Here is a 56,734-nt window from a genome sequence, read left to right on the forward strand (position 1 = left end):
GTGTGCTCTTCCGATCTGCCGCGGATCCCGCGCTCGCGCTGTCCGCCCTGCTGGCCGCCGTCCGTGACCCGCACGCCGACGTCCGCAAGGCCGTCGTCCTGGCGCTGCTCCCGCACGGCGGCGGCCCGGGACCGGTCCTTGCGGCCCTGGCCGCCGCCGCGGACGACACCGACGCCGACGTACGCGCTTACGCCCGGCGGGCGACGGGAGCGGCCGTCTGACGGCGGCCGCGGGCTCTAGGCGGGCAGCAGCCCCCGGCGCACCAGCAGCGGCTCGATCTTCGGGTCGCGGCCGCGGAAGTTGCGGTAGGTGGTGAGGGAGTCCACGCTGCCGCCCTTGGAGAGCAGTTCCCGCCGGAAGGCGTCACCGTTCGCCCGGCGCATGCCGCCGTTCTCCTCGAACCAGTCGACAGTGTCCGCGTCCAGGACCTCGCTCCAGATGTAGGAGTAGTAGCCCGCGCTGTAGCCGTTCGAGAAGACGTGGGAGAAGTACGTCGAGCGGTAGCGCGGCGGGATCGCGGGGACGGCGATCCCGGCCGCCTTGAGCGCCTCGGCCTCGAACGCCTGGGCGTCGCCCGGGTCGCTGCCGGCCCCGATCGTGTGCCAGGCCCAGTCGAGCAGCGCGGCGCCCAGGTACTCGACGGTCCTGAAGCCCTGGCCGAACGCGTCGGCCTCCGCCATCCGCTCGATGAGCTCGGCCGGCAGCGGCTCGCCGGTCTCGTGGTGCTTGGCGTAGTTGGCGAGCACCTCGGGCCGCAGCGCCCACATCTCGTTGACCTGGGACGGGTACTCGACGAAGTCCCTGGGGACCGCGGTCCCGGCGAAGAACGGGTACTGGACGTCGGAGAACAGCCCGTGCAGCGCGTGCCCGAACTCGTGGAAGAGCGTGTTGACCTCGGCGAAGGTCAGAAGCGCCGGCTCACCGGGGGCGGGCTTGGCGATGTTGAGGTTGTTCACCACGACCGGGCGGGTGCCGAACAGTCCCGACTGGCCGACCAGCGCGTTCATCCAGGCCCCGCCGCGCTTGGAACCGCGCGCGAAGAGGTCGGCGAGGTAGAGGCCCAGCGGTGTCCCGTCCTCCTCGGACACCTCGAAGACCCGGACGTCGGGGTGGTAGCCGACGAGGTCGGTGCGCTCGGTGAATCGCAGCCCGTAGACCTGCGAGGCGGCGAAGAACACCCCGTCGTGCAGGACCCGGTCGGCCTCGAAGTAGGGGCGCATGACGGCGGCGTCGAAGGCGTACCGCTCCTTGCGCACCTGCTGTGAGCGGTAGGCCCAGTCCCAGGCCTGGATGGGGCCGGTGTCGCTCACCGCGGCCAGTGCGGCGGCCTCCCGCTCGGCCATGGCGACGGCCGGCGGGACGAGCCGGTGCAGCATGCCGGTGACGGCGTCGGTGGTCAGCGCCGTCTGGTCGGCGACGACGTACGCGGCGTGGCTGTCGTACCCGAGCAGCGCGGCCCGTTCGGCGCGGAGCGTCGCCATGCGGACGGCGAGCTTGCCGTTGCCCTTGGCGCCGCGGCCCAGCGAGCGCTCCAGGAGCCGCTCGCGGACCTCGCGGTTGTCGAGGGAGGCGAGCTCCGTCTGGTTGGAGAAGTTCTTCAGGCTGATGACGTACTTGCCGTCGTGCCCGCGGGCCCGGCCGTTCTCGGCGGCGGCCGAGATGGCGTCCTCCGACAGCCCGGCGAGCTCCTCCGGGCCGTCCAGCACCAGGGCCGCGTCGCGGGTGTCGTCGAAGACGTTCTGCTGGAAGGAGGTGGCGGCGGTGGCGAGTTCGGCGTTCAGCTCACGCAGCCGCTGCTGGTCCTCGGGGGAGAGCTGGGCGCCGGCCCGCAGGAAGGTGGTGTGATACCGCTCCAGGAGCCGCAACGACTCCGCGTCCAGACCGAGTTCGGCGCGGTCGTCGTGGAGCGACGCGACGCGGGCGAACAGTCCGGCGTCCAGGTGGATCGCATCGCTGTGCGCGGCGAGCCGCGGATTGAGCTGCGCTTCCAGTTCCTGCACGGCCGGGTTGGTGTCGGCCGAGGACTGGTTGAAGAACACGTTTCTGACGCGCCGCAGCAGGGCCCCGGATCGCTCCAGCGCCACGATGGTGTTCTCGAAGGTGGGCGGCTCCTGGCTGCCCGCCACCGCCGCGACCTCTTCCAGCTGCTCCGCGAGACCTCGCTCGAACGCCGGGAGATAGTGCTCGTCGCGGATCTCGGCGAACGGCGGCAGCTCGTACGGAAGCGGGCTCGGGCTGAAGAATGGATTCGTCGTCACCCGCCCGACCCTACGCCGCCCGCCTGCTTCCCCCGGAGGACGAAGGGGATCGTCCGGACATCCCTGTCAGGCACATCCCCGACGGCCGCGGGGCAGGCCCGGGAAGCCGAGCCCGCCCCGCGGCCGTGGGCAAGGAGGGGTACGGGTCGTACGGATCAGCCACCGCTCTTGCGGCGGAACTCGCGCTGTCCGCCGGCTCGCCCGTGGGCACCGTGGATCTTCGAGCTGTCCGGTCCGCCGCCGGCGGCAGCGGCGCTCTGGTTGCCTCCGCGCTTCCGCTCCAGGGCTTCACGGAACTTGCGCTTGACCTCGTCCTCGGCCGGCTCGGCCGCGGCGGACGCGTCCGCAGCGCCGGGCACCTCGGTCGCCTCGGTCGCCTCTTGGTCTGATGCCTCGGCAGTCATGGGGGCCTCCTGGTTTCGTTCGGTTACGGGCCAAGCCTCGCATGCCCGGCCACGTACGACACACTGCAATACCGGCGGCGGGACGCCGGACCGCTCTCAGGAAGGACGTGTTCCATGACCTGGATGCTGTACGGCGCCACCGGATATACCGGACGCCTGATCGCCCGGCGGGCCGCGGCCCGTGGTGAACGGGTGGTACTGGCCGGCCGCAGCATCGCCAAGGTAGCGCCGCTGGCGGCGGAACTCGGTCTCGAGCACCGCATTTTCGGCCTTTCCGATCCGGTCGCGCTGCGGCGGGCGCTGGAGGGCGTCGAATCGGTCGCCCACTGCGCGGGGCCGTTCTCGGCGACGGCGCTGCCGATGGCGCTCGCCTGCATCGAGACCGGCACGCACTATCTGGACATCACCGGCGAGATCGATGTCTTCGAGCAGCTGCACGCCCTTGACGGGCAGGCCCGCGCCGCCCAGGTCGTCCTGCTGCCGGGCGCCGGCTTCGACGTCGTGCCGACCGACTGCCTGGCCGCCACCGTCGCCGCGGCCCTGCCCACCGCGAACCGTCTCGACCTGGCGATCCTGGTCGGCGGGACCGCCAGCCCCGGCACCGCCAGGACCGCGATCGAGGGGCTGCCCGACGGCGGGCGGGCCCGTATCGACGGCACGATCAGCGCGGTGCCGATGGGCTGGCGCCGGACCAGGGCGGCGTTCCCCTCGGGACCGCGGATGGTCACCTCCATCCCCTGGGGTGACGTCAGTACCGCCTTCCACTCGACGGCCATCCCCAACATCACCACCTACATGCCGCTGCCGCCCGGTGCCGCGGCCTTCAGCAAGGTGATGCGGCTGCGACCGGCGCGGATCCTGGCCCACGCCGCCGTCGGCGCGCTGGTGCGCGGACCCAGCGCGAAAGCGCTGGCCGGAACGCGTTCCGAGGCGTGGGCGCGGGCGAGCGACCCGGAAGGGCGCAGCGCGCAGGCGACGGTGACGATGCCGAACAGCTACGAGCTGACCGTCGAGTCGGTGCTGCGGATCATGCCGCGGCTCGCCGGTCTGCCGCACGGGTCGCAGACGCCGTCCCGGGCCCTCGGCGCCGGTTTCATCACCGAGTTCAGCGGCGTCACGCTCACGGAGTCGGGAGCCAAGCGCGGCTGGTGACGGTGCGGCTCAGTTGCCGTGCGCGCCGAGTACGAACAGCAGCCAGACGAATCCGGCCAGCAGGTGGGCGACGACGACGTAGACCAGAACGCGCAGGACCACGGCCCGTTCCTTGCGCCGCTCGCTGCCCTCGCTGGTACGCAGCTCCGGGGCGAGCGGTTCGTGGCGCGGGCGGCCGGTGGCGGTGTTGGTGACGGCGGCACGGACCGGGGTGGTGCCGGTGCCGTCGGTGCCGCTGGGGGTGGCTTCGGTGGGGGCGGTGTCGTTCATTTCGGGGTGTCCGCTCTCTTCGGGTCCTGCGTGTCCTGCGGGGTGACGCACAGGCCGGCCGCCTCGCTCTGCATGAGGGTGTGCAGGAAGAGCAGGTCGACCCCTTCGGGGGAGGCGGCGGCGAGGCGGTGCGGCACCAGCGAGTCGAAGTGCGCCGCGTCGCCGGTGTCCAGCAGATGGGTGTTCTCCCCGAGGGTGAGCCGCAGCCGGCCGCCGGTGACGTAGAGCCACTCCTCACCGGGGTGCACGCGGACCAGCCGGTCCTGCGCCTCGGGCGGTACATGGACCCGCAGCGCCTGCATGGCCCGGCCGGTGCCGCCGGCCCGCCAGTACGTCCAGCCTCCGGCGGGCACCGGTGCCATGCTGTCGCCGCGTACGATGGGGAACGGTTCGGCGGTCGTCTCCCCCAGCAGGTCCGAGACGGTCGTGCCGTACAGCCGGGCCAGCCCGAGCAGTACGGGAAGCGACGGCTGCCGGAGCCCGGATTCCATCCGCGACAGGTGCGCGGCGGAGAGTTCGAGCCGCCGGGCGGCTGCCTCCAGGGTGAGGCCGGTACGGCGGCGCTGCTCCTTCAGCCGGGGGGCGAGGACCAGCGTCTCCGCGGACGCGATATCGGTGTCCATGCCGTTGATGGAACAGCATCCCTTGCCTCTCGGGCAAATGTTTTGCCTGAGAGGCAAATCACCCGGCCTCTCCTCACCCGCTCAGGTCTGCCGCTCGGGCAGATAGCTGTCCGCGTCCAGCCCGAAGGTCCAGGCGACGCCCTCCCGGGCGGTCCTGGTCCGCGGCGGGACGCGCAGCCAGTACGTCCGGTGGGTGCCGTCCGGCTCCGGGGTGGAATTGACCACCTCGACCATCACCACCGCCTCGTCGTCGTCCAGCTCGATGCGCCACAGGATCCCGGTCTCGTCCCGGGCCACCGGCTTGGCACCTGACTCCGCGAGGTAGCGGTCGTAGCCGTAGTACTCCAGCATCACGCGGCGCAGCTCCGCGTTCTCCTCGGTCCGTATCCGGGCCGGGGTGAGGTCCGCGAGGCCGGCGAGGAACGCGGCAGGCACCGGCATACCGCGCCAGGCGTGCAGGGCGAAGCCGTCGGGGAAGGCGAGCGCGGGCCCGTCGCCCCGGTCCAGCCGGCCCGCCTCGTCCCGGTGCAGTTCCACCGGCCGCTCCGCTATCACCACGACCCGCTCGTACGGCCACCACCAGCCGGCGGCGCGAGCCACCGCCGAGACGCCTTCGAGCGTCCCGGCCTCCTCGTCGAAGGCGGCCAGCCACGCCGCGTCCTGCTGGCCGAGCACCGCGTCCAGCAGCACCAGGCGGACGGCGGCCGCGTCCGCGGGCTCCTCGCTGAGCGCCTCCACCACACCCGCGCGGATCCGGTCGGCGAGCGAAGCCGTCGAGTCCCACAGCTGGCCGCCGGTCAGTGCCCACCGCTCGGCCCAGCCCGCGGGTCCGAGCGCCGCATGCCGGCGCTGCCGCTCCGCCGCCCACGGGCGGGTGCGCACCGCGTCCCGCACGCAGCGCCCCGTTCCGTCCTCAGCCACCAGCCGCATCGCGGTCGCGGCGGCCTCCAGCGGCGAGCCGGTCCACACGACGCGCTCCGGTGCCGGGAGTCCGGCCTGCCAGTACGCGAGCTGTATCCCCGCCTCCGCCGCGGCGCGGTCCGCCGCCCCGGTCTCCGCCGCGATCGCCCGCCACCGCGCCGCCGTCTCCAGTGCCGTCGTCATTCCGTCCGTCCCCGCCCCTCGTCCTCGGTCACTTGAACTCCCCCCGCCGGTCGCGCGGCACCGCCGCGCACCTCAGTCCGCCACGACGCGCACGGCGCCGGGCACGTACTCGCGCTGCCGCACCACCCGGAACCAGCCCTTGGGCAGCGGTATGGCCGCGTGCTCCTCGTGCACCACCCGCCCGCCGTCCGGGAGATGGAGGAACGCGTCACCGAACGGACCGGGCTCGCGGACCAGGGTGCCGGGCCCGACGACCGCGTGCGCGTGACCGGTCACCTCGCCCAGCGCGAGCACCAGCCGTCCCCGTCCGTCCCGTGGCTGGCGCGCCAACGCCTCGACTCCGCGCGGCGGTTCCCCCGCCTCCAACGGCATGATCAACACGTCCCCCTGCCGGTACACAGCACGCTCCCCTCCGCCGTCCGCACCCTGCGGCCGCCGATGTCCAGAAGCTACGTGGCCGGTCTGACAACGCCCGCCGTCCGCGTTGTCAGTGCGGCTTGGTAGAACTTTGCCCAGATCAGTCGTCAGGCCAGTCCCGCCCGTGTCAGGAGATCAGCGTCATGTCAGCCGTAGAGCATCTGCAGGAGTTGCACGGCCTTCCTGCCTTCGACTTCCCCGGGCCCGACAGCAAGGACGAACTGCCCGCGCCGGAGACCGTCGCCTGGCGGCTCGCCGCGGATCCCTACGACGACGACTCCGACGAGGAGTTCGGGGATGTCTGGGACCGGTTCCTGGACACGGTGGATCCTTCCCGGGTGCGGGCGATCATCATCGGCCAGTGGGGCGAGGCCTACGAGGACGACTCCACCGGGATCGTCGAGGACCTCGTCGACGCCAAGGACCAGCTGACCGCGCTGGAGGCCGTGTTCATCGGCGACCTGGAGCAGGAGCAGGCCGAGATCTCCTGGATCGAGCAGTCCGACGTCACTCCCGTCCTGGCGGCCTATCCGGAGCTGCGGGAGTTCGGCGCCCGTGGCGGCACCGGCCTGCTGTTCCCTGCGGTGCGGCACGAGCACCTGCGCACCCTGACGTTCGAGGCCGGCGGTCTGCCCGCCGAGGTCGTCCGCGGCATCGCGGCGAGCGAGCTGCCCGCGCTGGAATATCTGGAACTGTGGCTCGGCGTCGAGGAGTACAGCGGCACGGCCACCCTCGCCGATCTCGCCCCGATCCTGGCCGGCGGCGGCTTCCCCGCGCTGCACCATCTGGGCCTGCGCAACAGCGAGATCCAGGACGAGATCGCCGCCGCGGTCGCCGCCGCTCCGGTGGTGGCCCGGCTCAGCTCCCTCGACCTGTCGCTGGGCGTTCTCACCGACGAGGGTGCGACCGCGCTGCTGGAAGGCCAGCCGCTCACCCATCTGCAGTGGCTCGACCTGCACCACCACTTCCTCAGCGACCCGATCGCCGCACGCCTGCGCGACACGCTGGTGCCCGCCGGCGTCGAGGTCGACCTGTCGGAACCGGGCCGCAGCTGGAACAACGACGGTGTCGTGCACCGCTTCACGGCGGTGGCGGAATGAGGGACACCTTCGCCGGCCTGCCGGTTCACACGCTGACGCATCCGGTCGGCGCCGCATCCGGCCTCCCGGCCGCGGACAGCGTCGCCTGGGGGCTGGAATGCGGCTACGGCGCCGACGCGGCGTTCCCCGAACTGTGGCGCGGCTTCCTGGACACGGTGGACACCGAGCGGGTCACCGCCCTGGTGATCGGATCCTGGTGGGACGGCGACTACACGAGTCTGGGCCCGGTGGTGGAGCTGATCGTCGCCGACGCGGCCCGGCTGCCCGGTCTGCGCGCGCTGTTCCTCGCCGATGTGGAGGGCGAGTCCTGCGAGATCTCCTGGCTGCTGATGGCCGACATCACGCCCGTGCTGGAGGCCTTCCCGCTCCTGGAGGAGCTGGGCGTGCGCGGCGGCAACACCGGGGACGACGCCCTGGTCCTGGCGCCCGTGCGGCACACCGCGCTGCGCGTGCTGCGATTCGAGTCCGGCGGGCTGCCGGGAAACGTCGTGCGCGCGGTGGCCGCGAGCGAGCTCCCCGCCCTGGAACACCTGGAGTTGTGGCTGGGCGTCGAGGAGTACGGCGGGGACTCCACGGTCGCGGACCTCGCCCCGTTGCTGGCCGGCGGCCGCTTCCCGGCCCTGCGCCATCTCGGGCTGCAGAACAGCGAACTGCAGGACGAGATCGCCGCGGCCGTGGCCGCCGCCCCGGTCGTCGCCCAGCTCACCTCGCTCGATCTCTCGATGGGTGTGCTCAGCGACGAAGGTGCTGCCGCCCTGCTCGGCGGTCAGCCGCTCACCCATCTGACCCGTCTCGACCTGAGTCACCACTACCTGAGCGACGCGGTCATGGAGCGCGTCAGCAGTGAACTGGGCGCCGCCGGGGTGACGGTGGACCTCTCCGAGCAGGAGAGCCCGGAGGATGAGGGCGATGACGAGGAGTGGCGCTATGTCGCCGTCTCCGAGTAGCTCCGCTGTCCGCTCCGAAGTCCGTTTCGCCGTCGTCGGGAATCCCGGCAACCGCCGGGTGGCGATGTTCGCCGACGCCGTGCGGGCTGCTGGGCTCCCCGCGCCCCGGATCGTGGCCTGGCGCGATGTGCTGCGCGGGGCGTACGGGTTCACGCCGGGCGAGGTCGTGCGGGTGGACTCCCCCGGCGAGGACCCCGAGGTCGACCGAGCACTGCGCGGCGGCGGCGATCCGACCCGCGTCGAGGGCAGTGCCCTCTGGTACCGGCGGTTCACCGACGCGGTACGGGAGGTGGCGCGGGCCGCGGTGGAGGCGGGCGCCACCCTGCTCGACGATCCGCAGGACGTCGCCGTGCTGTTCGACAAGCGGCGCTGCCACGCCCGGCTGCTGGCGGCCTGCGTTCCGGTACCGCCGGCGCTCACCGCGCCCGTGCACGGCTGGGACGACCTCAGGGAGCAGTTGCGCGCGGCGCGCATGCCGCGCGCCTTCGTCAAGCCCGCGCACGGCTCGTCCGCGTCGGGCGTGATCGCCCTCGAGTTCGGCGGGCCCGGCCGGCTCAGGGCGACGACGTCGGTGGAGCGGACCACCGACGGACGGCTCTTCAACTCGCTGCGCGTACGGCGCTACGAGGACGAGCGCGAGGTCGCCGCGCTGGTGGACACGCTGGCCGGGGACGGTCTGCAGGTGGAGCGCTGGCTGCCCAAGGCCGCGCAGCACGGCCGGGCCGCCGATCTGCGGGTCGTCGTGGTGGACGGCAGGGCGACCCACGCGGTGGTGCGCACCAGCCGCTCCCCGATGACCAATCTCCATCTCGGCGGCGCCCGCGGGGACCTCGCGGCGGCGCGCGCCGCCACCGAAGCGGCCGGACTCGGCTGGGAAACAGTGACGGGCATCGCCGAACAGGCCGCGGCCTGCTTCCCCGGGACACTCTGCGTCGGGGTCGACGTACTGCCCGGCACCGGCTGGCGGCGCTTCGCCGTCGGCGAGGTCAACGCCTTCGGCGACCTGCTGCCGCGTCTGACGGGCCTGCCCGGCAGCGGCGCCGAGGAGCAGGACACCTACGCCGCCCAGGTGGCCGCCGTTCTACGCAGGGAGCGCCACCGTGCCACAGCCGCCGCTTGAGATGAACGAGATCGTGGGCAGTCACGACCTGCTGCTCGTCACCCTGGACACCCTGCGCTACGACGTGGCCCAGGAGCTGGCGGCCGCGGGCCGGATCCCGCATCTGGCCGCCCATCTGCCCACCGGCGGCTGGGAGCGGAGGCATGCGCCGGGTAGCTTCACCTACGCCTCCCACCAGGCCATCTTCGCCGGTTTCCTGCCGACTCCGGCCACCCCGGGACCGCATCCGCGGCTCTTCGCGGCCCGCTTCGCCGGCAGTGAGACGACAGCGGACGGCACCTATGTGTTCGACACACCGGACCTGGTGTCGGGTCTGGCGGCTGCCGGGTACCGGACGGTGTGCATCGGCGGCGTCGGCTTCTTCAACAAACAGGCGCCACTGGGTTCCGTGCTGCCCGGGATGTTCCAGGAGAGCCACTGGGAGCCGGAGTTCGGCGTGCCCTCCCCCACCTCCTTCGAGGCGCAGATCGCCCGCGCCGAGGAGGTCGTCGCCGGGCTGCCCGACGAGCAGCGGCTCTTCCTCTTCGTGAACGTCTCGGCACTGCACCAGCCCAACTGGTTCCATCTGCCCGGCGCCACCCGCGAGGCGGGCGACTCCCGCGCGACGCACGCCGCCGCCCTGGAGTACGTGGACCGGCACATCGGCCGGCTGTTCACGGCGGCGAGCAGCCGCCGCCGCTGCTTCGCGATCGTCTGCTCCGACCATGGCACCACGTACGGCGACGACGGCTTCACCGGCCACCGGCTCGGCCATGAGGCCGTCTGGACCGTCCCCTACGCCCACTTCTTCCTTGAGGCCGAGGCACAGCGATGAGCACCACGACGATCGACCCCGCGACCTCCATCGACACAGGCACAGGCACCGGCACCCGGCCGTACGAGAGCTACGTCTATGCCTACCCGCACAAGACCGCGTACCGGAAGCTGGAGGACCGCCCTCCACTGCGTGACCTGTGGGCGGGCGAACCGGTGGGCGCGCTCTCCCTCTACGCCCACATACCGTTCTGCGAGGTGCGGTGCGGCTTCTGCAACCTCTTCACCCGGATCGGCGCCCCCGAGGGGCTGACCACCCGCTATCTCGACGCCCTGGAGCGCCAGGCGGGCGCCGTCCGTGAGGCGCTCGACGCGGCCGGCGGCGAACCGCGCTTCGCGGCGGCGGCCTTCGGCGGCGGGACACCGACGTTCCTGGACGCCGGCGAGCTGCAGCGGCTCTGCGACATCGCCGAACTGCGCATGGGCGCCGACCTGCGGGCGATCCCGTTGTCGGTCGAGGCGTCGCCGGCCACGGCGACCGCCGACCGGCTGGCGGTCCTCGCCGACCGCGGCACGACCCGCCTGAGCCTCGGAGTGCAGAGCTTCGACGACACCGAGGCGCGCGCGGCGGTCCGCCCGCAGCGGCGCGCCGACGTCGAGGCGGCGCTGTCCCGGATCCGCGACGCCCGCATCCCCGTCCTCAACATCGACCTGATCTACGGCATCGACGGTCAGACCGAGCGCAGTTGGCAACGGTCCCTGGACGCCGCGCTCGCCTGGCAGCCCGAGGAGCTGTACCTCTATCCGCTCTACGTACGCCCGCTGACCGGCCTCGGCCGCCTCGGCGGCAGCACGGACACCGGCACCGGCGCGGGAACGGCCGACACGGAGACGGCCTGGGGCGAGCAGCGGCTGCGCCTGTACCGGTTCGGACGTGACCACCTCCTGGACCGGGGCTACGAGCAGGTGTCGATGCGGATGTTCCGCCGCCGGGGCGCGCCCGCCACCGGCGGAGAGGACTACGCGTGCCAGACCGACGGCATGATCGGCCTCGGCTGCGGCGCCCGCTCGTACACCTCCGCACTGCACTACTCGTTCGACTACGCGGTCGGCATGAGTGAGATCCGGTCGATCATCGACGACTACACCACCCGTTCCGCCCAGCAGTTCGCCGTCGCCGAGTTCGGCCGGCGGATGAACGGGGACGAGCCCCGCCGCCGCCATCTGCTGCAGTCGCTGCTCCAGGCCGAGGGCATGCCGGTGGACGACTACCGGGCACGTTTCGGCACCGGCCCCGAGCAGGACTTCCCCGTCGAACTCGGCCGGTTCGCCGCCGCGGGCTGGCTCGACGGTGCGGCCGCCCCCGAGCGGCTGCGGCTGTCCGCTGAAGGGCTGGCGCACTCCGACGCGGTCGGCCCCGCGCTGTTCTCGGACCCCGTCCGCGCCCTCATGGCTGAGTACGACGCGAAATGAAGCCCCAACCGGACAACCCAGATGTCTCGCAGACCCCGATGGATCTGTCGATCCTCTACCGCGGCCCGCTCGCGAGCTGCGACTACGACTGTCCCTACTGCCCGTTCGCCAAGCGCCGCGACAGCCGCGAGCAGTTGCGCGCCGACCGCGCCGCCCTGGAGCGCTTCGCCGGCTGGGCCACGGCACAGACGGGTGACCGGCTGTCGCTGCTCTTCACGCCCTGGGGCGAAGGCCTGGTGCGCTCCTGGTACCGGCGCACCCTCGCGGAGCTGAGCCACCTGCCGCACATCCGGCGGGTGGCGATCCAGACCAACCTCAGCTGCCGCACCGACTGGCTGGAGGACGCCGACCCCGGCACCGTCGCCCTGTGGTGCACGTACCACCCCGGCCAGACGCCGTACGACCGGTTCCTCGCCAAGTGCCGGGATCTGGCGGACCGCTCGGTCCGGCACAGCGTGGGCGTCGTCGGCCTCCCCGAGCACCTCGCCGAGGCCCGGCGGCTGCGCGCCGATCTCCCCGCCCATGTCTACCTGTGGATCAACGCGGCCGAGGGTCACACGTACACCGACGCCGAGGCGGACGAGTGGACGGCCATCGACCCGCTCTTCCCCTACAGCCGCCACCCGCACCGCAGCGCGGGGCTGCCCTGCCGCACCGGCGAGTCGGTGATCTCGGTGGACGGCGAAGGCACCGTCCGCCGCTGTCACTTCGTCCCCGCCGAGCTCGGCAGTCTCTACGACGGCTCGTACCGCAGGGCGCTGCGGCCGCGGGCGTGCCCGCTCGCCGTCTGCGAGTGCCACATCGGCTACGTCCATCTGGAGTCGCTGCCGCTGTACGACACGTTCGCGGGCGGCGTTCTGGAGCGGATCCCGGCCGACCCGGCCCCACGTGTCCGGCCCGCCCTGACCCTCGTACCTGCTCAGCCCTTGCGGCCGACCCCGCCGTAGAAGCCGATCCGGCTCAGCTCCGCCGGTTCCGGGAGCGGGGCGTCCGGGCGCCACAAGGGCACCTGCACCAGGCTCGGTTCCAGGAGCGTGAAGCCGTCGAAGAACGGCTCGATCTCCTTGTGCGGCCGCACGTTCATGGTCGCGGTGGCCTTGTTGTAGATCTTGCTGACCTCGGGGAAGCTGCCGCCGTGGAAGTCGGCCGTGGCGTGCGACAGCACCAGGTAGCTGCCGTCCGGCAGCGCGTCGCGCAGGGTGGCGACGATGGCGGCCGGGTCCTCCGCGTCGGTGATGAAGTGCAGTACGGCGACGAGGAGCACGGCGACCGGCTGGTCGAAGTCGATCAACTCACTGATGGTCGGGTGGTCCAGGATGCCGCGCGGCCGGCGCACGTCGCCCAGGAAGAAGCCGGTGTTCCCCGAACCGGTCAGCCGGGCTCCGGCGTGGGTCGCGACGATGGGGTCGTTGTCGACGTAGGCGACCCGCACGTCGGAGGAGAGACCCTGCGCGACCTCATGGGTGTTCGGCGAGGTGGGGATGCCCGTTCCGATGTCGATGATCTGGCGGATGCCGTTGTCCACCAGGAAGCCGACGGCCCGCCGGAGGAAGTCCCGGTTCGCGCGGGCGCTGGGGATGATGTCGGGGACGGCGTCGATGACGCGCTGCGCGGCCTCCCGGTCGACCTCGTAGTTGTCCCAGCCCCCGAGGTAGAAGTCGTACATACGGGCGGGGTGGGGCCGGCCCGTGTCTATCTTCTCGGCGGGGAATCCCTGATCGGTCACGCCGTCCTCCGGTTCGGTTCTGTTCGCTCGGCCGCGACAACGGCGGCGCTACTCGGCACGGTCGGGGCAGTCACAGCAGTCACAGCAGGAAGTCCGCTTCGCCGGCCTTCGCGCCCCGGATGAATGTGGAGATCTCAAGATCGGTGTAGATCAGCGCCGGGCCGTCGGGGTCGGTGGACTGGCGCAGCGCCACCCGGCCGTCGTTCAGTTTCTTGGCCTCGACGCAGCTGCCGCCGTTGCCGCCGCTCCACGGCTTCCGCCAGCCCTCGTGACCGAGGTCCTTCGCGGGCATGCCGTTGTATATGCGACCCATGGGTCAGATCTCCTTGCGAATGCCACCGAGGATGGCCTTGGTGCTCTGTGCCGGCGCGGCCTGCGCGCACATCCGGTCCAGCGCCTCCAGGAAGGCCGACACGTCGTCGCGTTCGTCGAAGTACGCGCCGCCGATCAGGCTCTCGGTGTAGGCGATGTCCGGGAGTTCCTGGATCTCGAACCGGAAGATGTGGAAGGGCCCGTACATCGCGGAGTGCGGGCCGGCCGTGAACGGCATGACCTGCAGCCGGACGTTGGGGAGCTCGGTGAGGTCGGCCAGGTGCGCGATCTGGGCGCGCATGACGTCCACGCCGCCGATGGGACGGCGCAGCACCGTCTCGTCCATCACGACCCACAGCAGGGGTGCCTTCTCCCGCGTGAGCAGCGCCTGGCGCTCCAGGCGCAGTGCCACCAGGCGGTCGATCTCGTCGACGGAGGCGTGCGGCAGGCCGGCCCACAGCACCGCACGCGTGTACTCCTCGGTCTGCAGCAGCCCGGGCACGTAGTGCGGCTCGTAGGCGCGGATGATGCTGGCCTCGCCCTCCAGGCTGACGAAGGCGCTGAACCACTCCGGCAGGACGTCACGGAAGCGGTGCCACCAGCCGGGCCGGTTCGCCTCGCGGGTGAGCGCGAGAAAGCCGCTGACCTCGGTGGGAGACGTGACTCCGTAGGTCTGCAGCAGCTTCTCGACGTAGGGCAGTTTGAGGCCGACCTCGGCCTTCTCCATCCTGCGGATCGTGGCATGAGTGACATCGAGAGCCAGGCCGGCCTGCTCGTAGGAGAGGCCCGCCTTCTCCCGCAGGTCCTGGAGTCGTTTGCCGAGCACCACCCGCAGTACGGTCGGGGCGCCTCCCGGCCGTGCTTCCGCCACGAGTCTCCTCCTCCAACTTCCCTCGGTGGTACGCAGTGTGCCATGCCGTCAGTGGACCGAACAGACCGTACAGACGATTGTGTAATTTACAGATCGGACCTTGCCATGTGTTCGGCGCGACCCTCATAGTTGCGGAGTGGCTGCTTCCCAAGACGCTCTCCGGGTAGCGCGTCATGACGGCCCGACCCATCCCGGCCGCTATGACGTCTTCCGGCTTCCCGCGCAGAACGCCTCCGTGGCGGATGCGCGCGGCCGCGTCCGCGCGCGTCTGCGGGACTGGGGTGTGGATCTCGAAGTCACCGACGACGCGGGACTGGTGGTGACGGAGCTGTTCACCAACGCCGTCCGCCACACCGACAGCGAGAAGATCACCTGTTCACTGCTGGCGCTGGGCCGGGTGCTGCGCGTCGAGGTCACCGACCAGGGGCACGGGCGGACCGAGCCGCGCACCCGCACCGCCGATGTCGACGAGGAGTGCGGTCGCGGACTGCTGCTCGTCAGCGTCCTGGCGCAGTCCTGGGGAGTGGGCCCGGCCGAGGACGGCGAGGGGCGCGTGGTCTGGGCCGAGCTGCCCTGCTTGCCCGCCCTCCGCCACCCCTGACCGTCCCCGCACCGCCGCCTCCGGCCGGCCTACGGACGACGGCCCGCAGGCCGAGGGCCCGCGACTCCCGCCCGCTGCCTACAGCGGCAGCAGGTCGGGCCGCTTGGGCTCGACGTGGTCGCCGGAGGATTCGCCGCGCAACCGGCGGCCGATCCACGGCACCAGGTGCTCGCGGGCCCAGTGGATGTTGTCGCGCCGTACCTCGCCCGGAGCCCGTACCGGCTCCGGCTCCCAGGCCTGCTCGGGGTCGGCGCACACGGGAAGGCCGAGCACCTGCGCCGCGCGCAGCGCGACCAGGGTGTGGCCCTCCGGGGACAGATGCAGCCGGTCGCCGCTCCACGCCCGCCGGTCCTGCACCGAGCGCAGCGACCACAGGTCGAGCACCGGGCAGTCCTGGCGGTCCGCGATCGACCGGACGTGCGCCGTGTACGTCGCGATCTTGCCGCGCAGATGGCGCAGCACCGGGACGTCACGGGTGTCGAAGCCGGTGCAGATCAGCACCGTGCCGACCGAGGAGGTGAGGTCGGCGACCGCCGCCTCCAGCCGCTCGGCCACGTCGTCCGGGTCGCTGCCCGGCCGGAGGATGTCGTTGCCGCCCGCGCAGAACGTCACCAGGTCCGGTGCGAGCTCCCTGGCGCGCGGTACCTGCTCGGCCACGATCTGGTCGAGCAGCCGGCCGCGCACGGCGAGGTTGGCATAGCGGAAGTCGTGTTCGGGGCGCCGATCGGCGAGTTGAACGGCCAGGCGGTCGGCCCAGCCGACGAAAGCGCCGTCAGGACCCGGGTCGCCGACGCCCTCGGTGAAGCTGTCCCCCACCGCGGTGTACGACCCGATCGCGCCACTGTTGTTTGTTTTCGAATCGTCAGCCACGGCAGCCCATACTCCCCTTCCGGAAGTGACCTACGCCATCGTAACCGGGGGTTGACGTGGCGTGATTTAGAACACGAGGTCATATTCCGCGCAGCCGGAATACGGCCGCGTCCAGGTCGCCGACCAGCCCCGTCCGCAGTCCGCGGGTGGCCAGCACGGCGCCGCGGTGCACGGTTCCGGTGGCGGGATCCCGGTAGGCGGACGCCGGGTCGAGGCCGCGCAGCCGCAGCGGCGGCTGGGGTTCGCCGAAGGACTGGGAGTGCAGCCAGGCGAGGACGACGATCTCGTCGCCGCGCACGTACTGCACGGCGCTGAGCCCGCCGCCTCCGGGCGCGCGCAGCCGGTACAGGTCGCCGTACTGCACGACGGGCCGGATCGCCTTGTAGAGCTCGACCCAGTCCTTGGCCTCGGCCAGTTCCTCCTCGCTCCACGCCGTCAGGTCGCCGCCGACGCCGAGCACCCCGGCCATGGCGCTCACGAAGCGGAAGCGCAGGCTGCTGGCACGGTGGTTGAGCATGCTGTTGGGGCTGTCGGTGACCCAGGCGGCCATCACCCGGGCGGGGTGCAGCTGACTGAATCCGTGCTGGATCGGCAGCCGGTCCAGCGGGTCGGTGTTGTCCGAGGTCCACACCTGGTCGGTACGGGACAGGATCCCGAGGTCCACCCGGCCGCCGCCGCCCGAGCAGGATTCGAAGGCGACGCCGGGGTGTGCGGCCCGCAGCCGGTCGAGCAGCCCGTACAGCCCCTGCACGTGGTCGACCCACAGCCGCTGCGGGTACGGCTCACCGGGCCAGCCGGCGTCGGTGAAGCACCGGTTGAAGTCCCACTTCACGTAGTCGACGGGGGCGCTGTGCAGCAGCGCGTCCAACTGCTCCCACAGGTACTCGCGCACGTCCTCGCGGGCGAGGTTGAGGATCAGCTGGTTGCGGAACTCGGTGCGCCGTCGTCCGGTGTGGTGCTGCACCCAGTCCGGATGCGCTCGGTACAGGTCGCTGTCGGGGTTGACCATCTCCGGTTCCACCCAGATGCCGAACCGCATGCCCAGGGCGTGCACATCGTCGGCGAGCGGCTTGAGCCCGTTCGGGAACCGGTCGGGGTTGGCGGTCCAGTCGCCCAGTCCGGCGCGGTCGCTGGTCCTGGCACCGAACCAGCCGTCGTCGACGACGAAGAGCTCGACGCCCATCGCCGCGGCCCGGCGGGCGAGTTCGCGCTGCTGCTCCTCGCCGACGTCGAAGCGGGTCGCCTCCCACGAGTTGTAGAGCACCGGCCGCGGCTGCCCGGCGTCCGGGATCACATGGGCCAGCTGGTAGGCGTGCCAGGCGCGGCTCGCGGCGCCGAAGCCGCCGTCCGTGTGGAGCCCGGCGAAGACCGGGGTGGTGAAGGACTCCCCCGGCTCGAGCAGCACCAGTCCCGCGTCGTCGTGCCCGGCGCCGCCGGTGGCCTGCACCCGGCCGTCGGGCAGCTGCTGCACGGCGATGCGCCAGGAGCCGGACCAGGCCAGCGCGGCGGTCCACACCTCGCCCTGCTCCTCGCCCGCGTCGCCCGCGTCGAGGCCGATCCACGGCAGGTGGTGGTGGCCGGTGTGGCCGCGCCGGCTGCCGATCACCTTCTCACCGGCGGTGAGTGCGGTCCTCGCCAGCCGGGTCTCGGACGCCCAGCGGCCGTGCAGGTGCGACAGCCGCCAGCCGTCGCGTTCCGGCAGGGTCCAGGCGGCGGAATCGGCGCGCAGCAGCTCGACGGCGCCGGTGTGTCCGTTGGCCACATGGGTGGCGGTGGTCCAGCGCTCGACGACGTCGGATCCCGCGCGGACCCGGTAGTGCAGCGTCAGGTCGAGATGGTGGACGGAGTCGTGGAAGTGCAGCCGCAGCTCGTCGTTCTCGGTCTCGGCCTCCTCGAAGCACCATTCGGTACCGCGCGCCGTGGCGTCACGGACCGAGAGCGCGGGCCGGACGAAGCGCGGGCCGCCTTCGACGGGGTACTCCTCGTGGCCGTCGAGCGCCGACTCGAAGGAGCTCCCGTCAGGGAGCGGTTCCGCGGCCAGCGCCTCGGCGTCGGCGAGCTGGATGCGGGCGCCCCAGTGCAGATGAAGCAGCTCGTCGCGCTCGGTCAGATGCACGGCGTAGCTGCTGCCGGGACCCGAGAGCAGCCACAGCCGCCCGGTTCCGCCCGTCTCGATCATCAGAACTCCCCTTTTCCGATCACGTACGAACATCGTTACGCGGGCAGAACCCGAAGGCAATGGCGCGGCGGACACATACCGGCCGGTACGTCGGTGGAGCCGGTGTCGTATCGTCGGCTGAGGTTCAGCCCCGAGCTCTGAGCCGTGACCCGAAGGAGCGCCGGTGACCCAGCAGCTGCCGCAGACCCCCGCCACCGACACCGAAGCAGGGACCGGCACCGCGACCTGTGCCGAGCCGGTACTGACCGGTGTCCGAAACTTCCGTGACGTGGGCGGTCTCCGCGCCGCCGACGGTCGCCGGGTCCGGCCGGGGAAGCTGTTCCGCAGCGGTCACCTCGCGCACACCACCGACGAGGACGCGGCCTTCCTGGCCACCCTCGGTCTGCACACGATCTTCGACTTCCGCAACGCCGACGACATCAGGATGGAAGGCCCCGACGTCGATCTGCCAGGCGTCCAGAACATCAACATGCCGCTCAGCGACCCGGCTCACGGAGCCGACTTCTGGCACACCGTGCGCGACGGCGACCTGGACGCGCTGCGCGACGCCCTCGGCGACGGCAAGGGCGCCGAGCGGATGACCACCGCCTACCGGCAGCTCATCCTGGACCGCACCGCCCAGCACAGCCGCATGCTGGAACTGCTCGCCGAGGAGCCCGCCGTCCCGGCCCTGCTGCACTGCGCCGCGGGCAAGGACCGGGCCGGTACGTCGATGGCGATCATCCTGCTCGCCCTCGGCGTGGACCGCGCCGAGATCGAGGCCGACTACCTGGAGAGCAACGCGGCCCACCGCCGCTACAAGGTCCAGCGCGGTGACGGCGCCACCGGCTCCGCCATCGACCCGGAGATCATGAAGCTCCTCAGCCCGCTCTTCGAGGCCCGGCTGGAATACCTGACCGCCGCCTTCGACACCATCGACGAGCACTGGGGCTCCGTCGACCGCTATCTCTCCGAGGGCCTGGGCTGTACGGAGGAGCGGCGCGCGCGACTGCGCGAGCTGCTCCTCACGGACGCCTGAGACCCGCCCGCCGGGTCACCAGCTCCAGCGCTCGTCGACGACCGCGTCGTGCGGGTCGGTGACCCAGCCCGCGGCCAGCACCAGCCCGGTGGCGCGGTGCACGGCGAGGAAGCCGAAGGGGCGGTCGAAGGTCACGGCCACGAACTTCGCCTTCTTCTGCGGTGCCGCGCCCGCGGTCATGGCGAAGGCGGTCACGGCCGCGGCCTGGAATCCCTCCGCGCTGAACGAGGCCGTGATCGACTGCCGGGCGCCGGCCACCGCCAGCGGCACCTCGCTGACCCCCGGGAAGTGACCGCGGCTCGTGTCGCGGGCCGCGTCGAGGCCGAACAACTCCGCTCGCTGCAGCAGGTCGTGGTCGTCGCTGACGGTGAAGGCCGCGGTCGTCGTGTACAGCTGCGGGTCGGAGCTGAAGCTGGTGATCTTCTGGATCGCGATCCCGGGACCCGGGATGCCCTCGGCCAGCCGCCCGCCGGGTACCACCTCGTGCGCCCCGGCCAGCACCTCGGTACCCGCCCGGAGCACGTCACCGGCCCCGGCAGTCTCCTCGCCGAGCAGCAGCCGGACGTCGATGCCGTTCGCACCCTGGACGTCCAGGACGGTGAGCGCTCCGGCCGGGGTCGCCGCGAGGCCCAGCAAAGCCAGGTCGGAGCCGGACCTGGACAGCCCCGCGACCTTGCGCTCCGCCCAGGGGCCGCGCTTTGGCTGCAGAGTGGTCGGCGTGAACGGCTGCTGCCACCTGGTCTGCACGCACAGCGCGCTCGCGAGCACCATCAGCGTGGAGGCTTCCAGTTCGACGGGCATCTCCTCGATCAGACCGCCGGTGTTGCGTGCGGCCCAGGCGTCGAGTTCCTTGCGGTCCATGGCCGCGTCGCCGGTCAGCCGGCCGGCGACGGTGGGCGGAAGGCGCTCCACCCAGTCCTCGCGCAGCGGCACCTCCCGCTTCGTCCAGACGCCCAGTGCCGTGTCGATGCCGTCGGCCGCGCCCAGCGCCTCCAGCAGCGCGCGGCCGTGCTCGATGGCGCGGTGCGCGGGCACACCGAGCGCCTGCTCGAGCTCAGCGCGGGCCGGGCCGTCCGCCGCACCGCCGAGGAAGGCCAGCAACGGCCAGACGCCGACCGCGCTGAACGCGGTGCCCTTTCCCGGCGTGACCGCCACCCCCGCCCACCGCGCCGTCAACGCGTTGACCGCCCGCACCGTCGCCGTGTCCATCACTCGCCACCCCGTTCTCACCGATTGGCGACCGCCTGCTTGACCAGCGTCCGCCCGAAGTCCCACATCAGCCCGCCGCCACCGTGCGCGTCGTCCATCACGGCGGTGAACGCCTCGACGAAGCGGTCCACGTCCGACTCGTCGATGATCAGCGGAGGGATCAGCTTAATGACTTCGAGGTGATCGCCCGAGACCTGAGTGAGGATCCGGTGCCGCTGCAGCAGCGGCACCACCACCATCTGCGCGAACAGGCCCTTGCGGGCGGCCTGGAGCATCGCCCAGCGGCTGCGCAGGCCCAGGGAGGTCGGCTTGCCGAACTCGATACCGATCATCAGCCCGCGCCCGCGCACCTCGCGCAGCAGCTCGTAGCGGTCGACGAGGGCGGCCAGCCGGGTGCGCAACAGGTCGCCGGTGTGCCGGGCGTTGGCGACGACGCCCTCGTCGTCCATGACGGACAGGGTGGCCAACCCCGCCGCCATCGCCTGGGCGTTGGAACCGAAGCTGGCGGAGTGCACCAGGACCCGGTCCATCGAGGAGTAGACCTTCTTGAAGATCCAGTCCTTGCCGAGCGTGGCGCTGACCGGCACATAGCCGCCCGACAGCGCCTTGGAGACGCACAACAGATCGGGCTCGACCCCGGCCTCGTGCTGGTAGGCGTAGAAGTCGCCGGTCCGTCCGAGGCCGGTCTGCACCTCGTCGGCGATCAGCAGCGCCTTGTGCTTGTGCAGCAGTTCCTGCGCGGCGCGGAGGTAGCCGGGCGGGGTCTCATGGACGCCCTTGCCCTGGATGGGCTCCACGATCAGTGCGGCCACGTCACCGCGCTTCAACTCCCGTTCCAGCGCGTCCAGATCGCCGAGCGGGATCGCGGTGTCGGGCAGCAGCGGGGCGAAGCCGTCGCGGAAGCCGTCCTCGCCGTTGACGGACAGCGACCCCGTCGTCAGCCCGTGGAAGGCGTGCGAGCAGTACAGGATCCGCGGCCTGCCGGTGGCATAGCGGGCGAACTTCAGCGCGGTCTCGACGGCCTCGGTGCCGCTGTTGCCGAAGAACACCCGGTCCAGGTGCGGGCTGTAGGTGAGCAGCTTCTCGGCGAGCAGTCCGGGCAGCGGCTGGCAGTCGAAGCGGGTCAGGTCGGCGAGACCCGCGTCCAGGACGTCGTGCAGCGCCTTGCGGACGACGGGGTGGTGCCGGCCCAGGCCCATCACCCCGAAGCCGGCGAGCATGTCGAGATAGTCCTGGCCCTCGGCGTCCCAGAAGTGCGCGCCCTCGGCCCGCTCGTAGACCTTGTCGAAGCCGATGGTGTGCAGCATGCGCGGCAGTTGGTGGTTGAGGTGCCGGGTGTGCAGGTCGTAGCGCTCGCCGCCGCGTTCGGCGAGGAGGGTCGCGAGGTCGAAGCCCTTGGCCACGGATGGTGGTCCGACGGGCTGCGACTCAGACGGTGTCATCGGGTGCCAGCTCCTTGATTGCGTCGCCCACGTCGCCGGCCCCGTTGCGGCGGGCGAGTGTGGCACTGATCCGGCCGGCGATCTCGGCCGGGGTGAGTCCGATGTCGGCGAGCACTTCGCCGCGTTTGGCATGGGCCAGGAAGTCCTGCGGGATGCCGAAGTCGCGCAGCGGTACGTCGACGTCCGCGTCCCGCAGTGCCTGCGCGACGGCCGAACCGACGCCGCCGGTACGGCTGTTGTCCTCGACGACCGCCACCATGCGGAACCCGGCGGCGAGCGGCGGCAGCGCGGCGTCGACCGGTTTGACCCAGCGGGGGTCGACGACCGTGACACCGAGGCCGCGTTCGTCCAGCAGGTCCGCGACCGCCAGGCAGGTGCCGGCGAGGGCGCCGACCGATACCAGCAGCACGTCCTGGCGAAGGTCGCGGCGCAGGACGTCGAGCCCGCCGATACGCTCCAGGGACGGCACCGCCGCACCGACCGTCTCCTTGGGGAACCGGACGACGGTGGGCGCGTCGTCGACCTCGACGGCCTCGCGCAGCTGGGCGCACAGCTGGTCGGCGTCGCGCGGGGCGGCGATCCGCAGCCCGGGCACGACCTGGAGGATCGACATGTCCCACATGCCGTTGTGCGAAGCGCCGTCCACACCGGTGACGCCCGCCCGGTCCAGCACGAACGTCACACCGCACTTGTGCAGCGCCACATCCATCAGCACCTGGTCGAACGCGCGGTTCAGGAACGTCGCGTACACCGCGACCACCGGGTGCAGCCCGCCGGTGGCCAGGCCCGCCGCCGAGACGGCGGCATGCTGCTCGGCGATACCGACGTCGTAGATCCGGTCCGGGAACGCGGCGGCGAAGGCGCCTAGCCCGACGGGTTGCAGCATGGCGGCGGTGATGGCGACGACGTCCGGGCGCTCCGCGCCGATCCGCAGCATCTCGGCGCCGAAGACCGACGTCCACGAGGGGCCGTTGGACGGCGCGAGCGGCTCGCAGGTGAGCGGGTCCATGGCGCCGACGGTGTGGAAGCGGTCGGCCTCGTCCTGCTCCGCCGCCGCGTAACCGCGGCCCTTCTGGGTCAGGCAGTGCACGAGCACCGGTCCGTGGAAGCGCGCGGCGCGGCGCAGCGCGGACTCGACGGCCGCGATGTTGTGGCCGTCGATCGGTCCGACGTACTTCAGCCCCAGGTCCTCGAACATGCCCTGCGGGGCGAAGGCGTCCTTGAAGCCCTTCTTCGCGCCGTGCAGGGACTCGTACAGCGGCTGGCCCACGACCGGGGTCCGCTGCAGGAGGTCCTTGCCCCAGGCGAGGAAGCGCTCGTAGCCGTCGGTGGTGCGCAGCGTCGCCAGGTGGTTGGCGAGGCCGCCGATCGTCGGCCCGTAGGAGCGCTCGTTGTCGTTGACGACGATGATCAGCGGCCGGTCCTTGGCCGCGGCGATGTTGTTCAGCGCCTCCCAGGCCATACCGCCGGTCAGCGCGCCGTCACCGATGACCGCGACCACGTGGTCCTGTTTGCCGAGCACCTGGTTGGCCTTGGCGAGGCCGTCGGCCCAACCCAGCACCGTCGAGGCATGGCTGTTCTCGATGACGTCGTGCTCGGACTCGGCGCGCGACGGATAGCCGGACAGGCCGCCCTTGCCGCGCAGCTTCGAGAAGTCCTGCCGCCCGGTGAGCAGCTTGTGGACGTAGGACTGGTGACCGGTGTCCCACAGGACACGGTCGGCGGGCGAGTCGAAGACCCGGTGCAGGGCGATGGTCAGCTCGACCACGCCCAGGTTGGGTCCGAGATGGCCGCCGGTTCTCGCCACCGCCTGCACGAGGAAGTGGCGGATATCGGCGGCGAGTTCGTCGAGCCGGGATTCGGGCAGTGCCTTCAGGTCGCGCGGGCCTCGGATGTTCTCCAGTATCGACACGATGGACCTCGTTCCCCCCTACCGGGATTGCTGCGGTCAGCCGACAGTGACTTCCGGTACCCCGGAGAACGCGCCGTCGGATTCCATCTGCTCGGCGATCTTCATCGCCTCTTCGATCAGGGTCTCCACGATCTTCGACTCCGGCACGGTCTTGATGACCTCGCCCTTGACGAAGATCTGGCCCTTGCCGTTTCCGGACGCGACACCGAGATCCGCTTCCCGGGCCTCCCCCGGACCGTTGACGACGCACCCCATGACGGCGACGCGCAACGGCACCTCCATCCCCTCCAGACCGGCCGAGACCTGGTTCGCGAGCGTGTAGACGTCGACCTGCGCCCGCCCGCACGACGGACAGGACACGATCTCCAGCCGCCGCTGCCGCAGATTCAGCGACTCCAGGATCTGGATGCCGACCTTCACCTCCTCGACCGGCGGGGCCGAGAGCGAGACGCGGATGGTGTCGCCGATGCCCTCGGACAGCAGCGCGCCGAACGCGACGGCGGACTTGATGGTGCCCTGGAACGCGGGACCGGCCTCGGTCACACCCAGGTGCAGCGGGTAGTCGCACCTGCCGGCGAGCAGCCGGTAGGCGTTGACCATCACGACCGGGTCGTTGTGCTTCACCGAGATCTTGATGTCACGGAAACCGTGCTCCTCGAACAGCGAGCACTCCCACAGCGCCGACTCCACCAGCGCCTCAGGAGTCGCCTTGCCGTACTTCTCCATCAGCCGGCGGTCCAGCGAACCCGCGTTGACACCGATCCGGATCGGGGTGCCGACCGAAGCCGCCGCCTTCGCGATCTCCTTGACCTTGTCGTCGAACTGCCGGATGTTCCCGGGATTCACCCGCACCGCCGCACAGCCGGCGTCGAGCGCCGCGAAGACGTACTTCGGCTGGAAGTGGATGTCCGCGATCACCGGGATCTGCGACTTCCTCGCGATCGCCGCCAGCGCGTCCGCGTCGTCCTGCGAAGGGCAGGCCACCCGGACGATCTGGCAGCCGGCGGCCGTCAGCTCCGCGATCTGCTGCAGCGTCGCGTTCACGTCCGCGGTCACCGTCGTCGTCATCGACTGGACCGACACCGGGGCGTCCCCGCCCACCGGGACCGACCCGACCTCGATGCGCCGCGAGGGGCGGCGCACCGAGAGCGGGCGGGACGGTACGGCGGGCAGGCCGAGCGCTACCGGCTCGATTCCCGACATCGCGCTCGTCACTTCCCGCGGTTTCCGGCCACCGTCTCACGGGCGGCGCGGAGCGACTCCTTGAGGGAGCCCATCGTGGCGAGTACGGCGGTCGGCTCGTAGCCGCAGTGCGCCATGCAGTTGGAGCAGCGCGGGTCCTTGCCGCGGCCGTACTTGTCCCAGTCGGTCTCCTCGACGAGCTCCCGGTACGTCGGCACATACCCGTCGCTCATCAGGTAGCAGGGGCGCTGCCAGCCGAAGAGCGAGTAGTTGGGGATGCCCCAGGCGGTGCATGGGAAGTCCACCTTGCCTTCCAGGAAGTCCAGGAAGAGCGGGCTGTGGTTGAGCCGCCACTTCCTGCGGTTGCCGTTCGCGAAGGACTTCTTGAACAGCTCCCTGGTCTGCTCGACGCCGAGGAAGTGCTCCTGGTCGGGCGCCTTCTCGTAGGCGTAGGCGGGCGAGATCATCATCTCGTCGACCTTCAGATCGTCATTGAGGTAGTCGAGGACCTCGATGATGCTCTGCGGGGTGTCGGTGTTGAAGAAGGTCGAGTTGGTGGTGACCCGGAAGCCGCGCTTCTTGGCCTCCTTGATCGCCTCGACCGCTTCCTCGAAGACACCCTCCTTGGCGACCGACTCGTCGTGCCGCTCCTTCAGCCCGTCGATGTGGACCGTGAAGGCGAAGTACGGGGACGGCGTGAACTTGTCCATCTTCTTGCGCATCAGCAGCGCGTTGGTGCAGAGGAAGACGTACTTCCGCTTGGCCACCAACTGACGCACGATCTCGTGGATCTGAGGGTGCATCAAGGGCTCACCACCGGCGATGGACACCATCGGGGCACCGGATTCGAGCACCGCGCCGACCGCCTGGGCGACCGGCATGCGCTGCTTGAGGACTCCCGCCGGGTGCTGGATCTTTCCACAGCCCTCGCAGGCCAGGTTGCAGGCGAACAGCGGCTCCAGTTCCACGATCAAGGGGAACTTGTCACGGCGTCGGAGCTTCTGTTCCATGAGGTACGTTCCGACCCGGATGGACTGGCGGAGCGGCATAGCCATCTAGCTCACCTCCAGGAGAGCACAGCGGTAGTACGGTGCCATTCGAAAAAGGCAGGAAGAATAGCCCTTAGCACGCGGAATGCGGTAATTCCGGTGCGCAGCGTGCCGACACGGAGCAATTCATGCTCGGGAGTGTCGACAACAACGCGGACGGCGGCGACAGGCCGCGGTCCGCGCGCCAGGGCGGCGTGGAGTATTGCGGTGGATTCCATATCGACCGCGATCGCTCCTGTCGACCGCAGAACGGAGCGTTCCGCGCCCCGTACGACATGGTCGGACCCGGCCAGGCGTCCGGTGTGAACGGTGTGCCCCGCCGCTTCGAGCGCGGCGGCCAGTTGTCCGGCCCCGTGGGTCTCGTCCGAGACCACCAGGTCGCCGGGGCGCATGCCGGGGCTGAGCCCGGCGCAGAATCCGGTGGCGAGCACCGCCGCGTCCCGCAGCTCCGGGGCGCGCAGTGCTTCGGTGACGGCCCGGCCGGCGGCCTGCGGTCCCATGCCGGTACGCAGCAGGGCGACGGGCCCCGCGGCGCCGGTCCGGTCCCCGCCCCGCAGGGCGAACCGTTCGACGCCGAGAGCGCAGACGACCAGCAGAGCCGTCATCCGGCCGCCTTCCCCTTCGTCACGTTGCCGATGACTCCGAGCGGTTCACTCCGCGCATAGCGCCCGAGCGCCGTGAGCGGGAAGACCATCCGGTACAGGTGGTAGTTGATCGAGAAGTCCCGGGGGAACCCGGTCCCGGTGAAGTACGGCTCGTCCCAGGATCCGTCGGCCTTCTGGGTGTCGACGAGCCAGCGCACCCCGCGCTCCACCGCGTCGCTGTCGCGCTCGCCCGCCGACAGCAGGGCGAGCAGCGCCCAGGCGGTCTGCGAGGCGGTCGAGACACCGCGGCCGATCCACTCCTGGTCGGAGTAGGAGCGCAGGTCCTCGCCCCAGCCGCCGTCCTGGTTCTGGACGCTCTCCAGCCAGCCGACGGCCCGCCGGACGGCGGGGTGGCTCACCGGGAGACCGGCGGCCACCAGCGCGGGCACCGCCGAGCCGGTGCCGTAGATGTAGTTGACGCCCCAGCGGCCGAACCAGGCCCCGCTGTCCTCCTGTTCGGCCAGCAGCCAGTCGATGCCGCGCCGGGTGTGGGTGTCGTCCTCCAGGCCGAGCGAGGCGAGCATCTCCACCACGTGCGCGGTGACATCGGCGGACGGCGGGTCGATGACCTCACCGAAGTCGCAGAACGGCAGCCGGTTGGGGAACGCGCTGGTGTTGTCGGCGTCGAAGGCACCCCACGCGCCGTTCTTCGACTGCATGCCGATGTTCCAGCGGACGGCCTTCTCCACGGCGGCGTCGACCCGTCCCGGATCGGGGTGCTGGACCCGCAGCAGGGCCAGCACGACCTCGGCGGTGTCGTCGATGTCCGGGTAGTTGTCGTTGTGGAACTCGAACGCCCAGCCGCCCGGCTGCAGCCCCGGCCGCTGGACCGCCCAGTCGCCCGGCTTGGTGATCTGCTCGTCGAGCATCCAGTCGACCGCCTTGACCAGCGCCGGGTGGTCGGTCGCCACCCCCGCGTCGGCCAGCGCGATGGTGGCGAGACAGGTGTCCCAGACCGGGGACTGACAGGCCTCGATCATGCGGGTGTCCTCGTCCGGCCACACGGCGAAACGATCCAGCGAGTCGAGCCCGGCCCGCACGACCGGATGGTCGAGTTCATAGCCGAGCAGATGCAGGGCGATCACCGAGTACACGGCGGGCGGCTGGATCCCGCCCCAGCAGCCGTCGTCCTCCTGGCGCTCGATGATCCAGCGCGCGCAGGCCTTGAGCGCGGTACGGCGCAGCGGCCGGACGCCGACCTTGCGGTACAGGTGCAGGGCCCGGTCCAGCCGCTGGAACAGGCCGTCCCAGCTGGCGAGCGGTGCGGGCGGGCGCGGCGGATTGGGCTGCGCGGGGTCCTTGTGCAGTTCGCTGATCCCGAAGGGCGCCGGCCGGACCGGCCGGTGGGCGGCGACGACGGTGAGCGGGACGATGGTCTGCCGGGCCCAGCAGCCGAAGGCGTAGATGTTGAGCGGGAACCACTTGGGAAGGTAGATGATCTCCGGCGGCAGCTCGGGGAGGTCCTCCCACCGCCACCAGCCGAACAGGGCCAGCCAGATCCTGGTGAAGACCCGGGCCCCGACGACACCACCGGCCTCGCGCACCCACGCCGAGGCGTTCGCCATGTGCGGCGCCTCCGGCGTGTCGCCCGCCAGCCGCAGCGCGACATACGCCTCGACCGTCGCGGACAGGTCCCCCGGCCCGCTGTGGAAGGTGGGCCAGGAACCGTCGTCACGCTGCAGCGAGCGGATCCAGCGGGCGGCGGCCTGCGTGGTCCGCTCGTCCTGGATACCCAGGAACTGACGGAGCAGCAGATCCTCGGAGTCCATCGTCACGTTGGTCTCGAGGTCGCCCTTCCACCACCCGTCGGGATGCTGGGCTGCCAGGAGGTTGGCGGCGGCGCGCTGCGCGGCACGCTCCGCCGCCGCCTCGGCACCACCGACGTGTACGGGGTGCGGTGCCGAGGTGGTGCTGGCCGAAGGTGCCTGGGGGGCTGGGGCCCCCGGACTGCCGTCGGTCGTCGCTGTCATGGCTTCCCCTTTGCAGTTGAGACTTCTGCGGTGTTGGGGCTGCCGTCGACCGTTACACGTGCTTGGTCGGCGACGTGCTGCGCTCCACGTTAGATCGTTATTTCTCGCGAACCACCACAAAATCCGCCAGGCCTACGAGCTTACGTTGAATTTCGTCCGGCATGTCCATTTTATCCAGCGCGGCGATTGCAGTGGCGTATTGCCGGCGGGCTTCCTGGGATGTCCACTCCCGGCCTCCCGCCTCTTCGATCAACGCCGCCCGCAGGGCGAACTCTTCCTCACTGAACGCACCTGTTTCAGGATTCTTGGCATCTGCCGCGAGCAGTTCCCCGAGTTGTTCCGAGGCGCTGCCGCCCGCCGCCAGCGCGGCGACCACGGGCAGTGACTTCTTGCGCTGCCGCAGATCGCTCCAGGTCTGCTTGCCGGTCGCGGCCGGGTCGCCCCAGATCCCGAGCAGATCGTCGATCGCCTGGAAGGCCAGCCCGAGGTGATAGCCGTACTCCTCCAGCGCGTCGGCGTCGGAGTCCGACGCGCCGCCGAGCACCGCGCCGATGGAGGAGGCGCAGGCCAGCAGGGCGCCGGTCTTGTTGCCCTCCATCTCCAGGCACTCCTCGACGGTGACCCGCTCGCGGTGCTCGAAGGAGATGTCCTGGGCCTGGCCGTCGATCAGCTTGCGGGTCGCGACGGTGAGCCGCCGGGTGGCGCGGCCCGCGTCCACGGTGCACTGTTCCAGCAGCACCTCGTTGGCGAGCGCGAACAGCGCGTCACCGACCAGGATCGCCTGGGCGGGACCGTGCACCTTCCATACGGTGTCGCGGTGCCGGCGCTGCTCGTCGCCGTCCATCAGGTCGTCGTGCAGCAGTGAGAAGTTGTGCACCAGCTCGACGGCGACCGCGCCGGGGATGCCGACCTCGGGCGGCACTCCCGCCGCCTCGGCGGACAGCAGGGCCAGCGCGGGGCGCACGGCCTTGCCGCCGTCGCCGTCGGCCGGCCGGCCGGCCGCGTCGATCCACCCGAAGTGGTAGGCGGCGACGGTGTCCATCGGTGGCGCGAGCCGTTCCACGGCCGAGCGGAGCACCGGTGTGGACAGGGTGCGGCCGCGCTCCAGCAGCTCAAGGACGCCGGCAGCGGTCACGTTTACTCCTCTGGTTGCACTGGCTGTGCTCATACGGCCCTCACAACATCGTTCTCGAACGGAAGGCCTAGTGCGGTCAAAGCTTCTCGGGAGGCGTGCAGTCCGCTGCGCACGGCGCTCTCCATGGTCGCGGGCCAGCCGGTGTCGGTCCACGCGCCGGCCAGGTACAGACCGGGGGCGCGGGTGGCCGCTCCCGGCCGCAGCCGGCCGACGCCGGGAGCCGGGGCGAAGGTCGCCGTGCGCTCCCGGGTGACGAAGAAGTCCGTCACACCGGCGCCCCTGGCCGCGGGCAGCAGGCGTTCCAGCTCCGGCAGATAGCGCTCCCGCAGTTCCGCGACCGGCAGATCGATCTCGTCCTCGACGGCGGACTGCGAGACGGCCAGGTACTGGCCGGGACCGGTCATCCCCGAGCTCGCGGTCCGGTCGAAGACCCACTGGACGGGACTGCCGAGCGCGGCGAAGAACGGCTGTCGCAGCACCTGGCGGTCGTAGACGACGTGCACGTTCAGGATCGGCGCCGTGCCGATCCCCAGCAGTGCGTCCGGGTCGTCCAGCGCGCCCTCGGGCAGCAGCCCGTGGGTCTCGCGCTGCGGCAGGGCCATGACGACGGTGCCGGCGTCGAGCTGCTCGCCGCGACCCGGCCCGGTCTCGGCGTCGACCAGCCAGCCGCCCCCGGCGGCCGGCTTGATGCCGGCCACCCGGGACCGCAGCATGATCCGTACGCCCGCCGCGTCCAGGGCCTTGCGGGCCCGGTCGTCGTGCAGCTCGCCGAGCGGCGCGGCCGCCCAGCCGATGTCGGCGGCGCCGGCCTCGGACAGCAGCCCGGCCTTGAAGACCATGGCGGCCAGCCCCAGCGCGGCGTTCGCCGCGGTGGCGTTGAGCGTGGCGACGCCCACCAGGTCCCACAGCGCCTCGATGGTGCGCGGGGACTGGCCCCGGTCCCGCAGCCAGCTGGCGAAGTCGGTGTCGTCGAGCACCGGGTCCGCCAGGTCCAGGGCGCGCAGCGCCAGCGCGGCGCGGCCGACCGTGGCCCGCTCCCTGAGCGACAGGTGCGGATACGTCGCGAGGCTCGCCGCCAGGTGCAGCGGTACGGGCAGCGCGGCACGGCGCAGCCGGCCCAGCCGCATGTTCGCCGCGTCCAGGACGGGCACGTCGAGCCGGTCCTGGAGAGTGACCAGGTCGCGGGCCGCGATCCGGTCGACGAACCACTGGTAGGCGGTGCAGCAGCGCAGGAAGACATGCTGTCCGTTGTCGACGGTCAGCTCACCGCGCTGGAACGAGAACGCCAGTCCGCCCAGCCGGGGACGTGATTCGATCAGGGTCACCCGGAGCCCGGCGTCGGCGAGCGCCAGTGCCGCCGTGGTGCCGGCCAGCCCGCCGCCCACGACCACCGCGGCCACCTCCGGAGGACGTCCGGAAACCTCGGACCCGGTCATCGGCACTCCCCCCTTCCGCTGGCGCCCGACGCGACGCGACGCTCCGTCACCGGCACTGACGCGCTGGGGACCTGACTGGTTGCTAGGAACGTCACCCGCGCCCCCGTGCCGAGCGGCGGGCGTCGAGACCGGCCAGACCGCGTACGGCGACGTACGCCTTCTGGTGACCCGGAAGCGATACCCGGCCGCGCAGCACCGCCTCGGGATCCGCGGCGATCCGGTCCAGCAGTCTGCGGTAGATACCCGCCATCGCGGCCACACAGGCGCCGCTGCGGCGGTCGAGCATAGGTAGCAATTGGTAGCCGGTCGCGAACAGGGCGCGGGCCCGGCGTACTTCGTACTCGATCAGGCCGGCGAAGTCCGAGCCGGGCGGCGGGGTGTCGGTGTGGAACCCCTCCGAGCAGCCGAACTTGGCGAGGTCCTGGGCGGGCAGATAGGTCCGGCCGTTGCCGGCGTCCTCCCGGACGTCCCGCAGGATGTTGGTGAGTTGCAGGGCGAGGCCGAGGGTGTCGGCGTACCCGGCGGCGCGCTCCATGTCGCCGGTGCCCCGTCCGCCGGGGCCGACCGTGCCGAAGACGCCCAGCGAGAGCCGTCCGATGGCGCCCGCGACGCAGCGGCAGTACGCCGCAAGGTCGTCCCAGGTCTCGTACGTCTCGCCGTGCACGTCCATCAGCACGCCGTCGATCAGCTCGTCGAGTCCGCCGAGCGGCAGCGGAAACCGGCGTGACGCGTCGGTGAGCGCCACCGCGACCGGATCGGTGTCGTCCTCGCGGATCTCACCCGCGCGGATCCGGGCCAGCAGGGCCCGGGTCTCGTCGAGCCGGATCTGCTTGACCGCGGGGTCGAGGTCGCCGTCGCCGATGTCGTCGACGCGGCGGGAGAAGGCATAGAGGGCCGACATGGCCTGCCGCTTGGGGAGGGGCAGCAGGCGGATGCCGTAGGCGAAGTTGCGGGCCTCGTGCCCGGTCACGCTCTCGCAGTAACGGTAGGCGGCGAGAACCGGCCCGGACGTGTGGGCAGAACCGTTCACGGTCCGCCTCACCCCTTTCTTCGCAATGTCGACCCCACTTCGCGCAGCAGGCTTGGTCTGGTGGCTTTCGGCGGTCCCGGGAGCACGTCGTAGCCCGCGCTCTCGACCGCCTTCAGCGCGGCACGCCCGCCGCCGACGAAGCCGGCGAGCAGAAGCCTGAGCCTGCCACGGACGCTACCCACCAATGGGGTGCCTTCATTCAAAAGGTCCCGGGCGCGTTCCGCTTCGAATGCCACCAGTGCGCGCACCTGTGCGCCAGCGGTGGGGGCGGCGAGGTCCGCTTCGGTGACTCCGAAGCGTTTCATGTCCTGTGCCGGCAGGTAGATACGGTCGCGACCGAGGTCCTCGGCCACGTCCTGCAAGTGCTCGACGATCTGCAGCGCGGTGCAGACGGCGTCGGAGAGCCGGTTCCGCTCGGGTGTCGAGGTGCCCGTGATCCCCAGAACGAGCCGGCCCACCGGGTTGGCGGACAGCTCGCAGTAGGCGAGCAGATCCTCGTACGTGTCGTAGCGCCGGACCCGCTGGTCCTGGCGGTTGGCCTCGATCAGACCCTCGAAGGGGCCGGGGGTCAGCCCGTGCCGGCGGACGGTGGGCTGCAGTGCCAGGAGCAGCGGATGGCGGGGGGTTCCGTCGAACACCTTCCGCAGATCGGCCTCGAACGCGTCGAGCATGACGATCCGGTCCTCGGCCGCGTCCTGCGGAAGGCCGAGCCGGGCGGCGTCGTCCCGGCCGCCGTTGGCCAGATCGCCGTCGCCGATGTCGTCGACGAGCCGGGCGAAGCCGTAGACAGCCATCAGATCGCCACGCCACGCCTTCGGCACGAAGAACGGTGCGACGGGGAAGTTCTCGCGGGCGGCCTTGTCGAGGACGGCGCGCGACTGCGCGTCGGCGGTCACCGCGGGCTTCCCGTCCCACGCGCGACCGGCGCGCTGTGGAGCTGGATGGTCCCGATCTTCATGGCCGCCACACTCCCCGTTCTACACCGCTGGGAAGAATCTTCCCATTTCGGACACGCCGCGCCCACCCCGGAGCACCGCTACAGCTTACGTCGGGCAGGTCACCGGCGTACGCCGGGGGCGCGAGCGACAGGCGGGATTCCGTTCGGATTCCCCCCGTCCGCCGGCAATCGGGCTCCCGGCAGCGCCGGTTGGCGTCCCCGGAGAGGGGCGCACGGGATGTGCCCGGGCCCTGGCGGCGGATCACGCGGGAACCGGACGGGCCCCCGCCGGTTCTGCCCGGCGGGGGCCCGATCGTCGGTGCGGCGGCGTGGACCGCTGTTCCGGTCCGCCGGCTACTTGTTGCTGGCCTCTTCGTAGGCCTTCAGCACGTCGTCCGTCGGGCCGTCCATGAGGAGCTCGCCCTTCTCCAGCCACAGCACCCGGTCACAGGTGTCACGGATCGACTTGTTGTTGTGGCTGACCAGGAAGACCGTGCCCGCTTCCTTGCGCAGTTCGCGGATGCGGGCCTCGGAGCGGCGCTGGAAGGAGCGGTCCCCGGTGGCCAGCGCCTCGTCGATCATCAGCACGTCATGGTTCTTGGCAGCCGCGATCGAGAACCGCAGCCGGGCCGCCATACCCGAGGAATACGTCCGCATCGGCAACGAGATGAAGTCGCCCTTCTCGTTGATTCCCGAGAACTCCACGATTCCCTGGTACCGCTCGCGGATCTCCTCCTGCGACATCCCCATCGCCAGACCGCCGAGAATCACGTTCCGCTCGCCGGTCAGATCGTTCATCAGCGCGGCGTTGACCCCCAGCAGCGACGGCTGGCCGTCGGTGTAGACCCGGCCGCTCTCCGGCGGCAGCAGACCCGCGATCGCCCGCAGCATCGTCGACTTGCCCGACCCGTTCGACCCGATCAGGCCGACCGCCTCGCCCCGGTACGTAGTGAAACTCACCCCGCGTACGGCATGGACCAGCCGGACGTTGGGCGACGACTTGCGCGAGATTATGCGTCCCAGGGCAGCGGTCGCGCTGCCCTTGCTGTTCCCCGCGCCGTGCACCCGGTAGACGATGTGCACATCGTCGACGATCACGGTGGGGACGCGGGTTTCGGTCTGCTCAGCCACGGCCGTACTTCTCCTCAGCCTTCCAGAAATACACGTACCCGCCGATACCCGCCAGGAGAGCCCAGCCCACCGCGACCGCCCACACGTGCGGCGGCATCTGCTCGGCGGTCACGCTGTCGATCAGCGCGAAGCGCATCAGGTCGATGTAGACGGCCACCGGATTGATGTCCAGCAGGATCTTCACGAAGTACGGTGCGTCCTTGGTGAAGTTGGCGATGCTGTACATCACGCCGGAGGTGTACATCCACGTCCGCAGGATGAACGGCATCAGCTGCGCGAGGTCCGTCATCTTGCTGCCCAGCCGGGCCACCGCCAGCGCCAGGCCGGCATTGAAGATCGACTGGATGAACAGCGCCGGAATCGCCAGCAACCACGACCAGGTCGGCACCTCGCCGGTCATCAGCACGATCGAGAACAGCACCAGCATCGACATCAGCAGCTGCTGCAACTGCATCAGCGTGAACGCGATCGGCATCGACGCCCGGGGGAAGTGCAGCGCCCGGATAAGGCCCAGGTTCCCCGCGACCGCCCGCACGCCACTCATGATCGACGACTGGGTGAACGTGAAGATGAAGATGCCCGTCACCAGGAACGCGATGAAGTTGTCCACACCGCGGTCGGTACCCAGCAACAGCCCGAAGATCAGGTAGTACACCGCCGCGTTCAGCAACGGCGTCATCACCTGCCACAGCTGACCCAGCCGGGCATCGGTGTACTGCGCCTGCGTCCGCGCCTTGGCGAACTCGTTGATGAAGTGCCGCCGGCCCCACAACTGCCGGGTGTACTCGCCGAGGCCCGGCCGGGCACCGCTGACCGACAGCCCGTACTTCGCCGCCAGCTCGGAAGCCGACAGCCCGTCGTCGGCCGGGGAGTCCGATGGGACACTCACGGCGACGGCGCCGTCGTGCGCTGTTCCGCTCACAGTAGACACTTTCGTCCTCAAGGTGCGCGTCCGGGGTAGGGGGGTCCCGGACTGCGACCGATGCTCTCAGGTTCGAGCTTGTCAGATGATCGGGGGTCGGCCCAGTCGGGTCAGCCGCCATACCGTGCGCCACTTCATGGGGCGCCGGGGGCCGCAGGGCGTCGCCCAGCCCTCCCGGAAGCCACCGATCCACGCCCGCAGTGCGGGACCGGAAGGACGTCTGGCCAGTGTCAGCAGGATCCAGGTGCCGAGATAGGCGGGCACCAGGGGCCAGGGCAGGTTCCGGCGTGCCAGCCACACCCGGTTGCGGGCCACCATCCGGTGGTAGACCGCGTGCCGGCTGGGCTCGGTGAGCGGGTGGTGCAGGACCATGTCCGACCGGTAGTCGATCATCCAGCCGGCGTCCAGCGCCCGCCAGGCCAGGTCCGTCTCCTCGTGCGCGTAGAAGAACTCGTCCGGCAGCCCGCCGACCTGCGCCAGCACCTTCGTACGGACCGCGCTGGCGCCACCCAGGAAGGTGGTCACCCGCGAGGAGTGCATCGGGTCGGACGCCCGCAGGCGCGGCACGTGGCGGCGCTGGGTGGTGCCGGTCTCCGGGTCCGCGATCCGGAAGCTGACGATGCCCAGCTCCGGGTCGGCCGCGAAGGCCTCGCGGAGCAGCTCCCCGGTGTCGGTGCCGGGCAGCAGCCCGTCGTCGTCCAGGAACAGCACCACGTCGACATCGGAGCCGTTCGGGCCGAAGAGCTCGACGCCGACGTTGCGGCCGCCGGGAATGCCCAGGTTCTCGGGCAGCTCGACGGTGCGCAGCCGCGGCGCGGACCCTTCCAGCTCGGGGAGCGGGGAGCCGTTGCCGACCAGCGCGACCTCGATCGGCGGGCCGTCCTGCTTGGCTACGGAGTCCAGCAGGTCGCGCAACTCCACGGGACGGTTGCCCATGGTGATGATCACCGCGCCGAGCTTCAGCGGCGTACTCACTTCAGCCTGCTCGACGCGAGGATGCTGACCAGGTGCAGGAGGGACTGCAGCAGCGCGATGCCGGCCAGCACGGCGACACCGAGGCGCGAGAAGAACAGGTCGCCCCTGACCTGGTCCAGGATCGCCAGCACCAGGATCAGCAGGGACGCCTCGATGCCGAGGACGAGCCGGTGGAATTTCAGCGCCGCGGCGGCCTTGCGGGCCAGCGCCATACCGGACGAACGCGGCTCGGAGGCCGCCTCCTTGACCGGCGGCAGCCCGTGCTGGTGACGGGCGACGCCGACCAGGTCGGTCTCCGCCTTGATCAGCACGGCACCGAGGGCGGCCAGCGTGCCGAGGAACGCCCACAGCCAGTCGATCCGCCCGGAGCCCCACAGATCGGCGGCACGCAGACCGAAGCCGACCAGCACGGCGGCGTCGCACAGATAGGCGGCGACGCGGTCCAGGTACACCCCGCCCAGCGAGTACTGCTTCTTCCAGCGGGCGAGCTCGCCGTCGACACAGTCGAACAGCAGATACAGCTGGACCATCACCACACCGAGCACGGCACCGGCGATCCCCGGCACCAGCAGGGCCGGGGCGGCGAGGACGGCGGCGACGGTCATCACGTACGTCACCTGGTTGGGGGTGACCCGCGTGTTCACCAGGTGCCGGTCGATGCGCAGCGAGAGCTCACGCATGTAGAGCCGGCCGGCCCAGTGCTCGCCGCTCCGCCGGTCCTTCACCCCTGTGGGGTGAACGACCGGGCGGAGTTCAGCTACTGATGGTTTTGGCATAGTCGGCGTATGCGTCCTTGATCTGGTCTGCGGACAGGTCGAGGTGTTCCAGGATCGTGTAGCGCCCGGGGCGGGTCTGCGGTGCGTACTCGACCGCCTTGACGAACTCCTCGTCGGAGAAGCCGATCTCGCCGGGCGTGACCGGCAGGCCGTGGCGTCGCAGCACCTCGGCGATCAGGCCGGACTCCTCGTGCGCCCCGCGCAGGTACATGGCGAAGGCGGCGCCCAGGCCGACCTGCTCGCCGTGCGCGGCGGCGCGCTTCGGGTACAGCAGGTCGAAGGCGTGGCTGATCTCGTGGCAGGCGCCGGACGACGGGCGGGTGTCCCCGCTGATCGACATGGCGATGCCGGAGAGCACCAGGCCCTCGGCGAGCGTGGTGAGGAACGCGTCGTCACCCACCCCGCCCGGGTGCCGCAGTACGGACTCGCCCGCGGAGCGGGCCATGGCGGCGGCGAGACCGTCTATCGGCTCACCGGTCTCACGGTGCGACAGTTCCCAGTCCGCGATGGCGGAGAGGTTGGAGATCGCGTCGCCGATCCCGGAGCGCACATAGCGCACCGGGGCCTCGCGGATCACGTCCAGGTCGATGACCAGCGCTATCGGGGTGGGCACCCCGTAGGAGCCGCGCCCGTTGTCGTTGTCCAGCGTGGAGACCGGCGAACAGATGCCGTCGTGCGAGAGGTTCGTCGCGACGGCGACCATCGGCAGCCCGACCCGGGCGGCCGCGTACTTCGCGACGTCGATGATCTTGCCGCCGCCCAGGCCGACGACCGCGTCGTACCGCTTGCCGCGCATGGCGTCGGCGAGCTTGACGGCGGCGTCGATGGTGCCGCCGTCGACCGGGTACCAGTCGGCGCCGGGCAGCTCGGGAGCCAGCCGGTCGCGCAGCTTGAGGCCGGAGCCGCCGCTGACCGCGACGGCGAGCTTGCCCGAGCTGGAGATCCGCTGGTCGGCCAGGAGGCCGGCCAGATCGGCGAGAGCGCCGCCGTTGATGTCGACGACGACCGGCGAGGGGATCAGCCGGGTCAGTACTGGCACGCGATCCCCCGTGCCTTCTTCAGGTCGTCGTGGTTGTCGATCTCGACCCAGGCCACGTCGCCGATCGGCGCGGTGTCGATGGTGAAGCCGCGGTTGACGAGCTCCTGGTAGCCGTCCTCGTAGTAGAGGTCGGGGTCCTTCTCGAAGGTCGTCTTCAGCGCGTCGGCCAGGTCGGCGGCGGCCGACGACTCGATCAGCGTCACGCCGATGTACTCGCCGGTCGCGGTGGCCGGGTCCATCAGCTTGGTGATGCGCCGCACACCCTTGGCCGGGTCGGTGATGACCTTCATCTCCTCGTCGGCGAGCTTCTTCACCGTGTCGAGGGCGAGGATGATCCGCCGGTCCTGGCCGCGGGCGGCCAGCAGGGTCTTCTCCACGGAGACCGGGTGCACGGTGTCGCCGTTGGCGAGGATCACACCCTCCGTGAGGATGTCCCGGGCGCACCACAGCGAGTAGGCGTTGTTCCAGGTCTCCGCCTTGTCGTTGTCGACGAGGTGCAGCTTGACGCCGTACTTCTTCTCCAGGGCGGCCTTGCGCTCGACGACGGCTTCGCCGCGGTAGCCGATCACGATCGCCGCGTCGGTGAGACCGACCTCGGCGAAGTTGCCCAGGGTCAGGTCCAGGACGGTGGTGGTGCCCGCCCCCTCGGGGTCGACCGGCACCAGAGCCTTGGGCAGGGTGTCGGTGTAGGGACGCAGACGCCGTCCGGCGCCGGCTGCCAGCACGAGGCCGATCATGCGGGTTCTCCTGATTCGTCGTGTACAGCGGGTGCGGCTGACGACACCCAGAAACGGATGCTCTCGGTGAGCACCACGAGTGTCAGCGCCCCGGCGATGACCGTCAGCGTGACGGTAAAACCTGTGTGGTGCGCGAGGGCGGCCGCCGCGGTGACCGCCAGCGCCCTGCCCTCGTGTCCGCCGGTCGCGCGTACCAGGGCCCTCGGTGGCGCCCCGGTGCCGCCGCGGATGCGGTACACCGTGTCGTAGTGATGGTAGGCGACGGCGGCCACCAGGCCGAAAGCGGCGGGCAATGCCCCGTTCACGTCCGAGACGGCCGCCAGCGCGAGGATCGTGGTGTATTCGCCCGCCCGGAAGAACGGCGGGACCAGCCAGTCGAGCGCACCCTTCAGCGGCCGCGCGACGGCCAGACCCGAGGTCAGGACGTATACGACGGCGGCCAGCACCGGCCACCAGCTGCCCCATGGGGCCAGCGCCGCGGTCGCCACCAGTGCGGCGGCGCCGAGCAGGGCGATGGCGGGGGCGGTGAAGGACGGCAGCCGGCGGGCGAGCGGCCCGGTGGCGCGGGCGACGGCTTCGGCGAGCGGACCGCTGTCGGCCAGCTCGGCGAGGGCCTGGGCGGCCCGGTCGGTGCGGACCGCCTTGCGGGTGAGCGAGCGCAGCACCCGGCCGGCGGTGGTGTAGCAGGCGGCGAGCGCGCAGCCGATGATCAGCACGGTCAGGGTGATGCGGGGCGTGGTGACGGCGGTGAGCACCGCGATCATCGCCCAGCGCTCACCGATCGGCAGCACGATCATCCGGCGCACCCAGACCGTCCAGCCGACGCTGTCGAGCTTGTCGGACAGGGCGGCGGTCGGACTCGTGTTGGCCGTCGCGTCGTGGTTGGCCTCGGTGAACGAGAAGTCGACGACGTGCCGGCAGGTCTGCAACACCATCGCGCCGAGCGCCAGCGCCCACACGTCGTCACCGCCGCGGGCCGCGCCGAGCGCGAGGCCGGCGTAGTACGCGTACTCCTTGGCCCGGTCGAAGGTGGCGTCGAGCCAGGCGCCGAGCGTCGAGTACTGCAGCGAGTAGCGCGCCAGCTGCCCGTCGGTGCAGTCCAGGACGAACGCGGCGATCAGCAGGACACCGGCGGCGACGAAGCCGGGCCGGGTGCCGGTGGCCGCGCAGCCGGCCGCGATGAGCGCGACGAGCAGGGACGCTGTGGTGACCTGGTTGGGGGTCAGCCCGCGGCGGGCACACCAGCGCGCGAGGTAGCGGGAGTACGGGCTGATGCAGTAAGTGGTGAAGAAGCCGTCGCGCGCCTTGACGGCGTTGCGCAGCCGGACCTTCTCCCCGTCGACCGCGGCGACGGCCGCTGCGGCTTCGGCCCGGTCGGCGTCCGAGGCGGGTACGGCGGCGACCAGGACACCGAGCTCAGGGCGGTGCGGAGCCACGCCCTCGGCCTCGATGGCGGTGGCGAGGGTATCCGGCAGCAGACCCTCGGCCGGCCCGGCGGCGAGCGCCCTGACCAGCGCGGGACGCGCCGCGGCCTGGACGGCCAGCGCGCCGGGAACGGCGGAGGCGTCGAAGCGGGGGTCCGTGAGTGCCAGCCGCAGCGCGTGCGTGTGGCCGACGAAGCGCCGGTCGACGATCGCCACCCGGTCGGTGGCGGGCACCGCGGCGATACGTGCCGCGAGACCGCCGGCCGCCGCTTCGGACTCGCTTCCGGACTCCGGCGCTTCGATCACGTCGAATCCGAGCGACCTCAGGTCGCCCTCGAGCGGCGACGCCGGAGCCGGCGGGCCGGTGAGGATGGCGGTCGGCAGAGGAACTCACTCCCTGGACATGTGGGGATGCCGGCGAGGACGGCGGTGGGCGGGCCGGTGTGGACGGCGGTCGGCAGAGGCTATCGGATCCGCGGAAGCGGCCGTTCACCACCCGTTTGCTTCCTCGTGCGCTTCGCCGGGGCCCTCCCCGCCGTGCGAATCACGTGATCATCATGGTCGATCCGGGCCCCAGCAACAAACAGCGGCCGTGCGGTGGCCGTACTCGGCCGTCCGGGTGACACCAACGCGGCTTTCGCGCCCTTCATCGCCGCAGCTCATCGCGGACGACGGGGGTCACCGGTAGCGGTCCCGCCACTGTGCGTCATGCCGTCGCACCGGCATCCGGAACGTGAGGCACACGTGTGCCAGCGACCCCGTCCGGGTGACAGGGAGCATGCGGTGCAACCACTTCGGTGAGCGGCGCGTGAGGCAGACTGAGGACTTGTCGTCGAATGCGAAGGATGGACATGCCAACCAGTCCCGCCACCGGCCGGCCCGGCACCCCCGCGACGGATCCCTCCAGCAACGGGGTCGCGGAACCGATCATGCTGGAGCTGGTCGACGAGGCCGGTGTGACGATCGGCACCGCCGAGAAGCTGTCCGCTCATCTGGCCCCCGGCCGGCTGCACCGCGCCTTCTCCGTCTTCCTCTTCGACGACGAGGGCCGGCTGCTGCTCCAGCGCCGGGCGATGGGCAAGTACCACTCCCCCGGCGTCTGGTCGAACACCTGCTGCGGGCACCCGTACCCGGCCGAGCCGCCGTTCGTGGCCGCCGCCCGCCGCACCGCCGAGGAGCTGGGAACGGCTCCCGCGCTGCTGCGGGAGGCCGGCACCGTCCGCTACAACCACCCGGACCCGGCGTCCGGGCTGGTCGAGCAGGAGTTCAACCACCTGTTCGTCGGCCTCGTACGGGCGCAGCTGCGGCCCGACCCCCAGGAGATCGGCGAGACCGCGTTCGTGACGCCGCCGGAGCTGGAGGAGATCCGCGAGCGCGGGCCGTTCTCCGCCTGGTTCGGAACGGTGTGGGACGCGTCGCTGCCCGCGATCCGCGAGCTGACCGGCGACGCCGGCTGGTAGGGACGCGCTGATCCGCCGGGGCGGCTCCGCGGAGCGGGCCCGGCGGACCGGCTCCGCGGCCTCAGGGGTTCAGCCTCAGGGGTTCGGGCACGTCTCAGGGGTGCGGGAACGGCAGTGGCAGCAGGGCCCAGATCACCTTGCCGCCGGAGTCGGTGTGCGTCACGTCGCACATGCCGCCGGCTTCCGCCGTGATGGCCTTGACCAGCAGCAGGCCACGGCCGCCGGTGTCGCCGTACTCCGCTTCCAGCGCCTTGGGACGGTAGGGGTGGTTGTCCTCGACGCCGACCCGGATCCAGTCCGGGCCCACCGCGACCTCGATGGTGATCTGCGGCGACAGCAGCGCCGCGTGCCGGACCGCGTTCGTCACCAGCTCCGACACGATCAGCAGGATGCCGGCCATCAGATCGTCGCCGACGGGCACCTTCCGGTCGGTGATGAGATCCCGGACACCGTGCCGGACCTGGGGTACCGAGGAGTCCACCGCCGGTGCGGTGAAACGCCACGCCCCGGCGTACGGCGGCGGCGGAGCGAACGGACCGCCTGGCCCGCCCGAAGCGCCAGGACCACCCGGATCATCCGGATCGACCGGCACCTCGGCCGTCGCCGGATCGGGCGGGACGCTCCCGCGGACCTCCATGACGGCATCCACCATCGCCTTCGTGTGACGTGTCCCCGCAGTTCTTGCCGCTGCCCGCTGTCGGGCCGACGACGAGATCCGCCTCACGGATCGAGTCTCCGGAGTGGGGGGCAGTTCACTGGGCGGGTGCCCGTAAGTCCGCACCTTTCGGCGCTTCATGTCCATCGGCGAAGGACTTTGTCACTCAGGCGACCGATTCCGATCGCCTTATTCCTGCTTCGTGGAATGTTCCACCATCGGGTCATTCGGCGGTCCCGCCGACGCCGCGGATTCCGGGCCCGCCCCCGCCACGGCCTCCCGCCGGGCTTCCGCCTGGGCGTCCGCCTCGGTGCGGGCGTCCGTGACCATGCCGACGACGCGCCGGCCGCCGATACCGCCGGCCATCAGTCCGAGGCCGTCCAAGAGCAGCATGAGGGAGAAGAAGAAGCCGAGGACGTAGCGGCTGCTCTCCGGCCAGTTGGCCAGCACCAGGACGCCCAGCAGGATGCCGACCGCGCCCTGCACCACGGTCGAGAGCGTCTGCGGTCCGCGCACCACCAGGCCGCCGAACAGCCGGAACACCCCGCCGGTCAGGAAGAGCAGCGCGGCGAACATCGTCAGTGCCGCGGCGGTGCCGTCCGGCCTGCGGATGACGACGACCCCCGCCGCCAGGTTCAGCGCCGCGACGACCAGCGCGAGCCAGAAGAAGTTCGTGTCGCGTGACTGGACGGCGTGCAGCAGGCCGACGAAGCCCCCGATCAGCAGCAGCCAGCCGAAGAGCAGCACCGAGGTGAGGGTGGCGAAGGCCGTGTAGGCGAGACCGAACAGCCCGCACAGCACCAGGACGGCGCCGAGTGCGGCAAGCCATCCGAAACTGCGGCTGATCCGGGCCTCCGGTCGCGGGTCCCGCTTCCTGAGTGCGGCCACGTCCGCCTCCTCGCCTCGGTCGAATGGATGTCCCGTATAGCCTTTTTACTCCTATTTGTTCGCGGATAGGATCCGATGATCGGCCACCTGCGCACCACACCCACGCCGAACGGAACATCACGCCGCACGGAACATACGGAAGGGGAGCCCGGATGCCCGAGCCCGGCCCGAAGCCCGGCCCACAGCCCGGACTGCTGCTGGACATCGCGGACGGCACCGCAACGGTGACGATCAGCAATCCGGCGAAGCGGAACGCCATGACCACGGAGATGTGGGAGGCGCTCCCCGGTCTGCTGGACGGGCTCGCCTCCGATCCCGCCGTGCGGGTCCTGGTGCTCACCGGCGCTGACGGCACCTTCTGTGCGGGTGCGGACATCTCAGGGCTGCGGGAGGCGGGCAGCGGCTCCGCCAGGACACAGGACGCGGCGGTCCGGGCCGAGGAGGCGCTGGCCGCCTTCCCCAAGCCGACGGTCGCGGCCGTGCGCGGCTTCTGCGTGGGCGGCGGCTGCCAGCTCGCCGCCGCCTGCGATCTGCGGTTCGCTGCCGAGGGAGCGCGCTTCGGCGTCACCCCGGCCCGGCTCGGCATCGTCTACGCCGCCTCGTCCACCCGGCGACTGGTCGGCCTGGTCGGGCCCGCGACCGCCAAGTACCTGCTGTTCTCGGCCGAGTTGATCGACCATGAGCGGGCGCTGCGGACCGGGCTCGTCGACGAGGTGCTCCCTGACGGGCAACTCGACAAGCGGGTCGCGGAGTTCACCGCGGTCCTGGCCTCGCGCTCGCAGCTCACCCAGGCCGCGGCGAAGGAGTTCGCAGCGCCCGGCCTGGACCCGGCGCGGATCGAGCACTGGGAGCGGCAGGCGCGCGCGAGCGGGGACACGGCCGAGGGCGTGGCCGCGTTCCTTGAGGGGCGGCCCGCCCGCTTCGACTGGTCGCCGACGGCCGGCTGAACCGGCCCGGATATCCGTTTCCGGGATCGGTCCCGCGGAGACCACCCCGGATGGTCAGCCCGCCTGCGTGCCCGCCCGTTCCGCCACGTGCGGCGGGAGCGGGATGCCGGCCCGCAGGGCCGGGTCCGGCTCGGGCTCGCCCCAGGTGTGGAGCAGTGGCAGCACCCCGGCCCATACGGGCAGTTCGCCGTCGGGGCCGTCGGCGTCGTCGGTGTGACCGGTGCTGGTCTTCACCGAGGCCTCGTCGATCCCGAGCGCGAGCAGCGTGGTGGCGGCGAGCTCCTTGCGGGACGGGCCGCGCGCGTGGTCCCACCGGCCGGGCGCGGACTGCTCGGCCAGGACGCGCAGCCCGTGCAGCTTCTCGTCGGGATCGGTGACGGCACGCGGCACGCCGAGCACCATGGCGCTGCGGTAGTTGACGCTGTGCTCGAAGACGGACCGGGCCAGCACCAGACCGTCGATGTGGGTGACGGTGACGCAGACGGACGCCCCGGGCGACTGCACCAGGCTGCGGCTGGCGGCCGAGCCGTGCAGATAGAGCGTGTCGGCGGCGGCGTCGAACCCGTAGACCGTGGGGACCGCCAGCGGCGAGCCGTCCACCACCACGGCGAGATGGCAGATGAAGCCGGCGCCCAGTACCGCGTCCAGGTCGTCGCGGGACACGCTGCCCTGCTCCCGCAGCCGCCGATGACGGGTCCGGTCCGTGACCGGGAGCATGCGTGCGGGTATGTCGGTGGACATCAGGGCCTCCGTAGGACGTACAGCGGACACGTCAATACTATCGATCTCGACACTTTGCTGCCGTTCGTTCCACCGATTCATGATTCTGGAACTTCTCGTGCAACGTTTTTCGTCGCGGTGGCCGGAACGTATGCATGCCTATCGGCAGCATGCTGACCGGTCGGTAACCTGGGGGCCATGACTACTACCGCTTCGGACCCCCGCGCGTCGCGCCGCTGTCAGAACACTCTCAACCCGCTGCACTCCAGTACGTACTTCTCGCCCGAGTTCACCGCCGAACTCTCCCGGCTCGGCCTCGAACCCGGCAGCATGACGTACTTCGCGGGCCGTGCGGCGCCGCTGGGGGCCGTCGGAGCCGGTACCGTCACCGCGACCTTCTACAACTTCAACCACGACCTGGTGGCCCGGCACATCCCGCGCGCCTGGACGATCGCCACCCCCGAGGCCGTCATCGACGCCCGGCTGCGCGCCGTCGACACCGCGCTCACCCGGCTGCTCGGCGCGGACACCGTCGACTCGCCCGAGATGGCGGAGGCCGCCGCTCTGGCGCTGCGCGCCACCGAGGCCTGCGACCGGGCCGCCCGCCCGCTCTACGCCGCCAACGCCGACCTGCCGGTGCCGACGGCGCCGCACCTCGCGCTCTGGCACGCCGCCACGCTGCTGCGCGAGCACCGGGGCGACGGGCACCTCGCCGCGCTGGTAGCGGCCGAACTCGACGGCCTGGAGGCCATCGTCAGCCACACCGCGACCGGCAAGGGCTTCACCCCCCGCTTCGTCCAGGCCAGCAGGGGCTGGACGGCCGAGCAGTGGGCCGCCGCCCAGGACCGGCTGCGCGAGCGCGGGCTGCTCGACACGGCGGGCGAGCTCACCGACGCGGGCGTCGAGCTGCGGCGGGACATCGAAGCCGCGACGGACCGCGTCGACCGGGCCCCGTACGAGCACCTCGGCGCCACCGGCGTCGCGCGCCTCACCGAACTGGCCGGATCCTTCACCCAGACCGCCCTGGCCTCCGGCGCCTTCCCGCTGGAGCACTTCGGCAAGGGGTGACACGGTCGCTCGCCGACGGTGGGTCAACGGGCCGTTCGTGACCGGATGCACAAGTCCTGGGCGGCAGGTGCGGCAGGATGGGGTCCATGCCGGAACTGACGCCCGCCCAGGTGCGGTCCTGGCGCGTCCATGCGCAGGGGCTGGCCGGCCCGCGCGACGGGGCCGGGGTCGTCGAGGCGGCGCGCCGGGCCGGCGCGCTGCAGGCGCAGGACGCCAAGGCGTGCCGGTTGCAGGTGCGCGCCAGGACCTCGGGGCTCACCGCCGGGGACGTCGACGCGGCGTGCGGCGCCGGTGACCGGTCGCTGGTCCGTACGTGGCTGATGCGCGGCACCCTGCACGCCGTCCCGGCGGCGGACGTGCGCTGGATGACGTCGCTGCTGGGCCCGCGTGCCACCGCCGCGCAGCGCGGCAGACGACTGCGGCTCGGCCTGGACGAGGAGACCTGCGCCCGCGCGCTTCCCGCGCTGGAGAAGGTGCTGGCCGGGCGCCCGCCGATGCTCCGCGACGACATCGTGCGCGGCCTCGGCGAGCTCGGCCTCGCCCTGGATCCGCGCAGCCAGGCGCCGGCCCATCTGATGCTGTACGCGGCGGCGACGGGCCTGGTGTGCCGGGGACCCGAGGCCGACGGTGACAAGTCGACTTATGTCCTGCGCGAGGAGTGGCTCGACGGCGTCGCCGGGCCGGACCTGTCGGGGACCGAGGCCCTGGCCGCGCTCGCCGAGCGGTATGTGTCCGCCTACGGACCCGCGACCGACAAGGACTTCGCCAAGTGGTCGGGGCTGCCGGCCGGCCAGGCACGGCGCGGCTTCCAGGCGGCCGGGGAGTACCTGGCGGAGATCGCGGGACCGGACGGCCCGCTGTGGGTGGCGGCCGGCACGGACGCGCCACGGCCGCCGAACCCGTCCGTCCGGCTGATCGGGCACTTCGACCCGTATCTGCTCGGCTACCACGACCGGGATCTGCTGCTGGACCCGTCCTTCGCCCGCCTCGTCGCGACCGGCGGCGGGTTCCTCACCCCGTGCGTGCTGCTGGACGGCGAGGTGGTCGGCGTCTGGCGGCACGAGCGGGGTAGCGGCGACCGGCTCACCGTCCGCGTCGACCCGTTCCGGCCGCCGCTCGACGCCGTCGTCGTGCGCGGCATCGAGGCCGAGGTCGCCGATCTGGGGCGGTTCCTCGGGGTCGAAGCCGGCTGGGACCCGGCCTGAGAGCCCCTGCGAAACTGCGACGTCGACCCGTTCGGGCGCGTACTCGGCCGCCAGAACGGCTCGGCCCTCAGCTCGCGCTCGTCGTGGATTCCTTCTCCGGCTGACCGTCGGACTGCGCGCACGGCATCGCCGGGTGCCGTCCCAGCAGCACCACCCCCACCGTGATCGCCGCGAGCCCGGCCGCCTCCCAGGCCAGCGCCCCGGGTGTCACCCGCAGCCGGTCCCCGAGGAAGCCGATGCCGCAGGCGATGCCCGCCAGTGGCTGTGCGGCCGTCAGCGCGGGCAGCGACATCCGCAGCGGGGCGGTCTCGAAGGCGCTCTGGACGAGGACGAGTCCGGTGAGCCCGATCGCCGCGACCACGTACGGCTGCCAGTGCACCGCCAGTATCTGGACGCCGTCCTCCCGGGCCAGCTCACCGCAGATCCGCGTCAGCGCGTCCTGCAGCCCGTAGAGCAGGCCGGCCGCCAGCGCCAGCAGGGTCGCCTCGGGCGAGGCGGGCAGCCGTTTGGCACAGGCCACCAGCAGCAGCGCGAGCCCGACGACGATCCCCAGCACCAGCCAGTGGCGCAGCGCTCCCGCCTCCGGGCCGCCGCCGGCCGGCTGCCCGGCGACGATGAAGGCCGTCACGCCGAGGGCCAGCAGAGCGACTCCCGCCCAGCCGCTCCGGCCCAGCGGCTGCCCCGACAGCCATCTGGACAGCGCCAGGGCGAACAGCAGATTCGTCGCGAGGAGCGGTTCGACGAGGGACACCTCGCCGCGCGCCAGGGCCAGCGCCCCGAGCACCTGGCCGCCGATCATGAGTGCCATGCCCAGCAGCCACTGGGGCATCCTGATCAGATCGAGGAGGAGTCGGAAGGAGAGGAAGTCCGCGAGCGGGGCACGCTGCGCCGCGCGCTGCTGCAGTACGAAACCCAGTCCGAGGCAGCAGGCGGCACCGACTCCGAGCAGGAACACGGCCACGCGGCCACTTTAACTCCCGTGACGCGCGACCGAACGCGTCCCGGCCACCCCGGCCGGGCGGCGCCGCCCACGCCGGCCGAGCCGCCCCAGCCCGGTCGGAACCCCGCACTGCTCACGACGGCGGATCCATGGGCCGGGTCTCGGCGCTCCCCCATACGGTCAGGAAGGCGAGGCGCAGACAGCCCGCGAGGGCCGGGTGCTCGATGAAGAGCGCGGTGGTGGAGCCGGTTCCGGCCACCGGGTCGGGCATGTCGCACAGCACCAGCGAGGCGTCCGCGATGATCAGCTTCATCGGCAGTTCGGCGGCGAACCGCGCCTCCTCCCCCGCCTCGCCGAACCGGCGGACGTTCTCCAGGACTTCCGCGTCGCCGAGCGCGTCGTGCGTGTAGATCGCCCGGACCGTTCCCCCGGCCTTGCGCAGTCTGCGGACGACCTTGATGCCCTCGGTGTTGGCGGCGGGGGCGACGAAGGGCGGCTTGCAGAAGCTGAGCAGCTCGTGGCCGGCCTGCTCCTGGATGTCCGCGAAACGCTCGGCGATCACCTTCGGGTCGCGCAGCACCTCGATGTAGTCGAGCGGATCGGTGTGCGTGCGCCCGTCGGTCCAGATCGGCAGCAGCGCGGAGGCGAGCCCGGCCGAGACCCGGTCCAGCCGTTCCAGCGACTCCCGCTGAAGGGCCATCAGCCGGGCGATCGCCAGTTCCGGCGCGATCGCGGAGAACGTCGCCACCCGGCCGGGCCGTGCGACGGCGAGCCGTCGGCGCACGAGCGCGTCGAGGACGTCGTAGACCCGCTGCCGGGGAACGTCCGCCTCGCGGGCCACCTCCGCCGCGGTGTACGACTCGCGTCTGACGAGCGCGAGGTAGACGCGTGCCTCGTACCGCGCGAGCCCCAGCGCCACAAGGTCGTTGACCGGACCCTCTTCGAACTCCATGAGCGCTCAAGCTATACGCCCGGGATCACCCACCGAAAGGAAGACTTTGCCATTGCCCGGTAGTCCCTTGGGGGCAGGTGTCACTACGTTCAGCGTTGGCCACCACTGAACGGGGTGGCAGTTGTTCCCCCAGCGTCGGCGTCACCCTCGCCGCCGCATTCCTCTCCAATGAACGTGCGCCACGCGAAGCCCTGCGGCGTTCTCTTCATCAGGCAGTGTCATGACCATGACACTGCCGTGGACGGTTGCCCGCCGCCGGGACCGATCCCCCCATGGAGGGCTGTTCATTGCCATCGAGAACCCCCACCCGCGCCGGACGCCTCACCCGTCGCGGCGTCACCGCCGTCCTGTCGGCGGCGGCCCTGGCCTCCGCCGGCATGCTGGCCGTCGCCGGCCCGGCCACCGCGTCGGCCGCCCCCACAACGGCCGCCCCGGCCGCGGCGAGCAGCTCCACCGCCCACACCGAGCGGCTCTGCTCGGAGCCCACCCAGGCCGGCTACATGGCCTGTCACGCACTCGCCCGCACCGACCTGGTCCAGCACCTGACCCTCGCCCCGAACGCGCTCCCGTCCGGCTACGGCCCCACTGACCTGCAGAGCGCATACGCCCTGCCTTCGGCCGGTGCCGGTGCGACCGTCGCGATCATCGACGCCAACGACGACCCCAAGGCCGAGGCGGACCTCGGTTCGTACCGCAGCACGTACGGCCTGCCGGCCTGCACCACCGCCAACGGGTGCTTCAAGAAGGTCGACCAGAACGGCGGCACCAGCTACCCGCCGGCCGACGCCGGCTGGGCGGGCGAGATCTCGCTCGACGTCGACATGGTCAGCGCCGTCTGCCCGCAGTGCCACATCCTGCTCGTCGAGGCGGCCACGGCGTCCATGGAGGACCTGGGCGCCGCGGTGAACCGCGCGGTCACGATGGGCGCCAAGTACGTCTCCAACAGCTACGGCGGCGGCGAGGACTCCACCGACCCCAGCTCGGACGCCTCGTACTTCAACCACCCCGGCGTCGCGATCACCGTCAGCTCCGGTGACAGCGGCTACGGCGTCGAGTACCCGGCGGCCTCGCAGTACGTCACCGCGGTCGGCGGCACCTCGCTGAGCCGCTCCAGCACCCCCCGCGGCTGGACCGAGAAGGTCTGGGGCAGCACCAGCGGCGACGGCGCCGGCTCCGGCTGCTCCGCCTACGACCCCAAGCCCTCCTGGCAGACCGACACCGGCTGCGCCAAGCGCACCGTCGCCGATGTCTCGGCGGTCGCCGACCCGGCCACCGGCCTCGCGGTCTACGACAGTTACCAGGCGAGCGGCTGGAACGTGTACGGCGGCACCAGCGCGTCCGCGCCGATCATCGCCTCCGTCTACGCCCTCGCCGGCACCCCGGCCGCGGGCACCACCCCGGCCTCGTACCCCTACGCCCACGCCTCGTCGCTCAACGACGTGACCACCGGCACCAACGGCTCCTGCGGCAGCAGCTACCTGTGCACCGCCAAGGCCGGCTACGACGGCCCGACCGGTCTCGGCACCCCCAACGGCACGGCCGCCTTCACCAACGGCTCGACCGGCGGCAACACCGTCACCGTGACGAACCCGGGCAGCCAGTCGAGCACCGTCAACACCGCGGTCTCCCTGCAGATCCAGGCCACCGACTCCGGCAGCGGACAGACCCTCACCTACAGCGCCACCGGCCTTCCGCCGGGCGTCACGATCAACCCCTCCACCGGCCTGATCAGCGGTACGCCCACCACCGCCGGGACCTACAACGTGACGGTGACCGCCAAGGACGGCACCAACGCCACCGGCAGCGCGTCCTTCACCTGGGTCGTCAACCCGGTCGGCGGCGGCTGCAGCACCTCGCAGCTCTTCGGCAACCCGGGCTTCGAGACCGGCACCGCCAGTCCCTGGACCGCCACCGCCGGCGTGGTCGACAACAGCGCCAGTGAGGCCGCCCACTCCGGCTCCTGGAAGGCGTGGCTCAACGGCTACGGCTCCACCCACACCGACTCGCTCGCCCAGACGGTGACGGTCCCCAGCGGCTGCCACGCCACCCTGACGTTCTGGGTGCACATCGACACCGCCGAGACGACCACCTCCACCGCCTACGACAACCTGACGGTGAAGGCCGGCACCACCACGCTGGCCACGTACTCCAACCTCAACAAGAACACCGGCTACGCGCAGAAGTCCTTCGACCTCTCCTCGTTCGCCGGGCAGTCGGTGAAGGTCACGTTCACCGGCACCGAGGACTCCAGCCTCCAGACGAGCTTCGTGCTCGACGACACCGCCCTCAACATCAGCTGAACCACGGCTGGTTGAGGTAGTCCCGCAAGGAAGTCGAAGGACGTCAGACGGACCCGGCCAGGCCCCCACAGCCTGTCCGGGTCCGTGTCTATGGCTGCCGCACGCCGACCGTCACGGTCCATGCCTGCAGGGCGTGGCAGGAGACCATGCCGGGCGCCGAAGGCGCGGGGCAGACCTTCCGAGCGGCGGTCAGCTTCACGATGCCGCGGGAGGAGCCGCGGAAGGTGTCGGCGGACATCTCGGTCAGGCCGGCACCGGACGCGGTCACCGGGCCCCAGCCGGCACCCGGCAGCGAGACGCGTACCGAGCTGCCCACGTCGAGGCAGATGTGCGTGCCGTCCGACGACTCGCCCACGACGATGGAGTCGCAGCGGAGCCCGTTGTTCTTGTCGTTCGTCAACGGATGATCCGCACCGCAGCCGGCCGCACTCAGCAGCGCCACCACGGCAACTGCCCCTGCCCATACGCGCATCCGACGGCCTCCCGGTCTCCCGGTTCCTGAACGGTCACGGGTTGGACGTGGCCCACGGCATTCCGGTTCCGCGCGGCGGACCCCGCGCGGAACCCCGCCCGGATCAGGCTTCTGAGACCCGGCCGTCCGCGACCTCGATGCGCCGCGTGGTGCTCACCGCGTCCAGCATCCGCCGGTCGTGCGTGACCAGCAGCAGCGTGCCGTTGTACGAGGCGAGCGCCGACTCCAGCTGCTCGATCGCGGGCAGGTCCAGGTGGTTGGTCGGCTCGTCGAGGACCAGCAGATTGACGCCGCGGGCCTGCAGCAGGGCCAGCGCGGCACGGGTCCGCTCCCCCGGCGACAGCGTCGCCGCGGGGCGCAGCACGTGCGCGGCCTTGAGGCCGAACTTGGCGAGCAGCGTCCGCACGTCGGCGGGCTCCACGTCGGGGACCGACAGCGAGAACGCGTCCATCAGCGGTTCGTCGCCGAAGAACAGTCCGCGGGCCTGGTCCACCTCGCCCACGACGACGCCCGGGCCGAGTGCCGCGTTGCCGGCGTCCAGCGGGAGCCGGCCGAGCAGCGCGGCGAGCAGCGTGGACTTGCCGGAGCCGTTGGCGCCGGTGATCGCGACCCGGTCCGCCCAGTCGATCTGCAGGTCCACCGGGCCGAACGTGAAGTCCCCGCGGCGGACCTCGGCTCCGCGCAGCGTCGCCACCACGGCCCCGGACCGGGGCGCCGCGGCGATCTCCATCTTGAGCTCCCACTCCTTGCGGGGCTCTTCGACGACGTCGAGGCGTTCGATCATGCGCTGCGTCTGGCGGGCCTTCGCGGCCTGCTTCTCGGACGCCTCGCTGCGGAACTTGCGGCCGATCTTGTCGTTGTCCGTCGCCTTGCGGCGGGCGTTCTTGACACCCTGGTCCATCCACGAGCGCTGCATCTGTCCGCGCGCTTCGAGGGAGGACTTCTTGTCGGCGAACTCGTCGTACTCCTCGCGGGCGTGCCTGCGGGCGACCTCGCGCTCCTCCAGGTACGCCTCGTAGCCGCCGCCGTAGATGTTCACCTGCTGCTGGGCGAGGTCGAGTTCGACGACCTTGGTGACGGTGCGGGTGAGGAACTCGCGGTCATGGCTGACGACGACGGTGCCGGCGCGCAGCCCCTTGACGAACTTCTCCAGCCGGTCGAGGCCGTCGAGGTCCAGGTCGTTGGTGGGCTCGTCGAGCAGGAACACGTCGTAGCGGCTGAGCAGCAGCGAGGCGAGGCCGGCGCGGGCGGCCTGGCCGCCGGAGAGCGAGGTCATCTGCTGGTCGAGGCCGATGGCCAGTCCCAGCGAGGCGGCGACCTCCTCGGAGCGCTCCTCCAGGTCCGCGCCGCCGAGGTCGAGCCAGCGCTCCAGGCCGGTGGAGTACGCGTCGTCGGCGCCGGGAGCCTCGTCGACGAGGGCCTGGGTGGCGGCGTCGAGCGCGCTCTGCGCGGCGGCGACGCCGGTACGGCGGGCGAGGAAGTCCCGTACGGTCTCCCCGGGACGCCGCTCGGGCTCCTGCGGCAGATGGCCGACGGCGGCGCTGGGCGGGCTCAGCCGCAGCACACCCCGCTCGGGGGTGTCGAGCCCGGCGAGCAGCCGCAGCAGCGTCGACTTGCCGGCGCCGTTGGCACCGACCAGGCCGATCACATCGCCGGGGGCGACGACGAGTTCGAGGCCGGAGAACAGGACTCGGTCCCCGTGTCCTGCGGCAAGATCCTTGGCAACAAGAGTGGCACTCATCAGGGAGCAGATCCTATATGCCCAGCAAGAAGGCGATCGTCCGCCGTCCCGGTCCGCGCCTGGCCGAGGGCCTGGTCACGCACATCGAGCGCTCGCCCGTCGATCCCGCCCTCGCGCTGCGGCAGTGGGAGCGCTACACCGCCGTCCTGGCCGAGCACGGCTGGGAGACCACTGAGGCCGCCCCGGCGGACGACTGCCCGGACGGGGTGTTCGTCGAGGACACCATGGTCGTGTTCCGGGACGTGGCGCTGATCTCGCGCCCCGGCGCCCCCACACGGCGGCCCGAGACGGCCGGCGCCGAGGAGGCCGCGGTCGCGCTCGGCTGCTCGGTGCGGCGGATCCAGGAGCCCGGGACGCTGGAGGGCGGCGACGTCCTGAAGGTCGGGGACACCATCTACGTCGGCCAGGGCGGGCGCACCAACGCGGAGGGCCTGCGGCAGCTGCGTGCGGCCTTCGAGCCGCTGGGCGCGCAGGTGGTCGGCGTCCCGGTGGAGAAGGTGCTGCACCTGAAATCGGCGGTGACGGCCCTGCCGGACGGAACGATCATCGGATATCCGCCGCTGGTCGACGATCCGGCCATCTTTACGCACTTCCGACCGATGCCGGAGGAGGGTGGGTCACACGTGGTGCTCCTCCGCGGAAATGTGCTGCTCATGGCCGCGAGCGCTCCCCGGAGCGCGGAGCTGCTGAGCGGCCTGGGATACCGGCCGGTGCTGGTCGACATCAGCGAATTCGAGAAGCTGGAGGGCTGCGTCACGTGCTTGTCCGTGCGGCTGCGCGAGCTGTCCGCGCGGAGCTAGCCATTCCGTATCTGTCCGTAGTCGTTCCATACACCCAGCGGGGCGACGGTTGCCTTTTCGGCGACTCATAACCTACGGTAGCGTAACTTACGTCCCCGTAGGTGCCTTGCCAGCCATCAGGAGCCACCGTGACCATCACCGAATCCCACCGTCCCGGATCGGACACATGGAGTGACGCGCGGCTGCTGTACGCCCTGGAAGAGGTCGTCGAGACCGAGCTCAACCGTCACCTCGCCGTAGCCAAGGAATGGATGCCGCACGAGTACGTGCCGTGGAGCGACGGCCGTAACTTCGACGGGATCATGGGCGGCGAGGCCTGGGCCCCCGAGCAGTCCAAGGTCACCGACATCGGCCGGATCGCGCTCGTCGTGAACCTGCTCACCGAGGACAACCTCCCGAGCTACCACCACGAGATCGCCTCGCTCTTCGGCCGCGACGGCGCCTGGGGCACCTGGGTGCACCGCTGGACCGCGGAAGAGGGCCGGCACGGCATCGTCATGCGTGACTACCTGCTGACCAGCCGTGCCGTGGACCCGGTCGAGCTGGAGCGCTTCCGCATGATGCACATGTCGGAGGGCTTCGAGTCCGACAACCGGCACAGCATGCTGCACTCGGTGGCGTACGTGGCCTTCCAGGAGCTGGCCACCCGCGTCTCGCACCGCAACACCGGACACCAGTCGGGGGACCCGGTCTGCGACCGGATGCTGGCCCGGATCGCGACCGACGAGAACCTGCACATGGTCTTCTACCGCAACCTGCTCGCGGCGGCACTGCAGCTCGCTCCCGACCTGACGATGCAGGCCATCCGCGATGTCGTCGTGCAGTTCCGGATGCCCGGTCACGGCATGCCCGGCTTCGAGCGGGCGGCGGCCCGGATGGCCATCGGCGGCATCTACAACCTGCGCATCCACCACGACGACGTGCTGCAGCCGGTGCTACGCCACCTCAAGGTCCTCGAGGTCAGCGGCCTGAGCCCGGAAGGACTGCGGGCTCAGGAAGAGCTGGGCATGTTCATGGGCGGCCTCAACGACCAGGCCGTGAAGTTCGACGAGCGCAAGCTCGCGCTCGATGCGCGACGGGCGGCCCGCGCCTCCTGACGCCCGGCCGAGCGGCCACCCCTCTCGGATCAGCGCGCGAACGCGACACTGCTCGCACCGCCCATCGCCCCTGCGCACCAGCGCGGGGCGATGGGCGGTTTGCGTGCGCGGTCAGAAAATCATGCATGCACGCTTGATTGTTCTTGGCGGCACTGCCAGTCTCTGACCCACAACGTTGCTGACCGGGTGTCAACAAGGGGTGGTCATGGCCGATCCACTGTCCGTGCTCGTCGACCTGCGGGCCGAGAGCGAAGACCTCGACCGGCTGGTGGCGCCGCTCCCGGCGGACCGCTGGGCGGCGCCCACCCCCGCCGAGGGCTGGACGATCGCCCACCAGATCGCCCACCTCGCCTGGACCGACGGCGTCGCCCTGATCTCGGTGACCGACCCCGAGGCGTTCGCCCGGGAGACCGAGCGGGCCGCCGCGACCTTCGAGACGTTCGTCGACGACGAGGCCCGCAAGGGCGCGTCGCTGCCGCCGGCCGAGCTGCTGAACCGCTGGCGCACGGGCCGCCAGGCCCTCCTCGACGCCCTGGCCGCTCAGCCGCCCGGCACCCGTTTCCCCTGGTACGGGCCCCCGATGAGCGCCGCCTCGATGGCCACCGGGCGGCTGATGGAGACCTGGGCGCACGGCCAGGACGTCGCCGACGCCCTGGACGCCCGGCGTGAGCCGACCGGCCGGCTGCGGCACGTGGCCCGGATCGGTGTGCGGGCCCGCGACTACGCGTACTTCGTACGGGGACTGAAGCCGCCCGCCGAGGAGTTCCGGGTCGAACTGACGGCGCCCGACGGCGAGCTGTGGACGTACGGGCCCGAGGACGCCGAGCAGCGGGTGACGGGTCCCATGATCGACTTCTGTCTGCTGGCCACCCAGCGCAGGCACCGCGACGACCTGGCCGTACGCGCCGAGGGGGAGGACGCGGACCGCTGGCTGGAGATCGCACAGGCCTTCGCGGGACCGGCGGGACCGGGTCGCGAACCGCAGTCCCCGACCCGGCCGAGGCCGGTGGACCCTCCTCGATCCGTGAATGCGCCGGAGTCGGCGGACGCCGCGTCCGCGCAAGAGGACGGGGCCGGCGCATGACCCTCCTGGACACCGCGGACGAGGAGTACACGGCCAACCGCGCGACCATGCTCGCCCGGCTCGCGGAGGTCGACGCCGCGCACACCGCCGCGATCGACGGCGGCGGAGCGAAGTACGTGGAGCGGCACCGCAAGCGCGGCAAGCTGCTCGCCCGCGAGCGCATCGAGCTGCTGCTCGACCCGGACACCCCGTTCCTCGAACTCTCACCGCTCGCCGCCTGGGGCAGCGACTACCCGGTGGGCGCTTCGCTGGTCACG

At 71.5% G+C, this 56,734-nt stretch carries 55 protein-coding genes (1 of these 55 cut by a window edge); 19 read left to right on the plus strand and 36 right to left on the minus strand.

Annotated features, from left to right (window positions below; genetic code table 11):
• Positions 1-221 (plus strand): hypothetical protein (locus G3I60_RS29330; RefSeq protein WP_164607933.1); only part of this gene is annotated, 221 nt, incomplete at its 5' end.
• Positions 222-236: 15 nt separating this feature from the next.
• Here G3I60_RS29330 and G3I60_RS29335 read toward each other — a convergent pair.
• Positions 237-2,258, minus strand: a complete 2,022-nt coding sequence (locus G3I60_RS29335) for a M3 family metallopeptidase (RefSeq protein WP_164295559.1) — start codon at positions 2,256-2,258, stop codon at positions 237-239.
• A 155-nt stretch (positions 2,259-2,413) separates the two neighbouring features.
• Entirely contained in the window at positions 2,414-2,662 is a 249-nt protein-coding gene (locus tag G3I60_RS29340) for a DUF5302 domain-containing protein (RefSeq protein ID WP_138358262.1), read from the minus strand.
• A 114-nt stretch (positions 2,663-2,776) separates the two neighbouring features.
• On the opposite strand from G3I60_RS29340, the gene G3I60_RS29345 reads away from it, so the two are divergent.
• On the plus strand, positions 2,777-3,814 hold the full coding sequence (locus G3I60_RS29345) for a trans-acting enoyl reductase family protein (RefSeq protein WP_164295560.1): 1,038 nt from the start codon (positions 2,777-2,779) through the stop codon (positions 3,812-3,814).
• Between the two features lie 9 nt (positions 3,815-3,823).
• On the opposite strand, the gene G3I60_RS29350 is transcribed toward G3I60_RS29345, so the two are convergent.
• From G3I60_RS29350 to G3I60_RS29365, 4 genes are all read right to left on the minus strand, one after another.
• Positions 3,824-4,084, minus strand: coding sequence for a DUF6126 family protein (locus G3I60_RS29350; RefSeq protein ID WP_138358258.1), 261 nt, complete (start codon positions 4,082-4,084; stop codon positions 3,824-3,826).
• The gene (locus tag G3I60_RS29355) at positions 4,081-4,707 is read right to left on the minus strand and encodes a helix-turn-helix domain-containing protein (protein ID WP_138358256.1); all 627 of its coding nucleotides are present in this window, start codon (positions 4,705-4,707) and stop codon (positions 4,081-4,083) included. The genes G3I60_RS29350 and G3I60_RS29355 overlap by 4 nt, the downstream gene beginning before the upstream one ends.
• Before the next feature lie 81 nt (positions 4,708-4,788).
• Positions 4,789-5,811 carry a DUF6745 domain-containing protein gene (locus tag G3I60_RS29360; protein ID WP_164295561.1) on the minus strand — a complete coding sequence of 341 codons (1,023 nt, stop codon included), beginning with the start codon at positions 5,809-5,811 and terminating at the stop codon, positions 4,789-4,791.
• Between the two features lie 72 nt (positions 5,812-5,883).
• Positions 5,884-6,210, minus strand: a complete 327-nt coding sequence (locus G3I60_RS29365) for a hypothetical protein (protein ID WP_164295562.1) — start codon at positions 6,208-6,210, stop codon at positions 5,884-5,886.
• Positions 6,211-6,371: 161 nt separating this feature from the next.
• Between G3I60_RS29365 and G3I60_RS29370 the strand changes: the two genes are divergently transcribed.
• The 6 genes from G3I60_RS29370 to G3I60_RS29395 are packed head-to-tail and all read left to right on the plus strand — an operon-like array spanning position 6,372 to position 12,568.
• Entirely contained in the window at positions 6,372-7,328 is a 957-nt protein-coding gene (locus G3I60_RS29370) for an STM4015 family protein (RefSeq protein ID WP_138358250.1), read from the plus strand.
• Positions 7,325-8,275 (plus strand): STM4015 family protein, encoded by a 951-nt coding sequence (locus tag G3I60_RS29375; protein WP_138358248.1) that lies wholly within the window; start codon positions 7,325-7,327, stop codon positions 8,273-8,275. Before G3I60_RS29370 ends, G3I60_RS29375 begins: the two co-directional genes overlap by 4 nt.
• A complete protein-coding gene (locus G3I60_RS29380; RefSeq protein ID WP_164295564.1) occupies positions 8,256-9,395 on the plus strand; it encodes an STM4014 family protein in 1,140 nt (379 codons plus the stop codon). Before G3I60_RS29375 ends, G3I60_RS29380 begins: the two co-directional genes overlap by 20 nt.
• Position 9,396: 1 nt before the next feature.
• Positions 9,397-10,209 carry an STM4013/SEN3800 family hydrolase gene (locus tag G3I60_RS29385; protein ID WP_138358290.1) on the plus strand — a complete coding sequence of 271 codons (813 nt, stop codon included), beginning with the start codon at positions 9,397-9,399 and terminating at the stop codon, positions 10,207-10,209.
• Positions 10,206-11,621, plus strand: a complete 1,416-nt coding sequence (locus G3I60_RS29390) for an STM4012 family radical SAM protein (protein ID WP_164295565.1) — start codon at positions 10,206-10,208, stop codon at positions 11,619-11,621. The genes G3I60_RS29385 and G3I60_RS29390 overlap by 4 nt, the downstream gene beginning before the upstream one ends.
• A 38-nt stretch (positions 11,622-11,659) precedes the next feature.
• Positions 11,660-12,568, plus strand: a complete 909-nt coding sequence (locus G3I60_RS29395; RefSeq protein WP_164295566.1) for an STM4011 family radical SAM protein — start codon at positions 11,660-11,662, stop codon at positions 12,566-12,568.
• Here the strand turns inward: G3I60_RS29395 and G3I60_RS29400 are convergent.
• From G3I60_RS29400 to G3I60_RS29410, 3 genes are all read right to left on the minus strand, one after another.
• Positions 12,541-13,347, minus strand: a complete 807-nt coding sequence (locus G3I60_RS29400; RefSeq protein ID WP_164295567.1) for an SAM-dependent methyltransferase — start codon at positions 13,345-13,347, stop codon at positions 12,541-12,543. The genes G3I60_RS29395 and G3I60_RS29400 overlap by 28 nt on opposite strands.
• A 79-nt stretch (positions 13,348-13,426) precedes the next feature.
• Positions 13,427-13,660 (minus strand): DUF397 domain-containing protein, encoded by a 234-nt coding sequence (locus tag G3I60_RS29405; RefSeq protein WP_138358238.1) that lies wholly within the window; start codon positions 13,658-13,660, stop codon positions 13,427-13,429.
• 3 nt (positions 13,661-13,663) lie between these two features.
• Entirely contained in the window at positions 13,664-14,530 is an 867-nt protein-coding gene (locus tag G3I60_RS29410; RefSeq protein ID WP_138358236.1) for a helix-turn-helix transcriptional regulator, read from the minus strand.
• Positions 14,531-14,666: 136 nt separating this feature from the next.
• Here G3I60_RS29410 and G3I60_RS29415 point away from each other — a divergent pair, with 136 nt between their 5' ends.
• Positions 14,667-15,131 carry an ATP-binding protein gene (locus G3I60_RS29415; protein ID WP_138358234.1) on the plus strand — a complete coding sequence of 155 codons (465 nt, stop codon included), beginning with the start codon at positions 14,667-14,669 and terminating at the stop codon, positions 15,129-15,131.
• Positions 15,132-15,209: 78 nt separating this feature from the next.
• Here G3I60_RS29415 and G3I60_RS29420 read toward each other — a convergent pair whose 3' ends face one another.
• Positions 15,210-16,001: an SGNH/GDSL hydrolase family protein gene (locus tag G3I60_RS29420; protein WP_138358830.1), complete on the minus strand. Its 792-nt coding sequence runs from the start codon at positions 15,999-16,001 to the stop codon at positions 15,210-15,212.
• A 79-nt stretch (positions 16,002-16,080) separates the two neighbouring features.
• Positions 16,081-18,180: an alpha-galactosidase gene (locus tag G3I60_RS29425; RefSeq protein ID WP_164607935.1), complete on the minus strand. Its 2,100-nt coding sequence runs from the start codon at positions 18,178-18,180 to the stop codon at positions 16,081-16,083.
• A gap of 175 nt (positions 18,181-18,355) precedes the next feature.
• Between G3I60_RS29425 and G3I60_RS29430 the strand changes: the two genes are divergently transcribed.
• Positions 18,356-19,198: a tyrosine-protein phosphatase gene (locus G3I60_RS29430; protein WP_164295627.1), complete on the plus strand. Its 843-nt coding sequence runs from the start codon at positions 18,356-18,358 to the stop codon at positions 19,196-19,198.
• A 15-nt stretch (positions 19,199-19,213) separates the two neighbouring features.
• On the opposite strand, the gene G3I60_RS29435 is transcribed toward G3I60_RS29430, so the two are convergent.
• The 18 genes from G3I60_RS29435 to G3I60_RS29520 form a co-directional block, all read right to left on the minus strand.
• Entirely contained in the window at positions 19,214-20,407 is a 1,194-nt protein-coding gene (locus G3I60_RS29435) for a serpin family protein (RefSeq protein ID WP_138358826.1), read from the minus strand.
• A gap of 17 nt (positions 20,408-20,424) precedes the next feature.
• A complete protein-coding gene (locus tag G3I60_RS29440; RefSeq protein WP_164607938.1) occupies positions 20,425-21,849 on the minus strand; it encodes an aspartate aminotransferase family protein in 1,425 nt (474 codons plus the stop codon).
• Entirely contained in the window at positions 21,836-23,761 is a 1,926-nt protein-coding gene (gene dxs / locus G3I60_RS29445) for a 1-deoxy-D-xylulose-5-phosphate synthase (protein WP_138358822.1), read from the minus strand. The genes G3I60_RS29440 and dxs overlap by 14 nt, the downstream gene beginning before the upstream one ends.
• Positions 23,762-23,797: 36 nt before the next feature.
• On the minus strand, positions 23,798-24,955 hold the full coding sequence (ispG, locus tag G3I60_RS29450; protein WP_138358832.1) for a flavodoxin-dependent (E)-4-hydroxy-3-methylbut-2-enyl-diphosphate synthase: 1,158 nt from the start codon (positions 24,953-24,955) through the stop codon (positions 23,798-23,800).
• 17 nt (positions 24,956-24,972) lie between these two features.
• The gene (hpnH, locus tag G3I60_RS29455) at positions 24,973-25,998 is read right to left on the minus strand and encodes an adenosyl-hopene transferase HpnH (protein WP_138358820.1); all 1,026 of its coding nucleotides are present in this window, start codon (positions 25,996-25,998) and stop codon (positions 24,973-24,975) included.
• Positions 25,999-26,003: 5 nt separating this feature from the next.
• Entirely contained in the window at positions 26,004-26,597 is a 594-nt protein-coding gene (locus G3I60_RS29460; RefSeq protein ID WP_164295570.1) for a 1-hydroxy-2-methyl-2-butenyl 4-diphosphate reductase, read from the minus strand.
• Positions 26,594-28,606, minus strand: coding sequence for a squalene--hopene cyclase (shc, locus tag G3I60_RS29465; RefSeq protein ID WP_164295571.1), 2,013 nt, complete (start codon positions 28,604-28,606; stop codon positions 26,594-26,596). The genes G3I60_RS29460 and shc overlap by 4 nt, the downstream gene beginning before the upstream one ends.
• A gap of 97 nt (positions 28,607-28,703) precedes the next feature.
• A complete protein-coding gene (locus G3I60_RS29470; RefSeq protein ID WP_138358814.1) occupies positions 28,704-29,774 on the minus strand; it encodes a polyprenyl synthetase family protein in 1,071 nt (356 codons plus the stop codon).
• Positions 29,771-31,177, minus strand: a complete 1,407-nt coding sequence (gene hpnE / locus G3I60_RS29475; protein WP_164607940.1) for a hydroxysqualene dehydroxylase HpnE — start codon at positions 31,175-31,177, stop codon at positions 29,771-29,773. Before hpnE ends, G3I60_RS29470 begins: the two co-directional genes overlap by 4 nt.
• Positions 31,178-31,268: 91 nt before the next feature.
• Positions 31,269-32,207 (minus strand): presqualene diphosphate synthase HpnD, encoded by a 939-nt coding sequence (hpnD, locus tag G3I60_RS29480; protein WP_164295573.1) that lies wholly within the window; start codon positions 32,205-32,207, stop codon positions 31,269-31,271.
• An 8-nt stretch (positions 32,208-32,215) separates the two neighbouring features.
• Positions 32,216-33,103, minus strand: coding sequence for a squalene synthase HpnC (hpnC, locus tag G3I60_RS29485; protein WP_138358808.1), 888 nt, complete (start codon positions 33,101-33,103; stop codon positions 32,216-32,218).
• A 395-nt stretch (positions 33,104-33,498) separates the two neighbouring features.
• Positions 33,499-34,275 carry an ABC transporter ATP-binding protein gene (locus G3I60_RS29490; protein WP_343241426.1) on the minus strand — a complete coding sequence of 259 codons (777 nt, stop codon included), beginning with the start codon at positions 34,273-34,275 and terminating at the stop codon, positions 33,499-33,501.
• A complete protein-coding gene (locus G3I60_RS29495) occupies positions 34,268-35,197 on the minus strand; it encodes an ABC transporter permease (RefSeq protein WP_164295574.1) in 930 nt (309 codons plus the stop codon). Before G3I60_RS29495 ends, G3I60_RS29490 begins: the two co-directional genes overlap by 8 nt.
• Positions 35,198-35,278: 81 nt before the next feature.
• Positions 35,279-36,160 carry a glycosyltransferase family 2 protein gene (locus G3I60_RS29500; RefSeq protein WP_164295629.1) on the minus strand — a complete coding sequence of 294 codons (882 nt, stop codon included), beginning with the start codon at positions 36,158-36,160 and terminating at the stop codon, positions 35,279-35,281.
• Positions 36,161-36,168: 8 nt separating this feature from the next.
• The gene (locus tag G3I60_RS29505; protein ID WP_164295575.1) at positions 36,169-36,948 is read right to left on the minus strand and encodes a CDP-alcohol phosphatidyltransferase family protein; all 780 of its coding nucleotides are present in this window, start codon (positions 36,946-36,948) and stop codon (positions 36,169-36,171) included.
• The gene (locus G3I60_RS29510) at positions 36,926-37,987 is read right to left on the minus strand and encodes an iron-containing alcohol dehydrogenase family protein (protein WP_138355761.1); all 1,062 of its coding nucleotides are present in this window, start codon (positions 37,985-37,987) and stop codon (positions 36,926-36,928) included. The genes G3I60_RS29505 and G3I60_RS29510 overlap by 23 nt, the downstream gene beginning before the upstream one ends.
• Positions 37,975-38,724 (minus strand): sugar phosphate nucleotidyltransferase, encoded by a 750-nt coding sequence (locus tag G3I60_RS29515; protein ID WP_164295576.1) that lies wholly within the window; start codon positions 38,722-38,724, stop codon positions 37,975-37,977. The genes G3I60_RS29510 and G3I60_RS29515 overlap by 13 nt, the downstream gene beginning before the upstream one ends.
• Entirely contained in the window at positions 38,721-40,532 is a 1,812-nt protein-coding gene (locus G3I60_RS29520) for a DUF5941 domain-containing protein (RefSeq protein WP_164295630.1), read from the minus strand. The genes G3I60_RS29515 and G3I60_RS29520 overlap by 4 nt, the downstream gene beginning before the upstream one ends.
• Before the next feature lie 467 nt (positions 40,533-40,999).
• Between G3I60_RS29520 and idi the strand changes: the two genes are divergently transcribed.
• The gene (idi, locus tag G3I60_RS29525; RefSeq protein ID WP_164295577.1) at positions 41,000-41,608 is read left to right on the plus strand and encodes an isopentenyl-diphosphate Delta-isomerase; all 609 of its coding nucleotides are present in this window, start codon (positions 41,000-41,002) and stop codon (positions 41,606-41,608) included.
• Positions 41,609-41,702: 94 nt separating this feature from the next.
• Here the strand turns inward: idi and G3I60_RS29530 are convergent, their stop codons facing one another.
• Positions 41,703-42,245, minus strand: coding sequence for an ATP-binding protein (locus G3I60_RS29530; protein ID WP_164295631.1), 543 nt, complete (start codon positions 42,243-42,245; stop codon positions 41,703-41,705).
• 207 nt (positions 42,246-42,452) lie between these two features.
• Complete coding sequence (locus tag G3I60_RS29535) at positions 42,453-43,151, minus strand: DUF308 domain-containing protein (protein ID WP_343241428.1); 699 nt, start codon at positions 43,149-43,151, stop codon at positions 42,453-42,455.
• A 152-nt stretch (positions 43,152-43,303) separates the two neighbouring features.
• Between G3I60_RS29535 and G3I60_RS29540 the strand changes: the two genes are divergently transcribed.
• Entirely contained in the window at positions 43,304-44,098 is a 795-nt protein-coding gene (locus tag G3I60_RS29540) for an enoyl-CoA hydratase/isomerase family protein (protein WP_164295578.1), read from the plus strand.
• Between the two features lie 54 nt (positions 44,099-44,152).
• Here the strand turns inward: G3I60_RS29540 and G3I60_RS29545 are convergent, their stop codons facing one another.
• Entirely contained in the window at positions 44,153-44,839 is a 687-nt protein-coding gene (locus tag G3I60_RS29545) for a pyridoxamine 5'-phosphate oxidase family protein (RefSeq protein ID WP_164295579.1), read from the minus strand.
• Between the two features lie 177 nt (positions 44,840-45,016).
• Between G3I60_RS29545 and G3I60_RS29550 the strand changes: the two genes are divergently transcribed.
• Positions 45,017-45,886 carry a hypothetical protein gene (locus G3I60_RS29550; protein WP_164295580.1) on the plus strand — a complete coding sequence of 290 codons (870 nt, stop codon included), beginning with the start codon at positions 45,017-45,019 and terminating at the stop codon, positions 45,884-45,886.
• Positions 45,887-45,972: 86 nt separating this feature from the next.
• Positions 45,973-47,091, plus strand: a complete 1,119-nt coding sequence (locus G3I60_RS29555; protein ID WP_164295581.1) for a winged helix DNA-binding domain-containing protein — start codon at positions 45,973-45,975, stop codon at positions 47,089-47,091.
• 67 nt (positions 47,092-47,158) lie between these two features.
• On the opposite strand, the gene G3I60_RS29560 is transcribed toward G3I60_RS29555, so the two are convergent.
• A complete protein-coding gene (locus G3I60_RS29560; RefSeq protein WP_164607942.1) occupies positions 47,159-48,052 on the minus strand; it encodes a DMT family transporter in 894 nt (297 codons plus the stop codon).
• A 112-nt stretch (positions 48,053-48,164) separates the two neighbouring features.
• A complete protein-coding gene (locus G3I60_RS29565) occupies positions 48,165-48,983 on the minus strand; it encodes a TrmB family transcriptional regulator (RefSeq protein WP_138355752.1) in 819 nt (272 codons plus the stop codon).
• A 377-nt stretch (positions 48,984-49,360) separates the two neighbouring features.
• On the opposite strand from G3I60_RS29565, the gene G3I60_RS29570 reads away from it, so the two are divergent.
• Complete coding sequence (locus G3I60_RS29570) at positions 49,361-51,283, plus strand: putative Ig domain-containing protein (protein ID WP_239070395.1); 1,923 nt, start codon at positions 49,361-49,363, stop codon at positions 51,281-51,283.
• A gap of 88 nt (positions 51,284-51,371) precedes the next feature.
• On the opposite strand, the gene G3I60_RS29575 is transcribed toward G3I60_RS29570, so the two are convergent.
• Entirely contained in the window at positions 51,372-51,755 is a 384-nt protein-coding gene (locus G3I60_RS29575; RefSeq protein WP_164295584.1) for a hypothetical protein, read from the minus strand.
• Positions 51,756-51,858: 103 nt separating this feature from the next.
• Positions 51,859-53,496: an ABC-F family ATP-binding cassette domain-containing protein gene (locus tag G3I60_RS29580; RefSeq protein ID WP_164295585.1), complete on the minus strand. Its 1,638-nt coding sequence runs from the start codon at positions 53,494-53,496 to the stop codon at positions 51,859-51,861.
• 17 nt (positions 53,497-53,513) lie between these two features.
• On the opposite strand from G3I60_RS29580, the gene ddaH reads away from it, so the two are divergent.
• The 4 genes from ddaH to G3I60_RS29600 form a co-directional block, all read left to right on the plus strand.
• Positions 53,514-54,296: a dimethylargininase gene (gene ddaH, locus G3I60_RS29585; RefSeq protein ID WP_164607945.1), complete on the plus strand. Its 783-nt coding sequence runs from the start codon at positions 53,514-53,516 to the stop codon at positions 54,294-54,296.
• A 128-nt stretch (positions 54,297-54,424) separates the two neighbouring features.
• Complete coding sequence (locus tag G3I60_RS29590) at positions 54,425-55,393, plus strand: acyl-ACP desaturase (protein ID WP_164295587.1); 969 nt, start codon at positions 54,425-54,427, stop codon at positions 55,391-55,393.
• Positions 55,394-55,598: 205 nt separating this feature from the next.
• Complete coding sequence (locus G3I60_RS29595; RefSeq protein WP_138355746.1) at positions 55,599-56,477, plus strand: TIGR03084 family metal-binding protein; 879 nt, start codon at positions 55,599-55,601, stop codon at positions 56,475-56,477.
• Positions 56,474-56,734: the 5' end (the start) of an acyl-CoA carboxylase subunit beta gene (locus tag G3I60_RS29600; protein WP_164295588.1), read on the plus strand. 1,329 nt of this gene lie beyond the right edge of the window; 261 of the gene's 1,590 nt are visible here — the first part of the coding sequence; the start codon lies at positions 56,474-56,476; its stop codon lies off the right edge, out of view. Before G3I60_RS29595 ends, G3I60_RS29600 begins: the two co-directional genes overlap by 4 nt.

The sequence above is a fragment of the Streptomyces sp. SID13666 genome (assembly GCF_010548325.1).
Lineage (GTDB): Bacteria > Actinomycetota > Actinomycetes > Streptomycetales > Streptomycetaceae > Actinacidiphila > Actinacidiphila fildesensis.

Coding starts and splice junctions, on each gene's coding strand:
- G3I60_RS29340 (WP_138358262.1), bottom strand. CDS start 2,662: ATGACTGCCGAGGCATCAGACCAAGAGGCGACCGAGGCGACCGAGGTG.
- G3I60_RS29345 (WP_164295560.1), top strand. CDS start 2,777: ATGACCTGGATGCTGTACGGCGCCACCGGATATACCGGACGCCTGATC.
- G3I60_RS29350 (WP_138358258.1), bottom strand. CDS start 4,084: ATGAACGACACCGCCCCCACCGAAGCCACCCCCAGCGGCACCGACGGC.
- G3I60_RS29355 (WP_138358256.1), bottom strand. CDS start 4,707: ATGGACACCGATATCGCGTCCGCGGAGACGCTGGTCCTCGCCCCCCGG.
- G3I60_RS29360 (WP_164295561.1), bottom strand. CDS start 5,811: ATGACGACGGCACTGGAGACGGCGGCGCGGTGGCGGGCGATCGCGGCG.
- G3I60_RS29370 (WP_138358250.1), top strand. CDS start 6,372: ATGTCAGCCGTAGAGCATCTGCAGGAGTTGCACGGCCTTCCTGCCTTC.
- G3I60_RS29375 (WP_138358248.1), top strand. CDS start 7,325: ATGAGGGACACCTTCGCCGGCCTGCCGGTTCACACGCTGACGCATCCG.
- G3I60_RS29380 (WP_164295564.1), top strand. CDS start 8,256: ATGTCGCCGTCTCCGAGTAGCTCCGCTGTCCGCTCCGAAGTCCGTTTC.
- G3I60_RS29385 (WP_138358290.1), top strand. CDS start 9,397: ATGAACGAGATCGTGGGCAGTCACGACCTGCTGCTCGTCACCCTGGAC.
- G3I60_RS29390 (WP_164295565.1), top strand. CDS start 10,206: ATGAGCACCACGACGATCGACCCCGCGACCTCCATCGACACAGGCACA.
- G3I60_RS29395 (WP_164295566.1), top strand. CDS start 11,660: ATGGATCTGTCGATCCTCTACCGCGGCCCGCTCGCGAGCTGCGACTAC.
- G3I60_RS29405 (WP_138358238.1), bottom strand. CDS start 13,660: ATGGGTCGCATATACAACGGCATGCCCGCGAAGGACCTCGGTCACGAG.
- G3I60_RS29425 (WP_164607935.1), bottom strand. CDS start 18,180: ATGATCGAGACGGGCGGAACCGGGCGGCTGTGGCTGCTCTCGGGTCCC.
- G3I60_RS29435 (WP_138358826.1), bottom strand. CDS start 20,407: ATGGACACGGCGACGGTGCGGGCGGTCAACGCGTTGACGGCGCGGTGG.
- G3I60_RS29440 (WP_164607938.1), bottom strand. CDS start 21,849: ATGACACCGTCTGAGTCGCAGCCCGTCGGACCACCATCCGTGGCCAAG.
- hpnH (WP_138358820.1), bottom strand. CDS start 25,998: ATGGCTATGCCGCTCCGCCAGTCCATCCGGGTCGGAACGTACCTCATG.
- G3I60_RS29460 (WP_164295570.1), bottom strand. CDS start 26,597: ATGACGGCTCTGCTGGTCGTCTGCGCTCTCGGCGTCGAACGGTTCGCC.
- shc (WP_164295571.1), bottom strand. CDS start 28,606: ATGACAGCGACGACCGACGGCAGTCCGGGGGCCCCAGCCCCCCAGGCA.
- G3I60_RS29470 (WP_138358814.1), bottom strand. CDS start 29,774: ATGAGCACAGCCAGTGCAACCAGAGGAGTAAACGTGACCGCTGCCGGC.
- hpnE (WP_164607940.1), bottom strand. CDS start 31,177: ATGACCGGGTCCGAGGTTTCCGGACGTCCTCCGGAGGTGGCCGCGGTG.
- G3I60_RS29505 (WP_164295575.1), bottom strand. CDS start 36,948: ATGCCAAAACCATCAGTAGCTGAACTCCGCCCGGTCGTTCACCCCACA.
- G3I60_RS29515 (WP_164295576.1), bottom strand. CDS start 38,724: ATGATCGGCCTCGTGCTGGCAGCCGGCGCCGGACGGCGTCTGCGTCCC.
- idi (WP_164295577.1), top strand. CDS start 41,000: ATGCCAACCAGTCCCGCCACCGGCCGGCCCGGCACCCCCGCGACGGAT.
- G3I60_RS29530 (WP_164295631.1), bottom strand. CDS start 42,245: ATGGAGGTCCGCGGGAGCGTCCCGCCCGATCCGGCGACGGCCGAGGTG.
- G3I60_RS29540 (WP_164295578.1), top strand. CDS start 43,304: ATGCCCGAGCCCGGCCCGAAGCCCGGCCCACAGCCCGGACTGCTGCTG.
- G3I60_RS29545 (WP_164295579.1), bottom strand. CDS start 44,839: ATGTCCACCGACATACCCGCACGCATGCTCCCGGTCACGGACCGGACC.
- G3I60_RS29550 (WP_164295580.1), top strand. CDS start 45,017: ATGACTACTACCGCTTCGGACCCCCGCGCGTCGCGCCGCTGTCAGAAC.
- G3I60_RS29555 (WP_164295581.1), top strand. CDS start 45,973: ATGCCGGAACTGACGCCCGCCCAGGTGCGGTCCTGGCGCGTCCATGCG.
- G3I60_RS29565 (WP_138355752.1), bottom strand. CDS start 48,983: ATGGAGTTCGAAGAGGGTCCGGTCAACGACCTTGTGGCGCTGGGGCTC.
- G3I60_RS29570 (WP_239070395.1), top strand. CDS start 49,361: ATGCTGGCCGTCGCCGGCCCGGCCACCGCGTCGGCCGCCCCCACAACG.
- G3I60_RS29575 (WP_164295584.1), bottom strand. CDS start 51,755: ATGCGCGTATGGGCAGGGGCAGTTGCCGTGGTGGCGCTGCTGAGTGCG.
- G3I60_RS29580 (WP_164295585.1), bottom strand. CDS start 53,496: ATGAGTGCCACTCTTGTTGCCAAGGATCTTGCCGCAGGACACGGGGAC.
- ddaH (WP_164607945.1), top strand. CDS start 53,514: ATGCCCAGCAAGAAGGCGATCGTCCGCCGTCCCGGTCCGCGCCTGGCC.
- G3I60_RS29595 (WP_138355746.1), top strand. CDS start 55,599: ATGGCCGATCCACTGTCCGTGCTCGTCGACCTGCGGGCCGAGAGCGAA.